Origin of the sequence: Pseudomonas sp. Larv2_ips, from assembly GCF_963879675.1 — a bacterium.
In the GTDB taxonomy this organism is placed as follows: Bacteria; Pseudomonadota; Gammaproteobacteria; order Pseudomonadales; family Pseudomonadaceae; genus Aquipseudomonas.
In genome coordinates this window covers 66,903-124,573 of record NZ_CAWOAW010000043.1, presented here as the reverse complement: position 1 = coordinate 124,573, position 57,671 = coordinate 66,903, and the positions used below count along the sequence as shown (strand labels likewise).

Here is a 57,671-nt window from a genome sequence, read left to right as displayed (position 1 = left end):
CTTTGAAGCGTGGGTCGGCCAGGTCCATCCACGAGGTGGGCGCGGCCCAGCCTTTTTCCTTGAACATCTTGGCGTTATAGCCAAGGCCCGTCACGCCCAGGGTCACGGCCACGGCTTCGTCCTTGATTTTGGCCTTGGCCGGGATCTGGTCCAGGGGCGCGCTCGGTGCGAGTTTGTCGCACAGGCCCATGGAGATGGCGCGGTACATGATGCCGTCGTCGAGGAACATCACGTGCATTTGCGGGTTGTCTTTGTTGGCCTGGACCTTGGCGAGGATGTCCGACGAGGTGCCGGGCACGATCACCACCTTGACGTTATTGGCTTTCTCGAACGCGGGCAGCACCTTGTCGGCGTACACCCGCTCCATGGTGCCGCCGTTCATGCCCAGGTACAGCGTGGGCGCGGCATGCGCGGTGGAGGCGAGCAACGCGAGGGACAAGCAGGACAGCGCGATACGTGTGTGCATGGGTGTTTTTCCTCTCAGGCTTGGAAACGACGGATGGAAAACGCTTCGATGGGTTGCCGGCTGGCCCCGCTGCAGACGATCTCTGCCAGGGCTTCACCGACCGCAGGGCCGAGCTGGAACCCGGCGCCGGCAAAGCCGAAACCGTGAAGCAGGCCAGGCTGGGTGCTGCTGGGGCCGATCACCGGTTCGTGATCGGGTAAGTAACCTTCGGTGCCGCTCCAGGTACGTATCGCCTGGGCACCTTTGAGAAACGGGTACAACTCGCCGGCGTTGCGCAAAATCTCCAGCACCGCCGCCTGCCCCGGACGCGCCGTCAGCGGGCCAAGGGCAAAGCCCCGGCCGCCGCCAAGAATGCAATTGCCACGGGCGACCTGGCGCGCATAAATGCCGCCGCCTTCGACGCCGGTACTGACGTTCATCACCACCGGCAGCGGCTCGGTCACCAGCATCGCCGGGTGCGCCGAGGTGATCGGCACCGGTTCGCCAAATTGCGCGGCGACGGTCCCGGCCCAGGCGCCGGCGCAGTTGAGCAGCCACGGCGCTTGCAGGTGCAGGCCGTTGGCGCAGCGCACCTGAAACCGCTGGCCGTCATGTTCGATGCGCATCACTTCGGCCTGCTCGTATACCTCAGCACCCTGGCGCTGCGCGGCGCGGGCAAAGGCGGGCGACACCAGGCGCGGGTTGGCGTGCCCGTCTTCAGGGCACAATGAAGCGCCGACCGCGATATCGCCGACCCAAGGGAATCGCGCGCGCAGCTGCGCGTGATCCAACAACTGCAAGCCCAGCCCAAAGCCTCGGGTTTGCTCGGCATAGGTGTGCAGCGCGGCAAAATCGGCATGGCTGCGCGCCAACTTCAAATGCCCGGAGCGCACGTACTCGCCGTCGATGCCGATCAGCCCCGGCAAGTCGGCCCACAACTGATGGGCGCGTTGCGACAGCGGCAATTGATGCAACGGCCGACCCTGACGGCGCACGCCGCCGTAGTTGACGCCGCTGGAATGTGAGCCGCAAAAGTCGCGCTCTACCAACGCCACGCGCTGACCTTTTTGCGCCAGCATCAAGGCCGCCGAAGCGCCGACGATGCCGCCGCCCAACACGATCACGTCGATCATGGCTGCACCTCTACGCCAAACGGCAGCGGCTTGATCGGCGCCTGGCCGCGCAGGCGCCCGACGTGTTCAATCCCGCGGCCACTGCGCTCGGCGACAATTTCCGCCGCTGCCAGCCCGCACATGCGGCCCTGGCAGCGGCCCATGCCGACGCGGCAATGGGCTTTGACCCGATTGATTTCCCAGTGGCCTTCATCCACCACCGCGCGCACCTCGCCGACGCTGACTTCTTCGCAGCGGCACAGCATCAGTTCATCCGGCGCCTGCGCGGCCCAGTGTTCGGGGAAGGGGAATGCGGTTTCCAGGCCGTGGCGAAAGCGCTGGATGCTCGCCAGTTGCTGTTCCAGGACGGCGATGCGGCGATGATCAATGGGCATACCAGCGTCTTCCAATACCGCCAACGCGGCGCGCTCACCGGCCATCTGCGCCGCGTCGGCGCCCATGATTCCGGCGCCATCGCCTGCCAGGTACACGCCGAGGATGCTGCTGCGCCCGGCGCTGTCGCGTTGTGGCAGCCAGGCGCGGTTCAAGCTGTTCCAGGCAAATTCGCAGCCGAGCAAATCCGCCAGCTGTGTCTCGCTGCGCAAGGCATGGGCGAAGGCCACGGCATCGCAGTCCAAGGTGTGCTCGCCCCAGCGAATACCTTTAACCCGCTGTTCGCCGTCGATCTGCGTGAGCGTCGCGCCCTGGTGCACGGGAATGCCATGGGCCGTGAGCCAGGCGCGGTAATACACACCCTTGGCCAGCGTCGCCGGTTGCCCGAGCAATGCAGGCAAGGCGCGGCATTGCGCGCTGAAGGGTGCGCTGTCGAGCACCGCGACCACCTTGGCCCCAGCCTTGGCGTATTGATACGCCACCAGGTACAGCAACGGTCCGCTGCCACAAAACGCCACGCGCTCACCGATGGCGCAGCCTTGATACTTCAAGGCGATTTGCGCCGCGCCCAGGCTGTAGACGCCGGGCAAGGTCCAGCCGGGCACCGGCAGGATGCGGTCGGTGGCGCCCGTGGCGACGATGAGTTGCGCGTACTCGACGCTCTGGGCACGGCCGTTGTTGAGCATATCCAGGCGCCCGTCCTCGGCGTTCCACACCAGGGTTTGCGGCCGGTAGTCGATCAAAGGTGCCAGCTCATCCATGGTGCGGTGCACGGCCTCGGCCTTGCTGGCGTCAAACCCGTAAAGCTCCTTGGCCGAGCGCTGGAAGTTGGCCGGTTGGCGCCGGTAAATCTGCCCGCCGCCGCGCAGGCTTTCATCCACCAGGCACGGCGTGACGCCGTGGTCGAGCAGGGTGCGCGCCGCGCTGATGCCGGCCGGGCCTGCGCCCACAATCACAATCGGCTTCATGCTTGGCGCCCCGGATCACGGCTGATCGCCTGGCCTTCTTCCAATAACGTCGCACAGGCGCGCAAGCGGCGCCCGTCCTGCAGCCGCACCCAGCAATCCTGGCAAGCGCCCATCAGGCAGAACCCGGCCCGGCGCTCGGCGCTGAAATCGCTGCCGCGCAGGTGCTCGGCACAGGTCAGCACGGCGGTCAGCAACGTGTCGCCGAGCAAGCCCGTAGCGGGTTGCCCATCCAGGGTGAAGGCCACAGCCGGGCGCTGGGTTTCGGCCAATCGTTTGAACAGCGCCATCAATGTTTCCCCACCAGCACGCGGTCCAGGCCGTAGACCCGGTCGAGCAGAATCATGGTTGCTGCGGTCAGCGCAATCACCAGCGCCGACACCGCCGCCATCATCGGGTCGATGGACTCGGTGGCGTACACGTACATGCGCACCGGCAGGGTTTGCGTGGCCGGCGAGCTGACGAAGATCGACAGCGTCACTTCATCGAAACTGTTGATGAACGCCAACAACCAGCCGCCGGCCACACCGGGCAGAATCATCGGCAGGGTGATTTGGCGAAACAGCGTAAAGCGGCTGGCACCCAGCGACTGCGCCGCCTGTTCGGCGCTGCGGTCAATGCCGATTGCCGCCGCCAGCACCAGGCGCAGCACGTACGGGGTGATGATCACCACGTGGGCGAGCATCAGCCAGGTGAAGCTGCCATTTACGCCCATCAGCGCAAACAAACGCAGCATCGCTACGCCCAGCACCAGGTGCGGGATGATGATTGGCGACAGGAACAACGCACTGAAAAAGTTGCGCCCCGGAAACTGATAACGGCTGATCGCCAAGGCCGCCGGTACTGCAATCAGCGTGGCCAGGGTAGCGGCGGTAAACGCCAGGATCAGGCTGTTATAGAACGCCTGGATAAAGTCGGCGCGCTCGAACACCGCGCGAAACCAGCGCAGCGAGAAGCCCGATGTCGGCAGGCTCAAGGTGTTTTCCGGGGTGAAGGCCACCAGGCACACCACCACCAGCGGCGCCATCATGAACAGCACCACCAAGCCGTGAAAGCCGAGGGCCAAAGGACCGTTTCTGGACATGCGCTTAAACCCCCAGGGACTTTTTGTAGCGGCTTTCGACCATGCGGTTCCAGCTCAGCATGATCAGCAGGTTGACCAACAGCAGCACCACCGCGATGGTCGCGCCCATGGGCCAGTTGAGTTCCGAGAGGTACTGGTCGTACACCACCGTGGCGACCATTTTCAGGCGGCGCCCGCCGAGCAGGCCGGGGATCGCAAACGAGCTGGCCGCCAGGCCGAACACAATCAACGTGCCGGACAGCACGCCGGGCATCACCTGCGGCCACACGATCCTGCGCATCACCGTGGCCTGGCTGGCGCCGAGTGACAGCGCCGCCTGTTCTGCCGACGGGTCGAGTTTTTGCAGCGAGGTCCACACCGGAATGATCATGAACGGCAGCATCACGTGCACCAGCGCGATGATCACCGCAAACGGTGTGTACAGCAGTTTCACCGGGCGTCCGCCGAGGGCCTGGATCACTTGGTTGACCAGCCCGTCGGCGCCGAGCAACAGGCTCCAGCCGAAGGCGCGCACCACCACCGAAATCAGCAACGGCGTGAGGATCAGGATCAGGAAGATCGAGCGCCACGGCGTGCCCATGCGACTCAGAATGTAAGCCTCGGGCACGCCGATCACGACGCACAGCAAGGTCACCAGCGCGCTGATCCAGAAGGTGCGCCAGAAGATTTCATAGAAGTACGCATCACTGAACAGCGACAGGTAATGCGCCAAGGTCCATTCATCCGCCTTCACGCCCACCTGGTAGTCGAACACGTTGAACGACAGCACCAGCGTCATCACCAGCGGCAAAATCAACAGCCCGGTGAACAGCGCCAGGGCCGGCAACGACAGCAGATAACCCCGACTCATGCGCGCACCTCATCCGCCGCCAGCACGCGCAGCAGGCCGGCGTGCCAGTCCAGGCCGACTGCCGCGCCGCAACCGAGCGGCGCGCTGCCGTCGTTGCTGCGCACCACGGTGATTTCTCCAAGCGAGGTGTGGACGCGGTACAGCCATTGGCTGCCGAAGAAGTAGCTGTCGAGGACCTTGCCTTGCACGCGCCCGCTGCCTGCGGCCACCAAGGTGATTTTTTCCGGGCGCAGGCTCAGGGTCAGCTCGCCGTCGCCGCTGGCGTGGCGCACTTGTGGGGTGCCGAGTTCGTCGTAGTCGCCCGGCAGCAGGTTGGCCTTGCCGACGAAGTCCGATATGAAGCGCGTGCGTGGGTGTTCGTAGAGCTTGTAGGGTGCGTCGATCTGCGTGACGCGTCCGGCCTGCATCACCACCACGCGGTCGCTGATCGACAGCGCTTCGGCCTGGTCGTGGGTGACCATCAAGGTGGTGATGCCCACGGCGCACTGGATGCGGCGGATTTCAAACTGCATTTCCTCGCGCAGGTTGGCGTCGAGGTTGGACAACGGTTCATCGAGCAGCAGCACCGGCGGCTCGATCACCAGCGCGCGGGCCAGCGCTACACGCTGGCGCTGGCCGCCGGAGAGCTCACGCGGGTAGCGCTCGGCGTGCGGCGCCAGGCGCACCAGTTCCAGCACGGTCTTGACCTTGCTGGCGATTTCGGCGGCCGGCACTTTGCGCATCTTCAGGCCGAAGGCGACGTTGTCGCGCACGGTCATGTGCGGGAACAGCGCGTAGCTCTGGAACACCACGCCCAGGCCACGGCTGGCGGGTTTGGCGTGGGTGATGTCGCGGCCGTCGAGCAGGATCTGCCCGCCGCTCACGTCGACGAAGCCGGCGATCATTTGCAGGGTGGTGGTTTTGCCGCAGCCCGAGGGACCGAGCAGGGAAACGAACTCGCCTTTTTCGACCGCAAGGTCAGTGGCGACCACCGCGTCGACGGCGCCGTAACGTTTGCTCAAGGCGTTGAGTTGGAGAAAAGCCATGTCTGCGTTCCACCTTTTTGAGTCGCGTCGAAACGCGCTTTTTTGTTTTGGGCAGATGCGAAAAGAGTGTTGCGGGTGCGGTGGCGCTCGATCTCGAGTCGGCTGCCGTTTGTTGTTCATTTCGCCCCTGTGGACGCAGATTAGGACGAAGACTAGGATGGGCGGAAGATGGAATTTCACTCAACGGACTATTATTTTCCAATTTATTCATTCAGCAGAATTTACGCCGAGATTATGTGATATGGATTCCACTGAGCGGAATGACAGCGGCAAAGAAGTGGGTTCGGGCAGTGTGTCGCGGGTGTTCGCGCTGTTGCGTGCATTGGGCGACGTGCCTGAAGGCGGCGAACGCGTGACTCAACTGGCCCAGCAGGTGGGCCTGTCGCAGCCCACCACCCACCGCCTGTTGCGCAGCCTGATGGACGAGGGGATGGTCGAGCAGGACGCGCGCAGCAAGCGATATCGCCTGAGCCTGGAGTTCTTCGCGCTGGCGGCGAACGCGGGCAAGACCGGCAACCTGCGCGACCTGGTGCGGCCGAGCATGTTGCGCTTGAGTGCGTCGTTGGGTGATTCGCTGTTTTTGCTGGCACGCAGTGGTTTTGATGCGGTCTGCCTGGACCGCAGCGAAGGGCCGTACCCGATCCGCACTTTTACCGGGGATATTGGCGGGCGTGTGGCGTTGGGCGTAGGGCAGGGCAGTTTGGCGATTCTGGCGTTCTTGCCGGAGGAGGAGCGTGAGACGGTGATTCGCTACAACTTGCCTCGGCTCAAGGATTTTCACCTGTATGACGAGGTGCTGCTGCGTTCGGAGGTGGAGAATGTGCGCAGCCTGGGGTATGCCGCGCGCAACACCGGCGTGCTGGAAGGCATGGCGGGGTTGGCGGTGCCGATTTTGAATCGGGAGGGGTATGCGGTGGCGGCGTTGAGTGTGGCGACCATCAGTGATCGCCTGGGGCCTAGCCGGTTGCCGATGGTGGTGGAGTTGCTCAAGCGTGAAGCGGCGGCGATCGGGCCGAGGATTAATCCGTTTGATCCGACGTTGCGCCGGCCTTCGCAGACTTTTGGTGGGTAGCTTGGGTGGTTGCCGACGGGAGGCCGTGGGTGGTTTTGGTAGATATGAGTGCGTATCCGTTGCTGCGGTAACGGCCACTTAGGGTTCCGCTCTTACAGCGGGTCACTTTTGGCAAACGCCCGGAATGCCGGCCCAGCCAAAAGTAACCAAAAGGTCTGTGCCCCACCACTCGGCACCTCGCTTGGGCTCGGTGTGCCCTCACTCCGGCTTGAATCCGTGGGCCGCCGCGACGGGCCATCCATGGCCCCAACGCGGCTAACCCGGCGTCCTGCCGGGTTACCCACGGATTCAAGCCTGCGTTCGGCCAGCGTGGTTGACGGGGCCTGTCAGATCAAAATCAAAAGCAAGATCAAGAGCAGAGCACGGCGGCCTGGTAGCCGACCTGAGTGGTTGAAGCAAAAGCAGGGCAACAGCACAGCAACACATCTCTATCTGATGCACTGCGATCCAAATGTGGGAGCGAGTGCAGCCTCCACCACCGCAGTGCTTTTGCTTTTCTGTGGGAGCTGGCTTGCCTGCGATGCAGACAACTCGGTGTATCAGTAACACCCAGTCGATGCCTTCGCAGGCAAGCCTGCTCCCACATTGACCGAGTTCAGCTGCCAGCACCGCAGTGCTTTTGCTTTTCTGTGGGAACTGGCTTGCCTGCGATGCAGACAACTCGGTGTATCAGTAACACCCAGTCGACGCCTTCGCGAGCAAGCCCGCTCCCACAAGTTGACCGAGTTCAGCTGCCAGCACCGCAGTGCTTTTGCTTTTCTGTGGGAGCTGGCTTGCCTGCGATGCAGACACCTCGGTGTATCAGGCATAACCAGTCGATGCCATCGCAGGCAAGCCAGCTCCCACATTGACCGAGTACAGCCTGAGGTTTCAGGGCAATGCAGATCAGCACAGTCTCTACGTGATGTACTGAGATCCACACAAGCCCCACACCCATTCAGATTGCGGCCAACGCTACTGAGGTGGCGGCTGTTCGAGTCTCCACGCCGAGCTTCACATATACATGCTCCAAATGCTTGTTCACCGTCCTGGGGCTCAACCCCAGGATGTCGCCGATATCCCGATTGGTTTTTCCACACGCTACCCAACGCAGCACTTCCACCTCACGCTCGGTCAGTTGAAACCGGGCGGATAACAGTCGTTGCGCCGGGGCGTCCTCCAGGGTCAGCATGCTCGGCTGGGTCGCGGCACGCGCCGAGAGCAAGATTCGTGATGTACGCAAATGTGCTGCCACCCGCGCCAATACTTCATCCGTCTGGATCGGCTTGGTCACGTAATCGCTGCCACCCACCTCAAACCCCTGCACCACGTGCTTGCTGTCGGTCAGCCCGGTCATGAACACCACCGGGATGTCTGCGCTGGCCGGTTGGGCCTTGAGCCGACGGCAGGTTTCGAAACCGTCCAGCCCGGGCATCATCGCGTCCAGCAGGATCAGGTCCGGGCGCCGGCGTTGCACGCGGTTCAACGCGCTGAGGCCGTCCAGTGCCACCAGCACCATGTAGCCGGCGTCATCAAGGGCGTCGGAGAGCATGGCGAGGTTGTCCGGGGTGTCATCGACGATCAGCACCACGCCAGGTTCAGTGCTGCGGGTGAGCGCATTCATCTTCGGCCTCCTTTAAGGTTCGGTTGAGTTCATCCAGGCGGAACCCCTTGAGCAGCCCGCGCACTTTGGCGATGAAAGGCGCGGCGTCCGGGCGATGTTCCAGGATGGTGTCGAGTTTTTCGTGCAAGCCGCGCACGTAGCCGATGGCGCTGAGTTCGGCGAGGGCGGCGAGGTCTTCAGGGCTGGGCAATACGCTGGGCGGTGCAGGCGGCGTGGACGTTCGGGTACGCCGCAACCACTGCAGGTCCAAGTGCTGTTGCAGGCACCCGAGCAGTTCCGGGGTGCGCACCGGTTTGGCCAGGTAATCGTTGCAGGCGGCGGCGGTGCTGCGTTCGCGGTCGTCGGTAAAGGCGTTGGCCGAGATCACGATGATCGGCGCGCTGGACAGCGCATTGCGGCGGATCAAGCGGCTGGTTTCCCAGCCATCCAGGGTCGGCATCGACAGGTCCATCAGGATCAGGTCCGGCGCCAGCAGCGCCACCTGGCGGATCGCGTCCTGGCCATTGCTGGCCTGGATCACTTCAAACCCCAGCGGTGTGAGCATGCCACTGAGCACCTTGCGATGGTCCACATGGTCGTCCACCACCAGGATGCGCCGACGCACACCGTGATAACCGATGATGTCGTGCTCCACGTGCACCACCGCCTGCGGCGCGCGCACTTGCGAGAGGAACAGCCGCACCTGGAAACACGTGCCTTTGTCCAGCTCACTGGTGACGCGCAATTCGCCGCCCATCAGCGAGGTGAGCATGCGCGTGATGGTCAGCCCCAGGCCCACGCCCTTGTCCTGGCGCATCAGATCGCCGCGCTCGAATGGCTGGAAAATCCGCTCGATCTGCCCAGGGTCGATGCCGATCCCGGTGTCGATGATTTCAAAGTTGGCGGTCTCGCGCCGATAGCTGACCCGCAGGCAGACCTCGCCGCTGTCGGTGAAATTCACCGCGTTGCCGAGCAGGTTGATCAGGATCTGGCGCACACGCTTTTCATCGCCACGCACCACGGCCGGGATCTTGCCCACGCAGTCCAGGCGAAAGCGCAGGCCCTTGTCCTGGGCTTGTGGGGTGAACATCTGTTCCAGGTCGTGGATCAACTCGGGGAAGGGGATTTCCGTGAGTTCCAGGCGCAGTTTGCCAGCCTCGATCTTGGCCACGTCGAGCAAGCCATCGATCAGCGACAGCAGGTGCGAGCCGCTGCGCAGGATAGTCGCCAGCGCGTCCTGATGCTGCTCGGGCATGGCGTTGTCGCGCTGCAGGATCTGGGTAAAACCAAGGATGCTGTTCAGCGGCGTGCGCAGCTCGTGAGACAGCCCGGTGACGTAACGACTTTTGGCGGCGTTCGCGGCTTCGGAGGCCTCTTTGGCGTGTTGCAGGGCTTGGTCGGTGAGGCTGTGGGCGTCGATTTCCTGCATCAGCAGCAGGGTCTGGCGGTCGGATTCTTCCTGAGCGACACGCCGGCTTTCGCGGGTCAGCACTACCCACCAGGCGAGCACGGCGGCCAATACCGATAGGGTGAGGAACGCCTTGAAAAACGCCTGATACAAGGTCTCGGAATGCGGCAACCCTTGGGCGGCCTGTACGTAGATCAGCGCCAGCGCGCCGGCGAGCAGCAGCACCAGCACCAGCAACAGCCCAAGGTAGTGCGCCAGTCGCGTATGCAGGCGCGGCATCAGGGTGGTGGGCAGCAGCCAGCGCAATACGCCTTCGAACTGCGTGACCAGGCGCGCATGAGGTTTGCACCGGTCACCGCAACGCGCATCCAGCGAGCAGCACAGCGAACAGATGGGCGTGCTGTAGGCCGGACAAAACGCCATGTCGGCGGTTTCGAACGGGTTGCTGCACAGCCCACACACCGCGTGGGTGGCGGGGGCCACCGGGTGAATCAGGGTCACGTCGCTGGTACGCGCGATGTAGTACTTGCCCTGGGTCAGCCAGGCCAACAGCGGCGCCATGATCAGCGCCGTGCCCAGCGCGACGAAGGGCGGCGCGGCCTGGGCAAGGGCACCGAACAGGCCGAAATGGGCGAGGATCGACAGCAGCGAGGCAATCAGCATCGAGCCGACGCCCACCGGGTTGATGTCGTAAAGGTGCGCGCGCTTGAACTCGATGTGTTTGGGCGACAGGCCCAGCGGCTTGTTGATCACCAGGTCGGCCACCAGCGTGCCGATCCAGGCAATCGCGATGTTGGCGTAGAGCCCCAGCACCTGGTCGATCACATCGAATACGCCCAGCTCCATCAGCATCAGCGCGATGGCCACGTTGAACACCAGCCACACCACGCGGCCGGGGTGGCTGTGGGTCACGCGGGCGAAGAAGTTCGACCAGGCCAGGGAGCCGGCGTAGGCGTTGGTCAGGTTGATTTTCATCTGTGAGATGAACACGAACAGCACCATCGCGCCGAGCGCCCATTCCGGCGAGCTGAACACATAGCGGAACGCGACCAGGTACATCTGCGTGGGCTCGGCGGCGCGCTCCATGGGGATTTCATGTTGCAGGGCGAGAAACGCCAGAAACGCCCCGGCGAACATTTTCAACGCGCCGGGGATGATCCAGCCGGGCCCGGCGCAGAGCAGGGCGGCCCACCAGCGTTTGCGGTTGGCGGCGGTCTTTTCCGGCAGGAAGCGCAGGTAGTCGACCTGTTCGCCGATCTGCGTGACCAGCGACAGCGCCACGGTGCAGGCGGCGCAGAACGACAGCAAATTAAAACCGCCGCCGTCGCCACTGCGCCCCACAAAGCTGGTCCAGTCGCTGAAGGCGTCGGGGTTTTTCCACCAGACGAAGCCGTAGGGCAACACCAGCAACAGCAGCCAGAGCGGTTGCGTCCACAATTGCAGGCGGCTGATCAGGGTTACGCCGTAGGCCACCAGCGGAATCACCAGCAATGAGCAGATCACATAGGCGATGGCCAGCGGAATGTGGAAATACAGCTCCAGGGCCAGGGCCATGATTGCCGCTTCCAGCGCGAAGAACAGGAACGTGAAGCTGGCATAAATCAACGAGGTGATGGTCGAGCCGATGTAGCCAAAGCCGGCGCCGCGGGTCAGCAGGTCCATGTCCACGCCGTAACGGGCGGCGTAATAGCTGATGGGCAGGCCGGTGAGGAAGATCACCAGGCTGATCGCCAGGATCGCCCAGAAGGTGTTGGTGAAGCCATAGCTCAAGGCGAGCACGCCGCCAATGGCTTCCAGCGCCAGAAAGGACACGGCGCCCAGGGCAGTGTTGGCGATGCGCAGTTCCGACCACTTGCGAAAGGATTTGGGCGTGTAGCGCAGGGCGTAGTCTTCCATGGTCTCGTCGGCGACCCAGGTGTTGTAGTCGCGGCGGATCTTGACGATGCGCTGGGTGCCGGAGAAAGGGTGCACGGTGGTTAACTCCAGAGGAGGGCGAGGTTGGCGAGCAAGTTCCATGCCCTCAAGTGCGCTGAGATGCAAATGTGGGAGGGGGCTTGCCCCCGATCGCGGTGGGCCAATGGCAAATGCACTGACTGCCAGGCCGCTATCGGGGGCAAGCCCCCTCTCACAGTTGATCTCCAGTGTCAGGGCGGGCGTGATCCTGCGCCGAAATGGTGCACAACGGCATACGTCAAATGACGTACAGGGTTACGTCAGGCTGCGTATACCCGCGATGGCCGGCTGCCGCCATGCTGACCCCCTCATTGCAGAGGAGTCGCCCCATGGCACCACGATTGATCCGCTCCACACCGCTGTTGGCCTTGTCTTTACTGGCGGCCGCTCTGTTCAGCCAGGGCGTGCTGGCCGATAACGAAGGCCTGGCCGTGACCCCGACCGAAGTCACCGTCGGCCAGTTGCACTCGGCCACCGGTACCATGGCGATTTCCGAAACCGGCTCGATCCAGGCCGAGCGCCTGGCCATCGAACAGATCAACGCTTCGGGCGGGATCCTGGGACGCCAGATCAAAGTGATCCAGGAAGACGGTGCCTCCGACTGGCCGACCTTTGCCGAAAAAGCCAAGAAGCTGCTGGTCAACGACAAGGTCGCCGCCGTGTTCGGCTGCTGGACGTCGGCTTCACGCAAAGCCGTGCTGCCGATCTTCGAGAAAGAAAACGGCTTGCTCTATTACCCGACCTTCTATGAAGGCCTGGAACAGTCGAAAAACGTAATCTACACCGGCCAGGAAGCCACCCAGCAGATCCTCGCCAGCCTCGACTGGATTGCCAAGACCAAGGGCGCCAAGACCTTCTACCTGGTCGGCTCGGACTACATCTGGCCACGCACCTCGATGAAGATCGCGCGCAAGCACATTGAAAACGTGCTGCACGGCACGGTGGTTGGCGAAGACTACTACCCGCTGGGCAACACTCAGTTCGGCTCGTTGATCAACAAGGTCAAGCTGAAGAAGCCGGACGTTGTGTTTGCGGCCGTGGTCGGCGGCTCCAACGTGGCGTTCTACAAACAACTCAACGCGGCGGGCGTGAATTCGTCCAAACAAACCCTGCTGACCCTGTCGGTCACCGAAGACGAGCTGCTCGGCATCGGCGGCGAAAACATGGCCGGTTTCTACGCCTCGATGAAGTACTTCCAGAGCCTGGACAACCCGAACAACAAAGCCTTCGTCGAAGCCTTCAAGGCCAAGTACGGCAAGGACGCGGTGATCGGCGATGTGACCCAGGCGGCGTACCTCGGTCCTTGGTTGTGGAAAGCAGCGGTGGAAAAGGCCGGCAGTTTCGACGTGGATAAAGTCGTGGCGGCAAGCCCTGGCATCGAGCTGAAAAACGCGCCGGAAGGCTACGTGAAGATCCATGAGAACCATCACCTGTGGAGCAAGTCGCGTATCGGCGAAGTGCAGCCTGACGGCCAGTTCAAGGTGATCTACGAGTCGGATCTGATCGAGCCGAATCCATTTCCAAAGGGTTACCAATAACCCTCAGGCACGTCGAGTTTCAAACTGTGGGAGGGGGCTTGCCCCCGATAGCAGTGGGTCAGTCACAGCCTTATAAGCTGACCCACCCTCATCGGGGGCAAGCCCCCTCCCACATAAAGCAAAACGGCAAAAGCCTGCATTTCATCTCTCTGTAGGAGACCATCATCATGGAATGGCTATCGGAATTTGGAGCCATCGCGGCGATGCAGGGGTTCAACGGTTTGTCCGTGTTCTGCGTGCTGTTGCTGATGGCATTGGGGCTGGCGATCATCTTTGGCCAGATGGGCGTGATCAACATGGCGCACGGGGAGTTCCTGACCATTGGCGCCTACACCACCTACGTGTGTTCCAGCCTCACCGTGCACTTTGCGCCAAGTTTTCAACCCTATTACTTCTTCGTTGCCATTGCCCTGTCATTCCTCGTCGCCGGCGCCATCGGCTGGCTGGTGGAGTGGGCGATGATCAGCCGGTTGTACAAGCGCCCGCTGGACACCTTGCTTGCCACCTGGGGGTTGTCCCTGGTGATGCAGCAAACCTTTCGTTCGGTGTTCGGCGCCCGTGAAGTCAGCGCCGAACCGCCGGCCTGGCTGATGGGCTCGGTGAATTTCACCGATGCCATCGAAATCCCGCGCAACGGCCTGTTCATGATGGGCCTGACCCTGCTGCTGACCGCCGCGATCTTCCTGATGCTGTACCGCTCGCGCTGGGGCCTGCAGGTGCGCGCCACCGTGCAGAACCGTCTCATGAGCCGCGCGGTGGGGATCAATACGCGCAAGGTCGACCGCATGACCTTCGCCCTCGGCTGCGGCGTCGCCGGTGTCGCGGGCGCGGCGTTTACCACCATCGGCTCCACCGGGCCGACGGCGGGTTCGCAGTACATCGTCGACACCTTCCTGGTGGTGGTGTTCGGCGGCGCGCAGAGCCTGTTCGGCACCATCGCCTCGGCGTTCGTGATCGCCCAGACCCAATCGCTGTCGGAGTTTTTCCTCAGTGGCTCGATGGCCAAGGTACTCACGTTGTCCTCGGTAATTCTGATCCTGATGCTGCGCCCGCAAGGGTTGTTCTCCATCAAAGTGCGCAAGTAGAGGCGAGCAGATGAAGGCTTTAGACAAGCTGCTGGGCGGCCAGCAAAACCTGATCGGTATCGTGTTGTTGGCGTTGCTGGTGCTGGTGGTGTTTCCCCTGACGTTGGACGCGTTCCGCCTGAACATGGTCGGCAAATACCTGACCTACGCGTTCGTCGCCGTGGGCCTGGTGCTGTGCTGGGGCTATGGCGGCATTCTCAGCCTGGGGCAGGGTGTGTTCTTCGGCGTCGGCGGTTACTGCATGGCGATGTTCCTCAAGCTGGAAGCCTCCGACCCCGAGAGCACCAAAATCCAATCCACACCGGGCATCCCGGACTTCATGGACTGGAACCAGATCACCGAACTGCCCTGGCTGTGGCAGCCGTTTCACAGTTTCAGCTTCACGCTGGTAGCGGTGATCGCGGTGCCGGTGCTGCTGGCATTTATCATCGGCATGGCGCTGTTCAAACGGCGCGTGGGCGATGTGTATTTCTCCATCGTCACGCAGGCGATTGCGCTGATCCTTACCGTGCTGATCGTCGGCCAGCAAGGGCTGACCGGTGGCGTCAACGGCATCACCGACCTCAAGACCCTGCTGGGCTGGGACCTGCGCACCGACAGCGCGAAAATGATCCTGTATTTCATCAACGCCGGCCTGCTGTTCGGCTGCATCTTTATCGGCCGTTTTATCCTCGCGTCCAAGCTGGGCCGGCTGCTGATGGCGATGCGCGACAAAGAAGAGCGCGTGCGGTTTTCCGGCTATGACGTGGCCAGTTTCAAGATCTTCGTGTTCTGCGTGGCCGCCGCGTTTTCGGCGATTGGCGGGGCGATGTTCGCCTTACAGGTGGGGTTTATGTCGCCATCGTTCGTCGGCATCGTGCCATCGATCGAGATGGTGATTTTTGCCGCAGTGGGCGGGCGTATGTCGCTGCTCGGCGCGGTGTATGGCGCGTTGCTGGTGAACTACGGCAAGACGTATTTTTCCGAGTCCTTTCCTGAGTTATGGCTGTACCTGATGGGCGGGCTGTTCATCGCCGTGGTCATGTATTTCCCCAATGGCCTGGCCGGGTTGTGGGACAGCCACGGTCGCCAGGCATTGGCCAAGCTGCTGCGGCGCAAACCCGTGGTTGCGCCCCCGGTGAGTCCGGCAATTAAACCCAACGCCAAAAGCAACATCCTGGAGACCCAGCCATGACCGCCGTCGGCTTTGAAATGAAAAAACCGGTGCTGGCCATCGAAGGCCTCACCGTGTCGTTCGACGGCTTCAAGGCGGTCGACAACCTCAACCTGTACATCGACCGCAATGAAGTGCGCGTGGTGATCGGCCCCAATGGCGCCGGCAAAACCACGGTGCTCGACCTGATCTGCGGCAAAACCCGCGCTACCAGCGGCAGCATCCAGTTCGACGGCCAGGAGCTGACCAAGATGCGCGAGTACAACATCGTGCGCGCCGGCGTGGGGCGCAAATTCCAGAACCCGTCGATCTACGAAAACCTCACGGTGTTTGAAAACCTTGAGATGTCTTACCCCGCCGGGCGCAAGGTGTGGGGCGCGCTGTTTTTCAAGCGCAGCGCTCAGGTGATTGCGCGGGTGGAAGAAGTGGCGCGGGAAATCTTCCTCGGTGATTTGCTGCAGCAACAGGCTGACCTGCTGTCCCACGGGCAAAAGCAGTGGCTGGAAATCGGCATGTTGCTGATGCAAGACCCGGAGTTGCTGATGCTGGATGAACCGGTGGCGGGCATGAGCGTCAACGAGCGCGCGCAAACCGCCGAGTTGCTCAACCGCATCAGCCAGGGCCGCTCGGTGCTGGTGATCGAGCACGACATGGAGTTCGTCAAAAGCATCGCTCACAAGGTCACGGTGCTGCACCAGGGCAAGGTGCTGGCCGAGGGCAGCATGGAGTCGGTGCAGAGCAACCCTAAAGTTATCGAAGTGTATTTGGGCCACTGAGGAATCCGGCATGTTCAAGATCGACCAGTTGTCCTGTGGTTACGGGCAGAGCCAGATCCTCCACGATCTGCACCTGAATGTGGCCAAGCGCGAGATCGTCGCGGTGATGGGTCGCAATGGCATGGGCAAGACCACGCTGTTCAAGAGCCTGATGGGCATTTTGCCGCAGTGGCAAGGCTTGGTCAGTGTGGACGGGCACGATGTGTCGGCGCTGGAGACCCATGAGCGGGTGGCGCGCGGGATTGCGTATGTGCCCCAGGGGCGCATGATTTTCCCGAGCATGACGGTGCTGGAGAATATCCAGACCGGCTTGCCGGCGTCGGCGCGGGGCAAGGTGCCGGAAGATTTATATGCGTTGTTTCCGGTGTTGCATGACATGCAGTCGCGCAAGGGCGGCAACCTTTCCGGTGGGCAGCAACAGCAGTTGGCGATTGCGCGGGCGTTGGCCACCAACCCCAAGGTGTTGTTGCTGGATGAGCCGACCGAGGGCATTCAGCCGTCGATCATCAAGGACATTGCGCGCACGCTGAAGGAGATTCGCAACCTGCGCGATTTGACCATTGTGGTGTCCGAGCAAGTGCTGTCGTTCACCCTGGAAATCGCCGACCGTTTTCTAGTGATCGAGAAGGGCCGGTTTGTGATTGAAGAGACTCGGGATCGGGTGGATGAGGCGACCATAAGCCGCTACCTGTCCGTCTAAAACAACACAGTTCTAATGTGGGAGCGGGCTTGCTCGCGAATGCGGTGTACCAGTCGACTTATCTGTTAACTGACACACCGCTTTCGCGAGCAAGCCCGCTCCCACCGTTGTTTTGTGTCTGCTCTGAAAATCTCATACGTCATCCAACGTATTTCCCGTTTCCCCTGGCTCCCCGAGACTGGATTCCACGCACCAGACCATCCGCCCAGGAGCCAGTCCATGACCGAAACGCTGATCAAAGTCGACCTCAACCAGCCCGTCACTGAAAACGAAAATATCCATAACCGCTGGCACCCGGATATCCCGATGGCGTGCTGGGTGAAGCCCGGTGATGACTTCATCCTGGAAACCTACGACTGGACCGCCGGCGCAATCAAGAACAATGACGATGCCAGTGATGTGCGCGACGTGGACCTGTCCACCGTGCATTACCTGTCAGGCCCGGTGGGTGTGCACGGCGCCGAACCGGGTGATTTGCTGGTGGTGGACTTGCTCGATATCGGCGCCAAGGCTGACTCGCAGTGGGGCTTCAACGGCTTCTTTTCGCGGCAGAACGGCGGCGGTTTTCTCACCGATCATTTCCCCAGCGCGCAAAAAGCCATCTGGGATTTCAAAGGCATGTTCACCCGTTCGCGGCACATCCCGGGGGTTAACTTTGCCGGCCTGATCCACCCCGGCCTGATCGGCTGCCTGCCCGACCCGGTGATGCTCGCCGACTGGAACCGCCGCGAGCAGGAACTGATCGACACCAACCCGACCCGCGTGCCGCCGCTGGCCAATGCGCCACTGGCCGCCACTGCACACATGGGCAAGCTCAAGGGCCAGGCCCGTGACGACGCGGCTGCGACCGGCGCACGCACGGTGCCGCCGCGTGAGCATGGCGGCAACTGCGATATCAAGGACCTGTCGCGCGGTTCGAAGATTTTCTTCCCGGTCTATGTCAACGGCGCCGGGTTGTCGGTGGGTGACCTGCACTTCAGCCAGGGCGACGGCGAAATCACCTTTTGCGGCGCCATCGAAATGGCCGGCTGGGTCCACATGAAAGTCGAGCTGATCAAGGGCGGCATGGCCAAGTACGGGATCAAGAACCCGGTGTTCAAGCCCAGCCCGATCACGCCCAACTACAAGAACTACCTGATCTTCGAAGGCATTTCGGTGGACGAACAGGGCCAGCAGCACTACCTGGACGTCAACGTCGCCTACCGCCAGGCCTGTCTGAATGCGATCAACTACCTGACCAAATTCGGCTACTCGCCGGCCCAGGGTTATGCCTTGCTCGGCTCGGCGCCGGTGCAGGGGCATATCAGCGGCGTGGTGGACATTCCGAATGCCTGCGCGACCTTGTGGCTGCCGACCGAAATCTTCGAGTTCGACATCAACCCCAACGCCAACGGCCCCACCAAGTTCCTCGACGGCAGCATCGACCTGCCCATTGCCCCGGACCTGTAGCCATGCCGACCTACGAATATGCCTGTGCCACCTGCGGCACGTTCACGATGTTGCGGCCCATCGCCCAACGCAATGAGCCCAGCCAATGCCCGTACTGCGAAGGGCCGGGCGGGCAGCTCAGGGTCTCGGCCCCGGCCTTGCAAACGCTGTCGGCCAACCAGCGCAAGGCGATCGCCGGTAACGAGCGCAGCGCCCATGCGCCGCAAACCGTCGGCGAATACCAGGAAGGCCGCAAACATCCGGCCGGTTGCAGTTGCTGCGGCACCCGCAAGAAAGTCGAGCCGAGCAAGGCCAACCCCTTGGGCCTCAAGACCAGGACCGGGCCTCGGCCGTGGATGATCAGTCACTAGACCAGGAGCGTTGTTATGCGTCATGGCGACATTTCCAGCAGCCCGGACACCGTCGGTGTCGCGATGGTGAACTACAAGATGCCGCGCCTGCATTCCAAGGCCGAAGTCATCGACAACGCGAAGAAGATTGCCGAGATTATTCTCGGCATGAAGCAGGGCCTGCCCGGCATGGACCTGGTGGTGTTCCCCGAATACAGCACCATGGGCATCATGTACGACCACGACGAGATGATGGCCACGGCCGCGAGCATTCCCGGCGAAGAGACGGCGATCTTCTCGGCCGCGTGCCGTCAAGCCAACACCTGGGGCGTATTTTCCTTGACCGGCGAGCGCCACGAGGAGCACCCGCACAAGGCGCCCTACAACACGCTGGTGTTGATCAATAACCTTGGCGAAATCGTGCAGCGCTACCGCAAGTGCATTCCCTGGTGCCCTATCGAAGGCTGGTATCCGGGCGATCGCACCTATGTGTGCGACGGGCCCAAGGGCATGCAGATCAGCCTGATCATCTGCGATGACGGTAACTATCCGGAAATCTGGCGCGACTGCGCCATGAAGGGCGCCGAGTTGATCGTGCGCTGCCAGGGTTATATGTACCCGGCCAAGGAGCAGCAGGTGCAGATGTCCAAGAGCATGGCCTGGGCGAATAACTGCTATGTGGCGGTGGCGAATGCGGCGGGGTTCGACGGGGTGTATTCGTACTTCGGCCACTCGGCGATCATCGGCTTTGACGGGCGCACCTTGGGCGAGTGCGGCGAGGAAGAGATGGGTATTCAGTACGCGCAACTGTCGGTGTCGCAGATTCGCGATGCGCGGGCCAACGACCAGTCGCAGAACCACCTGTTCAAGTTGCTGCACCGTGGCTATACCGGCATGCATGCCTCGGGCGATGGCGACAAGGGCGTGGCGGACTGCCCGTTCGAGTTCTACCGCACCTGGGTGCTGGACGCGCAAAAGGCTCAGGAAAATGTCGAGAAAATCACCCGCAGCACCGTGGGTGTCGCCGAGTGCCCGGTGGGGCAACTGCCCCATGGCGGTAAAGAAAGAACAGCGGAGTAGGGCATGCGGTTTACCTTTGACCCGGCGCAGGTGATGGCGCTGTTGCGCAGCCGCATCGTTGGCCAGGACGCGGCGTTGGCGCAGGTGGAGCGGCTGCTCAAGGTGGTCAAGGCCGATATCGGCGAGCGCGATCGGCCATTGAGCGTCAACCTGTTCATGGGCCCGACGGGCGTGGGCAAAACCGAAATCGTGCGCCTGCTGGCCCAGGCGCTGCATGGCCGGGCCGACGGGTTTTGTCGCATCGACATGCACACGCTCGCCCAGGAGCATTACGCCGCCGCACTGACCGGCGCGCCGCCGGGGTACGTTGGCAGCAAGGAAGGCATCAGCCTGTTCAACAGCGAATTGATCCAGGGCAGCTACAGCCGCCCTGGCATCGTGTTGTTCGATGAGCTGGAAAAAGCCAGCCAGGAGGTGGTGCGCAGCCTGCTGGGCATTCTTGAAAACGGCCAACTGACCCTGGCGGGTGGCACGCGCACCTTGGATTTTCGTAACAGCCTGATTTTCATGACCAGCAACATCGGCGCGCACCAGGCGCGTCGTCATCGCCAACGTTTCGCTCAGGGCTGGCGGCGGCTGTTGCGGGTGTTTGTGCGGGGCGAGGCGGCGGTGTTGGAGGAGGCGTTGCATGGGCATTTCGAGCCGGAGTTTCTCAACCGCATCGATCGTATCCTGATGTTCGAACCTCTCGACAGGCGCTGGCTTGATGCGCTGCTTGACGTGGAGCTGGAGAAGCTCAATCAGCGTCTGGCGGCGCACCAGCGCTCATTAAGCGTGGATGCGTCGGCGCGGGCATGGTTGTGTCGTCAGCACGACGCTCGGTTTGGCGCGCGTGCGCTGGGCCGCCGCGTGCGGGTGGAGCTGGAACCGGCGATTGCGGAGTGCTTGCTGCGCGATCCTGCTGTGCAAGGGATGCGGGCAACGGTGCGGGGTGAACAATTGGATGTTTCGAAACATTAGCCTTGCATGTCGACCCATTACGGCTAATATGATCCGGGTAAAACAAATAACATCCGGGTAATAAGCCATGCCAACGCAACACACGCCTCTGTGCACTGCCTTCTTGCGTCACCAACGGGTGGCGGCCGGCGCCTATTCGGCGGTGGCCGAAACCCTGGCAGGGCTGGACCTGACAGCCGGCACCTTTCTGGTCTTTGATGACGCCACCGGCGCCCAAGTCGATTACCCATGGCCAGGCAGTTATGCGCCCGAGCAACCCGCAGACACGTCACTCGACGAAGAGCTTCGGGCAGCCCCTACGGTGGGCCGCCCGAAGCTGGGTGTGGTCGCGCGGGAAGTCACGCTGCTGCCGCGCCACTGGGAATGGCTGGGCCAACAACCCGGCGGCGCCTCGGCGGCCTTGCGCCGGTTGGTGGATGAAGCGCGAAATGCCAGCGCTGGCCGTGATCAGGCGCGCCAGGCCAAGGAAGCCAGCTATCGTTTCATGAGCGCCATCGGCGGCGACCTGCCTGGGTTTGAAGACGCCTCGCGGGCATTGTTCGCTGAAGATCCGGCGGCCTTCGCCAGCAAGATCGGGCACTGGCCAAAGGATGTGCAGACGTACCTGGCCTGGCTGTCGCGCAATGCTTTCCCCGTCTAACAATAATTCCGGGACTCGAACGACCATGGAAGTCACTCAGCAACGGCCGTTGTGGCAGATCTACCTGATTTTTTTGGCACCGATGGTGCTGTCCAATTTTCTGCAAAGCTTTTCCGGCACCCTCAATGGCATCTACGTCGGGCAAATGCTCGGCACCCAGGCACTGGCGGCGGTGTCGGGGATGTTTCCCATCGTGTTTTTCTTTATTGCCCTGGTGATCGGTCTGGGGGCGGGCGCTTCGGTGCTGATCGGCCAGGCCTGGGGCGCGCAGGAAACCGGGATGGTGAAGGTGATCACCGGTGCGACGCTGACCCTTGGCGCGCTGGTGGGCCTGATCGCGGCGGTGCTCGGCAGCCTGTTCGCGCGCCCGGCCTTGCAGGGGTTGGGCACCCCGGTGGATGTGCTCGACGATGCCGTGGGATATGCCCAGGCGATGATGCTGATCATGCCGTTACTGTTGGTCTTCATCCTCTACACCCAGTTGCTGCGCGGCGTGAGTGATACGGTCTCGCCGCTGCTGGCGCTGATGGTCTCGACCCTGGTCGGCCTGTTGCTGACGCCGGCGTTGATTCGCGGCTGGATCGGCCTGCCGCCCATGGGCATCCAGAGCGCGGTGTACGCGGGCCTGGTCGGTAACGCCTTGGCGATGCTGTTCTTGATCTTGCGCCTGCGCCACAAAAACCATGTGATGGCGCCGGACCGTGAGTTGCTGGCTGCGTTGCGCCTGGACCGGGCGATCCTCGGCAAAGTGCTGCGCATCGGCTTGCCGACCGGCTTGCAGATGGTGGTGTTGTCGCTGTCCGAATTGGTCATCCTGGCGCTGGTCAACAGCCACGGTTCCCAGGCCACGGCGGCGTATGGCGCGGTGACGCAGATCGTCAATTATGTGCAGTTCCCGGCGCTGTCGATTGCAATTACGGCCTCGATTCTCGGTGCCCAGGCGATTGGTGCCGGGCGCCTGGAGCGAATCGGGCCGATCCTGCGCACCGGCCTGCTGATCAACACCTGCCTGACGGGTGGATTGATTGTGCTCGGTTACCTGTTATCGCACTGGCTCTTGGGGCTGTTCATCACCGACGACGCGGCGCGGCTCAATGCCGAGCACTTGCTGCACATTATGCTCTGGAGCGTTTTGGTCTTCGGCTTCCAGGCGGTAGTGGGCGGGATCATGCGCGCCAGCGGCGTGGTGCTGATGCCGGTCGCCATCTCGATTTTCTGCGTACTGTGTGTTGAGCTGCCGATGGCGTATTTGCTCAATGCGCACTTCGGCCTGGAAGGGGTGTGGATGGCGTTTCCGGTGACCTACCTGGCGATGCTGGCGCTGCAGACTGCGTATTACCGGCTGGTGTGGCGGCACAAGCAGATCAAGCGGCTGGTGTAGCGCGGGCTTGTTGCTTCAACCCGCGCAGCAGTAATTCCAGACCTTGCAAACCTTGCTCCAAGCGATCGCCCGGGTGTTCATCGCGGGCGATCCACAGCGCGGTGTTGACCAGGCTGCCATTGATTAACTGCGCCAGTGCGACGCTGGGGCCTTGTTCGATGGCTCCGGCCTGCATCAAGTCCTCAAGCAACTGGCCCAGCGACGCGACGCAGTGATGCTGCGACCCGGTATCGCCAAGCACGGCCGGCGCATCCTGCAATACGATGCGTTGGATTTCGTCGTCCTGGGCCATGCGCAAATACGTTCGGCAGCGTTCGCGAAACCCTTCCCACGGGTCCTGGGCCTGATCGGTGATGTGCAGCAGTCGCGCGTCCATTTCGCTGTCGAGTTGGGCGACCACGGCGGCCAACAGGCCTTTCTTGTCACCAAAGTGATGGTACAACGCACCACGGGTCAGGCCGGCGCGTGCAGTGAAGTCGTCCATCGACGTGTTGGCATAGCCCTGTGTGGCGAAGGCTTGGCGGGCGCTGGCGATCAGGCGGGCGCGGGTTTCTTCGATCATTTCGGCACGGGCTCGGCTCATGGGTAGGGCTCGCGAAAGTGTTTGAGTGATTGACATACGCTGCGTATGTTACGCATGATTTGCCACATACGCACCGTATGTATTTTGCCTTGATGACTGCCGATAGCAAGCTTCAAGGTCTTGAGGATGAGGACAAGCAGGATGGCAAATCCCTACGCCGAGTTGTTCCACGCTCCTGGCAGCAAGGCATTTGTGCTGGCCGGCATGCTTGCGCGTATGCCGATATCGATGACCGGTATCGGCCTGATCACCATGCTGTCGCAAGTGCACGGCGGCTTTGGACTGGCGGGCGCGGTGGCGGCGGTGTTCGCCCTGGCCACGGCGTTTTGTGCGCCGCAGGTTTCGCGGTTAGTGGACCGCTACAGCCAGGGCAGGGTGCTGCCGATCGCGGCGCTGATTGGCGGTGGGGCGTTGTTGCTGTTGCTGCTGTGCACTGGGTTGCAGGCGCCAAGCTGGACGTTGTTTGTGTTCGCCGCCCTGGCCGGTTGCATGCCCAATATGTCGGCCATGGTGCGGGCGCGCTGGACCGAGTTGTACCGCGGCCAGCCCAAGTTGCAGACCGCATTTGCCCTTGAGTCGGTGCTCGACGAGGTGTGTTTCATCATCGGCCCGCCGATCTCGGTTGGCCTGAGTGTGGTGCTGTTTCCGCAAGCCGGGCCCTTGGTGGCAGCGCTGCTGCTGGCGGTGGGGGTGACCACCTTCGTGCTGCAACGCGCAACTGAGCCGCCGGTGCATGAACACGAGGACCATCACGGCGGTTGGCTGATCGCCTCACCGTCGGTACTGATCCTGATGATCCTGTTGCTGGCCATGGGCGTGATCGTCGGCGTGGTGGATGTAGTCAGCGTCGCATTCGCCCAGCATCAGGGCCAACCGGCGGCGGCGAGCATCGTGCTCTCGGTGTATGCCATCGGCTCCTGCCTGGCGGGGTTGGCGTTTGGCACGCTCAAGCTCAAGGCGCCGTTGCCCCGGCAGTTTCTGTTCTGCGGCGTGGCGACGGCGTTGACCACCTTGCCGTTGTTGCTGGTGACAAATATCCCCGGGCTGGCGGTGGCCATCTTCATCTCAGGCTTGTTCTTTGCCCCGACGCTGATCGTGTCCATGGCCCTGGTGGAGCAGATCGTCCCGCCGAGCCGCCTGACCGAAGGCATGACCTGGCTGATCACCGGCCTGAGCATCGGCGTGGCCATCGGCGCCGCCAGCTCCGGTTGGATGATCGACCACTTTGGCGCCCCCAGCGGGTTCTGGGTGGCGCTGGTGGCGGGGGCGGTGGTGCTGGGGGCAGCGCTGCTGGGCTATCGACGATTGGGCTGATCAGCCGACTGCCGGAAAAGGTTCTGCGCAATGATGTTGCAAAAACTCATTCAGCGCCTGGCGCGTCAGGTCATTGAGCGTCACTTTCTTACGGGCCGCTGCCAGGGCTGCAGCCAGATGCAGGTCATGGCCGACCCGCACGTTGAATGAACCCTTGCACGGTTTCTCCGGTGTTTGCCCGAGGGTGTGGCACGTAGCGAGGTAGTCATCCACGGCTTCCCGAAAAGCGCTGTCCAGCTCCGCGACGGTTTTGCCCTCATAGCTGACCAGCGCCTTGATAAACAGCACTTTGCCAAACAGGCAATTGTCTTCGAGGCTGGCTTCGATAGAGCCGATGTAGCCGTTGTGTTTCAGTTGGTTGTTCACTGAATCAGGTCTCCTGATTTCAATTGTTCGATGATCTGGCGCCGAATGTAGTGTTTCAGTTCGTTGCCGGGGTGAGGCCTGTGCAAGGTGATCATTGCACTGGGGTCGCCGATGTCGAATTTGACGAGGCTTCCAGCCCCTTCAATCTGTGTGTAGCCAAGACGCTTGAGCAGCGTTTCGAGCTCTGGCCAGGTAAAGGCCATGCGCTCGTTGAGCAGTTTGGCGAGCAGCTTTTCATTTTTGGACACGGCGTTCCCTACGTGTAACTAAATGTAGTTGCAAAAAGTGGTGTTCGTCAATGCTAGCCCGGCTTCGTGTGTCTTGGCTGAGATTGATGTAACCCTTGATGACACCTCGCTCCAAGCCTCTCATCCCCCCGCTAATTTTTCCCCGCCCGGTTCGTTTTATAGGGACGACGTGCCTTTGTGCTTCCTGCCTATTGCTCCGGACTCCAAGAAATGAATGCTGAAGACTCCTTGAAACTTGCTCGCCGGTTTATCGGGTTGCCCCTGGAAAAACGCCAAGTATTCCTGCAGGCCTTGCAGAAAGAGGGCGTGGATTTTTCCCGGTTTCCGATTCCGGCGAGCGTGGAGGCAGAGGATCGCCAGGCGCTCTCGTACGCGCAGCAGCGTATGTGGTTTCTGTGGCAATTGGACCCGGCCAGTGGCGCCTACAATCTGCCCGGCGCCGTGCGACTCAAGGGTGCGCTGAGCCTGCGTGCGCTGGAGCAAGCCTTCGCCAGCCTGTTAGCGCGGCATGAAACCTTGCGCACAGTCTTCCAACGCCAGGCCGATGAACGTCTGACCCAGGTTTCGATAGAGCCCTCGCTTGTCGTCGAGCATCTGGACTTCAGCGCCATGGCCGCCGTTGAGCAGGAGCAGGCCGTCAACGACGCGGCGACGCGTCAATCGCTGCTGCCGTTCGATCTGGAACACGGCCCGTTGCTGCGCGTGCAATTGCTCAAGCTCGATACGCAGGAGCATGTGTTGCTGCTGACCCTGCACCACATCGTCTCCGACGGCTGGTCGATGAACGTGCTGATCGATGAGTTCATCCGCTGCTACGACGCCCACGAGCGCAATGAGGCGCCGCAATTGCCGGCATTGCCGATCCAGTACAGCGACTACGCCCTGTGGCAGCGCCGCTGGTTGGAAGCGGGGGAGCAGGCACGTCAGCTCGAGTACTGGCAGGCGCGTCTGGGCGACGAGCATCCAGTGCTGGAACTGCCAACCGACCACCCGCGCCCGGCGATGCCGAGTTACCAGGGCACTCGCCATAATTTCGCGATCGACCCAGGCCTGGCTGCGCAACTGCGCGCCTGCGCGCAAAAACACAACGTCACGCTGTTCATGCTGTTGCTGGGTGCTTTCAATGTGCTGCTGCACCGTTACACCGGGCAGGCAGACATTCACGTCGGCGTGCCGATCGCCAATCGCAACCGTACCGAAGTCGAAGGGCTGATCGGCTTTTTCGTCAACACTCAAGTCCTGCGCACCGAACTGACCGGGCAAACCCGCGTTGGCGAACTGCTGCAAGGCATCAAGGAGCACGCGCTGGGCGCCCAGGCTCATCAGGAATTGCCCTTTGAGCGCCTGGTGGAGGCCCTCAAGGTCGAGCGCAGCCTGAGCCATACGCCGCTGTTTCAGGTGATGTACAACCACCAGCCGGTGGTGGCCGACATTGCCAGCGTCAACACCGCTTCAGGCCTTGAGCTTTCGCTGGTGGAATGGCAAGGGCGCACCACCCAATTCGACCTGACCCTCGATACCTATGAGAAGTCCGGCACCCTGCATGCTGCGCTGACCTACGCCAATGACCTGTTCGAGGCGCCTTCCATTGCGCGCATGGCCCAACACTGGATCAGCCTGCTACAGGCGATGGTGGCCGACAGCGAACAGCGCGTGGGTGAATTGCCGATGCTGGCTGACGATGAGCAGCACGTACTGGTCCATGCGTGGAATCAGACCGGCGAGGCGTATCCGACCGCCCGCGGCATCCACCAACTGATCGAAGACCAGGTGCAGCGCACACCGGACGCGCCAGCCTTAGTGTTTGGCGCAACCACCTTGACCTACGCCCAACTCAATGCCCGCGCCAACCAACTGGCCCATGCTTTGCGCGAGCAGGGCGTGGGCCCGGACGTGCTGGTGGGGCTGTGCGTCGAGCGCTCCGTCGAAATGGTGGTGGGCCTGCTGGCCATCCTCAAGGCCGGTGGCGCTTACGTGCCGCTGGACCCGGAATACCCGCAGGAACGTCTGACCTACATGATCGAAGACAGTGGCATCACGCTGCTGCTCAGCCAGCAAAGCCTGCTCGCCGCCTTGCCGGTCGAGCGTATTCAGGTGATTGCCCTCGACCAGTCGGCCAGTTGGCTGGAAGGCTACAGCAATGCATCGCCCGACAGCGGCGTCCACGCACTCAACCTGGCCTACGTGATTTACACCTCCGGTTCGACCGGCAAGCCCAAGGGCGCAGGCAACAGCCATCGCGCCTTGGTCAACCGCTTGTGCTGGATGCAGCAAGCCTACGAATTGACGGCCAGTGATGCGGTGCTGCAGAAAACCCCGTTCAGTTTTGATGTGTCGGTGTGGGAATTTTTCTGGCCGCTGATGACTGGCGCGCGCCTGGTGGTCGCAGCCCCTGGCGAACACCGCGAGCCGGCCCGGCTGATCGAAACCATTGACCGCCACGCCATCACCACTTTGCACTTCGTGCCGTCGATGTTGCAGGCGTTTATCCATGAGCCCGGCGTGCAAGGCTGTGCCAGCCTCAAGCGCATCGTCTGCAGCGGTGAAGCCTTGCCGCTAGATGCGCAACGGCAGGTCTTTGCCAAGCTGCCAGCAGCCGGGTTGTTCAACCTCTACGGCCCGACTGAAGCAGCCATCGACGTGACCCACTGGACCTGCATCGATGAAGGCGCCGACAGCGTGCCCATCGGCCGGCCCATCGCTAACCTCGCCACCTACGTGCTCGACGCTCAGCTCAACCCGGTGCCGGCCGGTGTGTCCGGCGAGCTGTACCTGGGCGGTATCGGCCTGGCGCGCAGTTATCACCGGCGCCCGGCGCTGACTGCCGAGCGTTTTGTGCCGAGCCCGTTCGTCAACGGCGAGCGCCTTTATCGCACCGGCGACCGCGTGCGCCAGCGCACTGACGGCGTGATCGAATACCTCGGCCGTCTTGACCATCAGGTAAAGTTGCGCGGCTTGCGCATTGAGCTGGGCGAAATCGAAACGCGCCTGCTCCAACACCCTTCGGTACGTGAGGCAGTGGTGCTGGTGCAGGGTGGCAAGCAGTTGGTCGCCTACCTGGTGCTCGACAGCGAGGAGCCAGCGGACCTCAAGGCCTGGCTGCTCAGCAGTTTGCCGGAATACATGGTGCCGACCCATTTCGTCGTGCTGACCCAGTTGCCGGTCACCGCCAACGGCAAGCTCGATCGCAAAGCCTTGCCACTGCCGGAGGCTGCGTCGCAACAGGCATTCATCGCGCCTTCGAGCGACCTGCAAAAAGCCCTCGCGGCGATCTGGAGTGATGTACTCGGCGTTCCACACGTGGGTGTGGACGACAACTTTTTCGAGCTGGGCGGCGATTCGATCATCTCCATCCAGGTGGTCAGCCGTGCCCGTCAGGCAGGCATTCGCCTGAGCCCGCGCGACGTGTTCCAGTACCAGAGCGTGCGCAGCCTGGCGCTGGTGGCGAGCTTCGAGCACGCAGTGGTTATCGATCAGGGGCCGGTCGCCGGTGAGGTGATTCTGACCCCGGTGCAGCAGGCCTTTTTCAGCCAGGCAATTGCTGCGCGCCACCACTGGAACCAGTCACTGTTGCTGACCCCGCGCGAAACGCTGGAACCGGCGCCGCTGGACGCCGCCCTCACACAGTTGATCAACCACCATGACGCCCTGCGCCTGAGATTCACCCGGCAGGCCGAAGGCTGGCAGCAAGCCCACGCCGCACCGGCCGCTGAATCTGTACTGTGGCAATCGAGCGTCGACACCGAGGCTGAATTGGCCGCGTTGTGCGATGAGGCTCAGCGCAGCCTGAACCTGGAACAGGGCCCGATGCTGCGCGCGGCGTTGGTCACCCTGGCTGATGGCGCCCAGCGACTGCTGTTGGTGGTCCATCACCTGGTGGTCGATGGTGTGTCGTGGCGCGTGCTGCTGGAGGATCTGCAACAGGCTTACCGCCAAGCCGGATTGCCCGCCAAAACCAGCAGCTATCAACAGTGGGCGCAGCAGCTGCAGGCGCACGCGCATACGCTGGATGAGCAACTGCCTTTCTGGCTGGCGCAGTCCGGCGATGCCGAGCTGCCCTGCGATAACCCGCAGGGCGGCCTGCACAATCGGCTGGGCGCCACGCTTGAAACCCGTCTTGACGCCGAACACACCCGGCAACTGCTGCAAGACGCGCCAGCGGCTTATCGCACCCAGGTCAACGACCTGCTGCTGACGGCGCTGGCGCGCGTGATCAGCCGCTGGAGCGGCCAGGCCGCCGCGCTGATCCAGCTGGAGGGCCATGGTCGCGAAGACCTGTTCGACAGCCTCGATCTGAGCCGTACGGTCGGCTGGTTCACCAGCTTGTTTCCGGTGCGTTTGCAGGCCGCAGGCACGCTGTCGGATGCAATCAAGTCGATCAAGGAGCAACTGCGCGCGGTTCCGCAAAAGGGCGTGGGCTACGGCCTGCTGCGCTATCTGGGCAAACCGCAATCGCGTGAAGCCCTGGCCGATTTGGCTGCGCCGCGTATCACCTTCAACTACCTGGGGCAGTTCGACCGCCAGTTCAATGAGTCAGCGCTTTTTGTCCCGGCCAGCGAAGGCAGCGGCCAGGCGCAGGACCCCGAAGCACCGTTGGCCAACTGGCTGACGGTGGAAGGGCAGGTGTATGGCGGTGAGCTGTCGCTGCAATGGGGTTTCAGTCGCGAGATGTTCAACGCTGCGACCATTCAGCGCCTGGCGGATGACTACGCCACGGAACTCAAGGCGTTGATCGAGCATTGCTGTGCGACGCCTGCCGGGCAGGTCACGCCGTCGGACTTCCCGCTGGCGCGTATTACGCAGCAGCAGCTGGATGCGCTGCCCGTGGCCGGGCCGGACATCGCCGAACTTTACCCGCTGTCGCCGATGCAGCAGGGCATGCTGTTCCACACCCTGTACGCGCCCGAGGGCCAGGCTTATATCAACCAATTGCGCCTGGACATTGAAGGCCTTGACCTGCTGACTTTCGGCCGCGCCTGGCAAGCGGCACTGGACCGGCACGACATCTTGCGCAGCAGCTTCCATTGGCTGGGCCTGGACAGCGCCCATCAGGTAATCAGGCGTCAGGTCGACGTGCAGTTGCAGGTGGTCGAAGACGTGAATGCCGACCTCGATGCGCTGGCCGATGCCGAGCGCTCAAGCGGCTTTGAACTCAATGCCGCACCGCTGTTTCGCCTGATGCTGGTGCGCAGTACAGGGTCGGCCTGGCACTTGATCTTCACCAGTCACCACATCCTGATGGACGGCTGGAGTAACGCGCAGTTGCTCGGCGAAGTGCTAGCCCATTACGCAGGCCAGGCGGTGTCGGCGCCGCTGGGGCAGTTCCGCGATTACCTGGGCTGGCTGCAACAGCAGCCGTCGGGCGAGGCGTTCTGGAAAAATGCCCTGGCGCCTTTGCACGCGCCAACCTTGCTGGCTCAGGCACTGCGTGCGCCGGTTGGTGGCGTGGGCATGGCTGACCATCAAGTGCTGCTGGACGACGACTTTACCCAGGCCCTCAGCGAATTTGCCCGCCAACAAAAAGTCACGCTCAATACTGTGCTGCAAGGCGCCTGGAGCCTGTTGCTGCAACGCTACAGCGGCCAGGCTTGCGTGGTATTCGGCGCGACCGTCGCCGGGCGTTCAGCGCCGCTGCCTGGGATTGAGCAGCAGTTGGGCTTGTTCATCAACACCTTGCCGTTGATCAGTGCCGCGTCGCCCGCCCAATCGGCCGGCGCCTGGCTCAACGAGCTGCAAGCCTTGAACCTCAGCTTGCGTGACCATGAACACGTGCCGCTTTACGACATCCAGGCGTGGGCCGGCCAGCAAGGTGCGGCGTTGTTCGACACCTTGCTGGTGTTCGAAAACTTTCCGGTCGCCGAAGCATTGAAGCAAGGCGCGCCGGCAGGCCTGACCTTCGGCCGGATGCATAACCACGAGCGCACCAACTACCCGCTGACCCTGGGCGTCGAGCTCGGTGCCGGCCTGCGCCTGGACTTCAGCTACGACCGCGCGCATTTCAGCGAGCAACAGGTCAAGCAGCTGGGCGCTAACTTGCGTCACCTGCTGGCGCAACTGGTGGCGGACGCCGGTGTGCCGCTGGGTAACCTGCAGTTGCTGGACGCCACAGCACAGCGCGACGTACTCACCCTCAGCCAATCTGCCGGTGCCGCCCAGCGTCCTCAGCGCGTGCATGAGCGCATCGCTGCCCAGGCCCACGCCACTCCTGATGCGCTGGCAGTTCAGGCGGGCGATGAGCGCCTGAGCTACGCCCAGCTCAACGCGCGGGCCAACCGCTTGGCGCATCGCCTGTTGGCGCTCGGCGTGGGGCCGGGCCAGCGTGTAGGCCTGGCCAGTCGGCGTGGCCCGCAGCTGATCGTCAGCCTGCTGGCGGTGCTCAAAAGTGGCGCTGCCTACGTGCCCCTGGACCCGAAATACCCGGCCGAACGCTTGGCCTATATGCTGGCCGACAGCCGTTTGGACCTGCTGCTCAGCGAAACCGGGTTGCTTGCCGATTTGCCGTTGCCACAAGGCTTGACTCGTGTGGACTTCAGCGCATCCGGTGAAGAACTGCACACCTTCGCGGCGACCAATCCACCCAACCAAGCGGCGGCGGCCGACCTGGCCTATGTGATCTACACCTCCGGTTCCACCGGCTTGCCCAAAGGCGTGGCGATCGATCATGCCGCCCTCGGCCAGTTCTGCGACAGCGCGCAGGCCTACAGCCGGCTGAGTGCGCGAGACCGTGTACTGCAATTTGCGACCTTCAGCTTCGACGGTTTTGTCGAGCAGTGCTACCCACCGCTGTGCGTGGGCGCCGCCTTGATCATGCGCGGCGATGAGCTGTGGGACGCCGGCCAACTGGCCCGCGAGATCGTCGAGCAGGGCGTGACCCTGGCCGACTTGCCGGCCGCTTACTGGTATTTGCTGGCCAAGGAGTGTGCCGTCGACCAACGCACCTTGGGCAACCTGCGCCAAGTGCACGTGGGTGGCGAGGCCATGTCGGTAGAAGGCGTACGCGCCTGGCACGCCGCAGGGCTGGGCAGCGTACGCCTGGTCAACACCTACGGGCCGACTGAGGCGACGGTGGTGTCCAGTGTGCACGATTGCCAACTGGCGGATGCCAGTGATGCGTTTGGCGTGCCGATCGGGCGGGCCATTGCCGGCCGGTCGCTGTACGTGCTCGACAGTGGTTTCGAACTGCTGGCCACTGACGGCGTCGGCGAGCTGTGCATTGGCGCCGAAGCAGGCCTGGCCCAGCGTTATTTCGACCGCCCGGCCTTGACCGCCGAACGCTTCCTGCCTGACCCGTTTTCCGCGGTGCCCGGTGCACGCCTCTACCGCAGTGGCGACCTGGCGCGTTACAACGAAGCCGGTGCGTTGGAGTACGTCGGGCGTATCGACCATCAGGTGAAAATTCGCGGCTACCGCATTGAAATGGGCGAAATCGAGGCTTGCCTGCAAGCCTTGCCGCAGGTGCGTGAAGCCGCGGTGATCGCCCAGACGAGTGCGGTCGGCATGCAACTGGTCGCCTATGTGGTGCCTGCCCATGGTCAAACCCTGAACGGGCAAGCCCTGGCGGCCACCTTGCGCGAGTCTCTGCCGGATTACATGGTGCCGGGGCATTGGCTGGTACTTGACGCTTTGCCACTGAACAACAACGGCAAGCTTGACCGCCGTGCGCTGCCGGCGCCTGACCTGAACCTGCGTCAACAAGCGTATGTGGCGCCACAAAGCACGCTGCAAGTGCAATTGGCGGCGATCTGGCAAGCGGTGTTGCAGGTCGAGCAGGTCGGCCTCACGGATCACTTCTTCGAGCTGGGCGGGCATTCATTGTTGGCCACCCAAGTGATTTCCCGCGTGCGCCATGACTTGAAACTGGAAGTGCCGCTGCGCGCACTGTTTGAGCAGCCGACGTTGCAAGCATTTGCCATGGCCTGCCTGGGGTTGCGTGAGCACAGCGCGCCACCGTTGCTGGCCCTGGGCCGTGGGCAGCCGATGGCGCTGTCTTTCGCCCAGGAACGCCAGTGGTTTTTGTGGCAACTGGACCCCGCCAGCGCCGCGTACCACGTTCCCACGGCGCTGCACCTGCGTGGTGAACTCGACATCGGCGCACTGGAGCGTGCTTTCCAGGCACTGGTGCTGCGCCATGAACCGTTGCGCACTACGTTTGTTGAAGACGCTGAGCAGACCTGGCAGGTGATCCATCCCACCCTGGCGATGCCGGTACAGCAGGCGAGGGCGCAGGCTGCGCAAATCCAGCAGTGTGTGGAGCAGGAAATCCAACGCCCGTTCGACCTGCGCAACGGCCCGTTGATGCGCGTCAAGCTGCTGGTGATTGCGCCCGAGCACCATGTGCTGGTGATCACCCAACACCACATCATCTCTGACGGCTGGTCGATGCACGTGATGGTGGAAGAGTTGGTGGCGCTGTATCAGGGCCAAGCTCAGCTGTCGGCGTTGCCGATCCAATATGCCGACTACGCCGCGTGGCAGCGCAGCTGGATGGCGGCCGGTGAAAAACAGCGCCAGCTCGATTACTGGCAAAGGTGCCTGGGCGATGAACATCCAGTACTGGAGCTGCCTCTGGACCACCCGCGCCCTGCGGTGCAGAGCTTGCGTGGCGCGCGTCAACGGGTCCAGCTCGAGCCTGCGCTGTTGGCCGACCTGAAAACCTTGGCCCAGCGCCAAGACGTGACCCTGTTCATGCTCTTGCTGGCCTCGTTCCAGACCTTGCTGCATCGCTACTGCGGGCAAAACAGGCTGCGTGTCGGGGTGCCGATCGCCAACCGCAACCGCCTCGAAACCGAGCGGCTGATCGGTTTCTTCGTTAACACCCAAGTCATCCAGGTCGACCTTGACGGGCAGATGGCCTTCGAGCAATTGCTCGGTCAGGTCAAGCAGCGCGCCCTGGAGGCCCAGGCGCATCAGGACCTGCCGTTCGAACAGTTGGTAGAAGCGCTGCAGCCAGCGCGCAGCCTGAGCCACAACCCACTGTTCCAGGTGCTGTTCAATCACCAGGACAACCTGCGCTCCGCCCCGGTGCAACTGCCGGGCCTGGCGTTAGAGCCGCTGGATTGGGACGGCCACACCACGCAATTCGATTTGAGCCTGGAAACCGAAGAGTCTGCCGACGGCCTGTGGGCCTCGCTGACCTACGCCACCGACCTGTTCGAACCCGAGACGCTTGCGCGCCTGGCGCAACATTGGCAAAACCTGCTGCGCGCTGTGGTGAATGACGCGTCGCAGGCGCTGGATGAACTGCCGATGCTCAGCGAGCAGCAATGGCAACAGACCATGCACAGCTGGAACGACAGCCACGCCGAGTACCCGCACACGCGGTGCGTGCATCAGTTGTTCGAAGCGCAAGCACTGGCAACACCGGACGCAAGCGCACTGCAATTCAATGGCGACACCCTGAGTTACTGCGAACTCAACCGCCGCGCCAACCGCTTGGCCCATCGCCTGATTGCGGCGGGCGTCGGCCCTGACGTGTTGGTGGCGGTGCATGTCGAGCGCTCGCTGGACATGGTCGTCGGCCTATTGGCGACCCTCAAGGCCGGCGGCGCCTATGTGCCGCTCGACCCGCAGTTCCCGGCGGATCGGCTGGCGTTCATGCTCCAGGACAGCCAAGCGCAGGTGTTGCTGACCCAGCCACACCTCAATGGTCGCCTGGCGCAGCCGCAGGGCCTGCACGTGTTGCTGGTCGATGAGGCGGGCGTGGACGAACACAACCCGCAGGTCCGTGTCACGCCGGAGCACCTGGCCTACGTGATTTACACCTCTGGTTCCACCGGCAAGCCCAAGGGCGTGATGGTGCGGCATCAGGCACTGTGCAGCTTTACCTGCGGCATGGCCGACACCCTGCAGATCGGCAGTGATGCGCGGGTTTTGTCGCTGACCACTTTCTCATTCGACATCTTCGCCCTCGAGCTATACGTGCCACTGACCGTGGGCGCCACGGTGCTGCTGAGCGGCCAGGAACTGGCGCTCGACCCGGAGGCGATTCTCGATCTGGTGCACAACCAGAGCGCCAATGTGCTGCAAGCCACGCCTTCGACCTGGCGCATGCTCCTGGAAAGCCCGCGCGCGTCGCTGCTGCAGGGCATCAAATGCCTGTGTGGCGGCGAAGCGCTGCCGGTCGACCTGGCCCAACGGCTGCTCGACCTGCAGGGCCCGGTGTGGAACCTTTATGGCCCGACGGAAACCACCATCTGGTCGGCTGCTCACCGCCTGGAGCAGGCGCAGCCTTTTGTCGGTCGCCCGATTGCCAACACGTCGCTGTTCATTCTCAACGCCGGGCTGGCGCCATGCCCACAAGGGGCGGCCGGTGAATTGCTGATCGGCGGCGCTGGTCTGGCGCGCGGTTATCACGCGCGCCCGGCGCTGACCGCCGAACGTTTCGTGCCCAACCCATATGGCGCACCCGGTGAACGCCTGTACCGCACCGGCGATTTGGCGCGCTATCGCCCGGAGGGCGTAGTGGAGTACATCGGTCGCGTGGACCATCAAGTCAAGGTGCGCGGTTTCCGTATCGAGCTGGGTGAGATCGAAGCCTGCCTGCGTGAGAACGCGGCGGTGCGTGAAGCCGTGGTACTGGCCGACAACGACCGTTTGATCGCCTACCTGGTGACCTGTGCTCCCGAGCAACAGGCAAGCCTGCGTGAGCAGTACAAGGCTGATCTGCGCGCGCGTTTGCCGGATTACATGGTGCCTGCGCACCTGATATTCCTTGAAACCCTGCCGCTGACTCCCAACGGCAAGCTCGACCGCAAGGCACTGCCCAAGGCGGATGCCGAGTTGTTGCTCAAAGCTCATGTGGCGCCCGTCAGCCCGCGCGAACAGCAGGTTGCGGCGATCTGGGCCGACGTGCTGGAGGTGCCGCAGGTGGGCCTCGATGACCACTTTTTCGAACTGGGCGGGCATTCGCTGCTGGCCACGCGCGTGGTGTCGCGAGTACGTCAGGTATTGGCGTTGGAAGTCGCGCTCAAGACCCTGTTCGAACAGCCTGTGCTCGGTGACTTTGTGCGTGCATTGGGTGAGGAGGGCGTCACCGCGCCTGCACTGCATAAGGCCGACCGCGCGCAGCCGTTGCCACTGTCTTACGCCCAGGAGCGCCAGTGGTTCCTTTGGCAGCTCGACCCCAACAGCTCGGCGTACCACATCCCCAGCGCCTTGCGCTTGAAAGGCGCGTTGGACGTGGCCGCGCTGCAACGCAGTTTCGACACCTTGCTGGCGCGCCATGAAAGCCTGCGCACGCATCTGCGCCAAGATGCGAGCGGCGCGGTGCAAGTGATTGAAGACCTGGGCCTGATTGAAATCGAACGTTGCGATACCGATGAAGCCGGGCTCAAGACGCAGGTGGCCGAGGCGGTCGCGCAGCCGTTTGACCTGCTGCGGGGGCCGTTGCTGCGCGTGAAATTGTTGCGCCTGGCCGCGGACGATCATGTGGTGGTGCTGGTGCAGCACCATATCGTCTCCGATGGCTGGTCGATGCAGCTGATGGTCGAGGAGTTGGTGAAACTCTACGCCGCCTTCAGCGACGGCCACACGCCGAATCTGCCGGCGTTGCCGATTCAATACGCCGACTACGCCCTGTGGCAACGCAACTGGATGGAGGCCGGCGAGAAAGCGCGCCAGTTGACGTATTGGCGTGAACAGTTGGGCGGTGAGCAGCCGGTACTGGAGTTGCCGTTTGACTACCAGCGCCCGGCGTTGCCGACCCATCGCGGTGCGCGCCTGGGCATTGAATTGACACCGCAGCTGTTGGCTGGCTTGCGGCGTGTGGCGAAACAGGCCGGGGTCACGTTGCCGATGGTGTTGCTGGCGGCCTATCAGGCCTTGCTGCACCGCTACAGCGGTCAGGAAGATGTGCGCGTTGGCGTGCCGATCGCCAACCGCAACCGCCTTGAAACGGAGGGCCTCATCGGCTTCTTCGTCAACACCCAAGTGCTCAAGGCTGACGTCAACGGCCAGATGAGCGTGGCGCAACTGTTGCATCAGGTGCGCCAACGCTCCCTCGAAGCCCAGGCCCATCAGGACCTGCCTTTCGAGCAACTGGTGGAGGCGCTACAGCCCGAGCGCAGCATGAGCCTGAGCCCGTTGTTCCAAGTGCTGTTCAACCACCGCGTGACCTCGGCGGGCAGCCATTTGCAGCGTTTGCCGAGCCTGCAGGTCGAGGTGTTGAGTTGGGATGAGGGCGTGGCACAGTTCGACCTGGCGTTGGATGTGGAGGAGTCGCGCGAAGCACTGCATGCATCCCTGAGTTACGCCACTGATCTGTTTGCCCCCGCGACCATCGAACGCATGGCCGGGCATTGGCAGAACCTGTTGCAGGCCATGGTCGATGATCAGCAGCAGGCCATCGGGCAGTTGAACCTGCTGAACGCGGATGAGCAGCAGCACATTCTGCACCTGTGGGATTGCACCGGCTCGGGCTTCTCAATCGCACGCTTGGTGCACGAACTGATCGCCGACCGCGCGCGGGAAACCCCGGATGCCGTGGCGGTGAAATTCGACTCGCACACCCTGACTTACGGCGAGCTTGATGCACAGGCCAACCGCCTGGCGCATGCGCTGATCGCTCGTGGTGTGGGGCCGGAAGTGCGTGTGGCGATCGCCATGCCGCGCAGCGCCGAAATCATGGTGGCGTTCCTCGCCGTGCTCAAAGCCGGTGGTGTGTATGTGCCGCTGGACATTGAGTACCCGCGTGATCGTCTGCTCTACATGATGGACGACAGCCGCGCACGGTTGCTGTTGACGCACACCAGCGCCTTGCAGCAATTGCCGGTCCCGCAGGGGGTGAACACGCTGGCAATCGATCGCACCGAAGACTGGGCCCACTATAGCGATGCCGCACCGCAGGTCGCACTGGATGGCGACAACCTCGCCTATGTGATCTACACCTCCGGCTCCACCGGCATGCCCAAGGGCGTGGCGGTGTCCCACGGCCCGTTGGTGGCGCATATCATCGCCACCGGCGAGCGCTATGAAACCGGCCCGGCCGACTGCGAGCTGCACTTCATGTCGTTCGCTTTCGACGGCTCCCACGAAGGCTGGATGCACCCGCTGATCAACGGCGCCAGCGTGCTGATCCGCGACGACAGCCTGTGGCTGCCGGAGTACACCTATGCCCAAATGCACCGCCACAATGTGACGATGGCGGTGTTCCCACCGGTTTACCTCCAACAACTGGCCGAGCACGCCGAACGCGATGGCAACCCACCGGCAGTGCGCGTCTACTGCTTTGGCGGTGACGCGGTAGCCCAGGCGAGTTACGACCTGGCATGGCGCGCACTGAAACCCACCTACTTGTTCAATGGTTACGGCCCGACCGAAACCGTGGTGACGCCGCTGCTGTGGAAAGCCCGTAAGGGCGAACCGTGCGGCGCGGTGTATGCGCCCATCGGCACGTTGCTGGGCAACCGCAGCGGTTACGTATTGGACGCGCAGTTGAACCTGCAACCCATCGGCGTCGCGGGTGAGTTGTACCTGGGCGGCGAGGGTGTGGCGCGTGGTTACCTGGAGCGCCCGGCCCTGACCGCCGAGCGTTTCGTGCCCGACCCGTTCGGCAAACCCGGCAGCCGTGTGTACCGCAGCGGCGACTTGACCCGTGGTCGCCCGGACGGAGTGGTGGATTACCTGGGCCGTGTCGACCATCAGGTGAAAATCCGGGGTTTCCGTATCGAATTGGGTGAAATCGAAGCCCGTCTGCGCGAGCAGGACAGCGTCGGTGAAACCGTGGTGGTGGCACAGCAAGGCCCGACCGGCAAGCAACTGGTGGCGTATGTCGTACCCGCCGATCCGGCCCTGATCGACCAGGCCGAGTTCCGCGATGCCTTGCGCCGTGCGCTCAAGACCCGCCTGCCGGATTACATGGTGCCCACGCATTTCATGTGCCTGGCGCAGATGCCGCTGACCCCCAACGGCAAGCTCGATCGCAAAGGCTTGCCCGCGCCGGATGTGAGCCTGATGCAGCAACGCTACGTGGCCCCGCAAACCGAACTGGAACAGCAGATTGCGGCGATCTGGGCCGAGGTGTTGCGCCTGCCGCAAGTGGGCATGGACGACAACTTCTTCGAAGTCGGCGGCCATTCTTTGCTGGCGATCCAGATCACATCGCGGGTCCAGTCCGAGCTGGGCCTGGAAGTGCCCCTGGTTGAAGTGTTCCAGACCGAAACGCTGCGCGCCTATGTACAGGCCGCCGCCACCTTCCGCGCCGGCAGCGCGGAAGATTTTGATGATCTTCGTGACTTTTTGAGCGAACTAGAGGCGATTTGAACCATGCTTTCCAACCCTAATATCGATCTGGTCTCGCGCTTTCTTCGCCTGCCGCTTGAACAACGTCAGCAGTTTTATCAGCGCCTGCAAGCGCGTGGCATGAGCTTCGCGCAACTGCCGATTGCCCCGACCCGCCACGAGGTCCAGGCACTGCCCTTGTCTTACGCTCAGGAACGCCAGTGGTTCCTCTGGCAGTTGGACCCTGACGGCGCCACCTATCACATCCCTGGCGCGCTGCGCCTGCAAGGCCAGTTGGACCTGGTGGCGCTGCAACACAGTTTCGACCGTTTGGTGGCGCGCCACGAAAGCCTGCGTACCCGCTTGGTGCAGGACGGTGAGCAGTTGTTGCAGGCCGTGATGCCTGAGGCTCGCATCGAAATCGTGCAGGTGCGTACAGACGAACAGCACGTGATGGCGCAGGTGGAAGCTAAGGTCGCGCGTCCTTTCGATCTGCTCCAGGCACCGTTGTTGCGCGTGACGCTGCTGCAACTGGCCGACGATGAGCATGTGCTGGTGATGGTGCAGCACCACATCATTTCCGATGGCTGGTCGATGCAGGTCATGGTCGATGAGCTCGTGCAACTCTATGCCGCCTGCAGCCAGGGCCTAACCCTGAAATTGCCGGACCTGCCGATCCAGTATGCTGACTACGCCCTGTGGCAGCGTGGCTGGATGGAAGCGGGGGAGAAAGCCCGTCAGTTGGCTTACTGGCAGGCACTGCTGGGCGGCGAGCAACCCGTGCTGGAATTGCCCCTCGACCACCCGCGACCGGCGCAACAAAGCCATCGCGGCGCCAGCTTGCAGGTAGATTTGCCACCGGCGTTGGTCAGCGGTATCAAGCGCCTTGCGCAGCAAGAGGGCGCGACCCCGTTCATGTTGTTGCTGGCTGCGTTCCAGACCTTGCTCTACCGCTACAGCGGGCAGTCGGATATCCGCGTCGGCGTGCCGATTGCCAACCGCAATCGTGTCGAGACGGAGCGGTTGATCGGCTTTTTCGTCAACACCCAGGTGCTCAAAGCTGACCTTGACGGGCAGATGAGTTTCGTCGAACTGCTGCAGCAGACCAAGCGTCGCTCGCTGGAAGCCCAGGCGCATCAGGACCTGCCCTTTGAACAACTCGTGGTGGCGTTGCAGCCCGAGCGCAGCCTGAGCCACAACCCATTGTTCCAGGTGATGTTCAACCACCAGACCGACGCCCAGGGCGGGCGCGAGGGGCAGCAATTGCCGGGCCTGCGCGTCTCGGAATTGGACTGGGACAGCCAGACCACGCACTTCGACCTGAGCCTGGACACCCATGAATCCGCTGAAGGCATTTGGGCGGCACTGACCTACGCCACCGACCTGTTCAACGCTGCAACGATAGAGCGTCTGGCTCAGCACTGGCAGAACCTGCTGAGCGCGGTGGTGAGTGCACCTCACAGCCGCCTCAGTGATGTCGTGATGCTCGGCGCGGCCGAACACGCGGTGGTCCTTGAGGATTGGAACGCGCCGGCTACCGGTATCGAACTGCACGCGGTGCATCAGTTGTTTGAGGCGCAGGCCCAGCAGAACCCTGAGCGTCAGGCGTTGGCGCTGGATGAGCAGGCCATCACCTATGGCCAATTGAACCGTCAGGCCAACCGCCTGGCCCACTACTTGATCGCCCAGGGCGTCGGGCCGGACGTGCTGGTGGGCATTGCTGTGGAGCGCTCGTTTGCCATGGTGGTGAGCCTGCTGGCGGTGCTCAAGGCAGGCGGCGCCTACGTGCCTCTCGACCCTCAATACCCGCGTGAGCGCCTGGCACACATGCTCGAAGACAGCGGCGTACGCCTGGTGTTGACCCAGTCGTCACTGCGTGAACGCCTGCCGTTGCCTGAGCAGTTGTTCGCCCTGGACATCGATTTGGCTGATGCGCAACTGGCGCAGTGCGCCGAGTACAACCCGGGGCTCGACTTCGAGTCGCGCAGCCTGGCGTACGTTATTTACACCTCGGGCTCTACCGGTAAACCCAAGGGCGTGGCCATCGACCATGGCGCCTTGAGTGAGTTCGCGCGCATGGCCGCCGACTACTCGTGCCTGACCCCGGATGACCGGGTGTTGCAGTTCGCGACCCTGAACTTCGACGGTTTCGTCGAGCAGTTGTACCCGGCGCTGACCCTCGGAGCCACCGTGGTTTTGCGTGGCCCGCAGCTGTGGGACGGCGCCGAGCTGTACCGGCAGATTATCGCTCAGGGCATCACCCTGGCCGACTTGCCCACGGCCTACTGGAAACTGTTCTTGCAGGATTGCCTGGTGGCCGGCTCGCGCGCTTACGGCGCGTTGCGCCAGGTGCATATCGGCGGCGAAGCCATGCCGTTGGACGGCCCGGCGCTGTGGCGTCACGCGGGGCTTGGGCATGTACGCCTGCTCAATACCTACGGGCCTACCGAGGCGACCGTGGTGTCCAGCGTGTTGGACTGCAGCGACGTCACCACCGTGATCGGTGCCAGCGCCAGCCCTATCGGCCACGCGCTGGCGGGGCGTGGTCTGTATGTGCTCGATCGCGATTTGAACCTGCTGCCGGCCGGTGCCGTGGGTGAGCTGTATATCGCCAGTGAAAGCGGCCTGGCGCGTGCTTATCTGCAGCAACCTGCGCTGACCGCAGAACGTTTTGTGGCCGACCCATTCGCCCGCTCGGGCCAGCGTCTGTACCGCACCGGTGACCTGGCACGCTGTCGCGCCGATGGGGTGATTGAGTACGTGGGGCGGGTTGACCATCAAGTAAAAATCCGTGGTTTCCGTATCGAGCTGGGTGAGATCGAGGCGTTGCTGCTGGCCCAGGCAGGCGTGCGCGAAACGCTGTTGCTGGCGGCTGACAATCAGCTGCTGGCCTATGTGGTGCCGACGCAACCGCTGGCCGAGCAAGAACAGTTGGCTGCCGGTGAGCAACTCAAGGCCAGCCTGCGCGAGCAATTGCCGGATTACATGGTGCCGGCGCACCTGATCTTCCTCGCGCGCATGCCGTTGAACCCCAATGGCAAGCTGGACCGCCAGGCCTTGCCCAAACCGGATGCCACGTCGGCGCAAGCCGATTGGCAAGCGCCGGTTACCGCCCTGCAACAGCAGGTTGCGGCGATCTGGGCCGACATCCTGGGCACCGAGCGGGTCGGGCTGACTCAGCACTTCTTCGAGCTGGGCGGGCATTCGTTGCTGGCGATGCAGGTGGTCTCGCGCCTTCGGCAGGCGCTGAACCTGGAAGTGCCGCTCAAGGCTCTGTTCGAGCAGCCGCGCCTGGACGGTTTTGTCGCCGCTATTGAAGCCCATTCCCCGAACGCGCCAAAGGCGCCGGCGCTGGTGCCGGTGGGGCGTGATCAGCCGCTGCCTTTATCGTATGCCCAGGAGCGTCAGTGGTTCCTCTGGCAGCTGGAGCCGCAAAGCGCTGCGTATCACGTGCCCAGCGCTTTGCGCTTGAAAGGGCAGTTGGACACGGCGGCGCTGCAGCGCAGTTTCGACACGTTGCTGGCACGGCATGAAAGCCTGCGCACGCATGTGCGCCAGACCCACGACGGCGCGGTGCAGGTGATTGACCCGCTGGCGTCGGTGCAGATCGTGTGCGGCGACGTCGAGGAAGCTCAACTCAAGGCGCGCGTAGAAGCTGAAATCGCCCAGCCGTTCGACCTGCAACAGGGGCCGTTGCTGCGCGTGACGCTGCTGCGTCTGGCTGCTGACGAACATGTGCTGGTGCTGGTTCAGCATCACATCGTGTCCGATGGTTGGTCGATGCAGCGGGTGGTGGAGGAACTGGTACAACTTTACGCCGCATACAGCCAAGGGCAGGGCGTGCAATTGCCGGCGTTGCCGATTCAGTACGCTGACTACGCCGTGTGGCAACGCAACTGGATGGACGCGGGCGAGAAAGCGCGCCAACTGGCGTACTGGCGCGAGGTACTGGGCGGTGAGCAGAGTGTGCTGGAGTTGCCCTTCGACCACCCACGCCCGGCCGTGCAGAGCCATCGTGGCGCACGCCTGCCTATCGAGCTGGCGCCGACACTGGCCCATGACCTCAAGGCATTGGCCCAGCAGCAAGGTGTGACGCTGTTCATGCTGTTGCTGGCGTCGTTCCAGACCTTGCTGCACCGCTACAGTGGCCAGGAAGAAATCCGCGTCGGCGTGCCGATTGCCAACCGCAATCGCAGCGAGACCGAGCGCCTGATTGGCTTCTTCGTTAACACGCAAGTGCTCAAGGCCGACCTGCATGGCCAGATGAGCGTCGAGCAGTTATTGCAGCACACGCGCCAGCGCGCGCTGGATGCCCAGGCGCATCAGGACCTGCCGTTCGAGCAACTGGTCGAAGCCTTGCAACCGGAGCGCAGCCTGAGCCACAACCCGTTGTTCCAGGTGATGTTCAACCACCAGACCGATGTCGGCCAGGCCCAGGTCCAGCACCAACTGCCGCAGTTGCGGGTAGAAGGACTCGACTGGGAGAGCAAGACTGCGCACTTCGATCTGGACCTGGATATTCAGGAATCCAACGAGGGTATCTGGGCCACGCTGGGGTATGCCCAGGATTTGTTTGAGGCCGGCACCGTGCAACGTATGGCTCGCCATTGGCAGAACCTGTTGCAGGGCATGGTCGCCAACCCGCAGCAAAGCCTCAGCCAATTGCCGCTGTTGGACAGTGCCGAGCAGCAACAGATTCTGCACCTGTGGAACTGCGCCGATTCGGGCTTCTCGGCCAAACGCCTGGTACACGAATTGGTCGCCGACCGTGCGCGGGAAAACCCGAATGCCGTGGCCGTGAAATTCGATTTGCAGACCCTGACGTATGGTGAACTCGATGGCCAGGCCAACCGCCTGGCGCATGCGTTGATCGCCCGAGGTGTGGGGCCGGAAGTGCGCGTGGCCATCGCCATGCCGCGCAGTGCCGAGATCATGGTGGCGTTTCTGGCGGTGATGAAATCAGGTGGCGTCTACGTACCGTTGGACGTGGAATACCCGCGCGATCGCCTGTTGTACATGATGCAAGACAGCCGCGCCAAACTGTTGCTGACGCATTCGGCGGTGCAGCTGCGATTGCCGATTCCCGAAGGCCTGGAAGCACTTGCCGTTGATCAGACCGAAGCCTGGGCCGACGCTGACGACAGCGCTCCACAGGTTGTACTGGACGGCGACAACCTGGCCTACGTGATTTATACCTCCGGTTCCACCGGCATGCCGAAGGGCGTGGCGGTGTCCCACGGCCCGTTGGTGGCGCATATCATTGCGACCGGCGAGCGCTACGAAACCAGCCCGGCGGATTGCGAACTGCACTTCATGTCGTTTGCCTTCGATGGTTCCCACGAAGGCTGGATGCACCCGCTGATCAACGGCGCCAGCGTACTGATTCGCGACGACAGCCTGTGGCTGCCGGAATACACCTACGCCCAAATGCATCGCCACAACGTGACGATGGCCGTGTTCCCGCCCGTTTATCTGCAGCAACTGGCCGAGCACGCCGAGCGCGACGGCAACCCACCCGCAGTGCGCGTCTATTGCTTTGGCGGTGACGCGGTGGCGCAGGCCAGCTATGACCTGGCCTGGCGTGCGCTGAAACCAACCTACTTGTTCAATGGCTACGGCCCGACCGAAACGGTGGTGACGCCGCTGCTGTGGAAGGCCCGCAGGGGTGACCCTTGCGGCGCCGTCTACGCACCGATTGGTACGTTGTTGGGCAACCGCAGCGGTTATGTATTGGACGCGCAGCTCAACCTGCAACCCATCGGCGTCGCGGGCGAGCTGTACCTCGGCGGCGAAGGCGTCGCCCGAGGTTACCTGGAGCGCCCGGCACTGACCGCCGAGCGTTTTGTACCGGACCCGTTCGGCAAACCCGGCAGCCGTGTGTACCGCAGCGGCGACTTGACCCGTGGTCGCCCGGATGGCGTGGTGGACTACCTGGGCCGTGTCGACCATCAGGTGAAGATCCGTGGTTTCCGTATCGAATTGGGTGAAATCGAAGCCCGTCTGCGCGAGCAGGACAGTGTCGGTGAAACCGTGGTGGTGGCTCAGGAGGGCCCATCCGGCAAGCAATTGGTCGCCTATGTGGTGCCGTTGGACCCGGCGCTGATCGACGACGCCGTGGCGCAATCGAACGGCCGCGAAGCGCTGCGCCGCGCCTTGAAAACCCGCCTGCCGGATTACATGGTGCCCACGCACCTGATGTTCCTGCCACGCATGCCGCTGACCCCCAACGGCAAGCTGGACCGCAAAGGCTTGCCGTTGCCGGACGTGAGCCAGATGCAGCAAGTGTATGTCGCGCCACAGAGTGACCTGGAGCAGAAAATCGCTGCGATCTGGTCCGACGTGCTGCGCCTGCCGCGCGTTGGCTTGCATGACAACTTCTTCGAACTGGGCGGCGACTCGATCATTTCGATCCAGGTGGTCAGCCGCGCCCGCCAAGCGGGTGTGCGCTTCACGCCCAAGGACCTGTTCCAGCACCAGACGGTGCAGAGCCTGGCGGCCGTCGCCCGGGAGGGTGAGGGCGCAGTGGTGCTGGATCAGTCGGCGCTGACCGGCGAGTTATTGTTGCTGCCGATCCAGCACGCGTTTTTTGCCGATGACATCCCGCAGCGCGAGCACTGGAACCAGTCGGTGGTGCTGCAGCCGCACCAACGGTTGGAGGTGCCTGTGCTGTTGGCAGCACTTGAGGCGTTGATCGTGCATCACGACGCCCTGCGCACCAGGTTTGTCCAAGGTGCAGACGGCTGGCATGCGGTGTATCGAACTGCACAGCAGCATCAGGCCGAACAGGTGCTGTGGCAGACCACGCTGAACACCGTCGAAGAGCTTGAGGCCCTGGGCGAAGAAGCCCAGCGCAGTCTCGACCTGAGCCAAGGCCCGTTGCTGCGCGCAGTGCTGGTGGGCATGGCCGACGGCTCGCAACGCTTATTGTTGGTGATCCATCACTTGGTGGTGGACGGTGTGTCCTGGCGCATCCTGTTGGAAGACCTGCAAACCGCTTACCGCCAACTGATCGAAGGCGTCAGCGTGGTGCTGCCGGCCAAGACCAGTTCCACCCGCGCCTGGGCCGAGCGTTTGCAAGCGTACGCCGGCACTGCGGCACTGGCCGAGGAGTTGGCGTGGTGGCAGACGCAGTTGCGGGGCAGCCGCACTGGTTTGCCGGGCGCTGACCCACAGGCCAGTGTCAGTAACCGGCATGCCCTGAGCGTGACGACGCACTTGGATCAAGGGTTTACCCGGCGCTTGTTGCAAGACGCTCCAAGTGCCTACCGGACCCAGATCAATGACGTGCTGCTGACCGCTTTGGCGCGCGTTATTGTGCGCTGGACCGGTGATGCGTCGATGCTGATCCGCCTGGAAGGCCACGGCCGTGAGGACCTGTTCGACGAGATCGACCTGACTCGCACCGTTGGGTGGTTTACCAGCCTTTATCCATTGCAATTGGCACCGACCGACTCCCTGGCGGGTTCGCTCAAACAGATCAAGGAACAGCTGCGCGCGGTACCGGACAAAGGCCTGGGCTTTGGCGCCTTGCGTTACCTGGGCAGTGCCGAGGCGCAACAGGCATTGGCGGGCTTGCCGCGCCCGCGTATCACGTTCAATTACCTGGGACAGTTCGACGCCAGCTTCGAGAGCGGCGAACAGGAGGGCTTGTTCGCGCCTTCCGGTGACGCCAGTGGCGCCGAACAAAGCCTTGATGCGCCGCTGGGCAACTGGTTGGAAATCAATGGCCAGGTGTACGGCGGCGAGCTGAAGTTGAACTGGAGTTTCAGCCAGGCCATGTTCGCCCAAGCAACCGTGCAACAGCTGGCTGATGAGTACGCGTTGGAACTCAAAGCCTTGATCGAACACTGCTGTGCTGCGGCCAATCAGGGCGTGACGCCGTCGGACTTCCCGCTGGCGCGCCTGTCGCAAGTTCAACTGGATGCGTTGCCGCTTGCCGTTTCTGAGGTTGAAGACCTGTACCCGTTGTCGCCGATGCAGCAAGGTATGTTGTTCCAGTCGTTGTATGGCGAAGGGTCGGGCGATTACATCAACCAGATGCGCATCGATGTGGACGGTTTGGATGTACCGCGCTTCCGCCAGGCCTGGCAGGCGGCGGTTGACCGGCATGAAATCCTGCGCAGCGGCTTCCTCTGGCAGACGGATGTGGAGCAACCGTTGCAGGTGGTCTACAAGCAGCGACGAATGCCGCTTGAGGTGCTTGATTGGCAGGACCGCGCCGATTGCCCTACGGCACTCGACAGCCTGGCCGAATCGGCACGCGCCCAGGGATTTGTAGTGGAGCAGGCGCCGCTGTTGAGCCTGTCGGTGATACGCACGGGTGCGTCGAGTTACCACTTGATCTACACCAATCACCACATCCTGATGGATGGCTGGAGTGGGTCGCAGCTGTTTGGTGAGGTGTTGCAACACTATGCCGGCGAGCCGCTGTCTGCACCGACCGGGCGTTACCGCGACTACATTGCCTGGTTGCAGGCGCAGGACAAGGCCGTCAGCGAAGCCTTCTGGAAAGCTCAACTGGTTAATCTGCAGGCGCCTACGCGTCTGGCACCTGGCCTGTCGAGCGATGAGCCTGCTGCGGTGGCGGCCAATGGTGAACATCGCCTGAGCTTTGACGCCGCTCACACCGAACGCCTCAAAGCGTTCGCGCAAAGCAACAAGGTTACCCTCAATACCTTGGTGCAAGCTGCCTGGTTATTGCTGCTGCAACATCACACCGGGCAGGCGACCGTGGCCTTCGGCGCTACCGTGGCGGGTCGTCCGGCCGAGCTGCGCGGTATCGAGCAGCAAGTCGGTTTGTTCATCAACACGCTGCCTGTGGTGGCCACGCCTGAAGCGCAGCTGTCGGTCGGCCAGTGGCTGCAACAGATCCAGGCGCAGAACGTGCGCTTGCGCGAGCAGGAACACACGCCGCTGTTCGAGATCCAGCGCTGGGCCGGGTTGGGTGGCGAGGCGCTGTTCGACAGCATCCTGGTGTTCGAGAACTACCCGGTTTCCGAGGCGTTGGAGCAAGGCGCGCTGTCGGGCCTGCGCTTTGGTGCGGTGCACAGCCTGGAGCAGACGCACTATCCGTTGACCGTGCTGCTGGGCATGGGCGACAGCCTCGGGCTTGAGTTCAACTATGATCGGCAAGCTTTCAGCGCCGCACATATCCAGCGCTTGGCCGAGCACTTCCAGCAGTTATTGAATGCCTTGATCGTCGATGCCGACCAACGCCTGGCCGCACTGCCGTCCGTGACCCAGGCCGAGCGTGAGACGTTGCTGGCCTGGAACGCCACGGCTCAGACTTACCCGCTGCATCAGGGCGTGCATCAGTTGATTGAGGCCCAGGTGCTACGTACGCCGCACGCCCCGGCCCTGGCCTTTGCCGGGCAGCAGTTGAGCTACGCCGAACTTAACCGTCGTGCCAACCGCCTGGCGCATCGTTTAGTGGCGGCAGGTGTCGGGCCGGACGTGCTGGTGGGGCTGGCGGTGGAGCGGTCAATCGAGATGGTCGTCGGCCTGTTGGCCGTGCTCAAGGCCGGCGGCGCCTATGTGCCGCTGGACCCGGAATACCCGCGTGACCGACTCAGCTACATGCTGCAAGACAGCGGCGTGAATCTGCTGCTGACCCAGGCACATTTGTTGGCGCAACTGCCGCTCCCGACAGGCGTGCAGAGCCTGGTGCTGGAGACCGGCGAAGCATGGCTTGAAGGTTACAGCGAGCACAATCCTGATGTCGCAGTGGATGGCGAGAACCTGGCGTATGTGATCTACACCTCGGGCTCGACCGGGCAGCCCAAGGGCGCTGGCAATCGGCATTCGGCACTGACCAATCGACTCTGCTGGATGCAGCAGGCATACAGCCTGGATGGCGGCGATACGGTGCTGCAGAAAACCCCGTTCAGTTTTGACGTGTCGGTGTGGGAGTTCTTCTGGCCACTGATGACCGGCGCGCGCCTGGTGGTGGCGGCGCCGGGGGATCATCGCGATCCGGCCCGGTTGGTCAGGTTGATCAACGCCGAGCAGGTCACCACGCTGCACTTTGTGCCATCCATGCTGCAAGCCTTCTTGCAGGACACGGCGGTCGGCTCTTGCCAGAGCCTGCAACGCATTGTGTGCAGCGGCGAAGCATTGCCGGTGGACGCGCAACAACAGGTTTTTGCCAAGCTGCCCGCTGCCCGGTTGTACAACCTGTACGGGCCGACGGAAGCCGCGATTGATGTGACCCACTGGACCTGTGTCGAGGAAGGCAGTGATGCCGTGCCGATTGGCCGGCCCATCGCCAACCTGGGCTGCTACGTGCTGGACGGCAACCTGGAGCCGGCGCCGGTGGGCGTGTTGGGCGAGTTGTACCTGGGCGGTATTGGCCTGGCGCGGGGTTATCACCGTCGGCCGGCGTTGACCGCTGAACGTTTTGTGACTGACCCCTTCGGCAGTGGAGAGCGGCTGTACCGCACTGGCGACCTGGCGCGCTATCGCGACGACGGTGTGATCGAGTACGCGGGCCGCATCGACCATCAGGTCAAACTGCGTGGGCTGCGCATCGAGTTGGGTGAAATCGAGGCGCGTCTGCTGGAGCATGAGTGCGTGCGTGAAGCGGCCGTGCTGGCCGTGGACGGCACGCATTTGGTGGGTTACGTGGTATTGCAGGCGCCGAGTGAGGGTTGGAAAACCGTGGTCGGCACGCACTTGTCTGCGCACTTGCCGGACTACATGGTACCCGCGCAGTGGGTCGTGCTTGAGCAGATGCCGCTGAGCCCGAATGGCAAACTGGATCGCAAGGCGCTGCCCAAGCCTGAAGCCAACGGCGCAGAGCAATACCAGGCGCCGCACAGCGAGATTGAGCAACAGGTAGCAGCGATCTGGAGCGAGGTGCTGGGTGTTGAGCGGGTGGGGTTGAATGACAACTTCTTCGAGTTGGGCGGCCACTCCTTGCGCGTGCTGTTGCTCAAGGAACGCATCCGGCAGGTCAGCGGGGTCAACCTGTCTGTCAGCCAATTGATGCTCAACCCAACCGTGCGCGGGCAGGTTAATTGCCTGCAGGGCGATGCGCGCAGCGAGTTGATCGTCAAGCTCAACAGCCAGACCCAGGGTACGCCGCTGTTCATGTTCCACCCAAGCTTTGGTTCGGTGCATTGCTACACCGCGATCGCCCTGGCGCTGCGCGAGCAACGCCCGGTGTACGGGGTGATCTGCCGTGCGCTGGTGGAAGAGGGCGCTTCGGTGCCTGAGTGGCAGGCGATGGTTGACGATTACGCCGCGCAATTATTGGCAGCACAGCCACAGGGTGCCTATCGCCTGGCCGGTTGGTCGCTGGGTGGCAACCTGGCGATGGAAGTCGCCTACGCGCTGGAGCAAGCAGGGCGTGAGGTAGAGTTTGTCGGCTGGATCGATTCGGCGCCGCCGCAGTGGCTCAAGCCGTATTGGGACGCGGTGTTCATCGAGGAGGGGCGCGAGGCATCCGCCAATGAACGCCGTGCGGCGTTGCTTGGGGCCATGTTCCCGGCGTTTGCCGAGCAGATTGAGGGTGCGTGGCAGGAGTGCCTGCGTCAGGCAGCGGATGAAGACGGGCAATGGCATGCGTTCGTGACTTGGGCAGAGCAACATTTGGGTGAAGGTTTTACCAGCATCAAGGAAGAGTTGCTGCGTGGCAACGAGGCGCAGATTTCCTGGGAGGTTGACCGTGCGTTGAGCGAACGCCTGGAAGCGGCGGACTTCAAGCCGATCCAGGCGCCGGTCAGTTGCTGGTGGGCCTCGTTGAGCCGCGCGGGGCAGTTCAAAAACCTGATCGAACAGAACATGGCGAAGGTGATTGGGCAGGGGCGCATCGAGCGTTCGGTGATGATCGACACCGATCATGACGGCATTATCGACAGCGCCGCGTTCATCGCCAGCCTGGTGGCCGCCATGGACTAAGGGGCGACGCACGAATCAGCCCGGATCATTGATCCGGGTTTTTTTGTGCTGGATTTCAGGTCGGGCAGGCATGCTTTTCTGTGGGAGCTGGCTTGCCTGCGATGCATGCACCTCGAAGTATCAGGCACCCAGTCGATGCCATCGCAGGCAAGCCAGTCCCACAGTTGACCGGGCATGGCCTTAATACACAGGCATAAAAAAGCCCGATGAGAGCGGCGCTTTCATCGGGCGTTGGTTGATCGCCTGGGGCGATCAGTGCATTTAATCAGAAGTCCCAGCGAGTGCTGAACATCACGTTACGCGGCTCGCCATAGGCTGCCGAGTTATAAAAGCCCACGTTAGTGTAGTAGGTGGTGTCGAAGATATTGTTGAGGTTGACGGTCGCCGAGAGGTTCTTGGTGACCTGATAGCGGGTCATCAGGTCGACCACTGTATAGGACGACTGGGTGATGTCCTGGTTTTTATTGAGCGGCTGGTTCCAGATCTCATTCCAGGCCTTGGTTTGCCAGCGTACACCGCCACCGACGGTGAACTTGTCCAGAGCGCCCTTGAGTTTGTAGGTGGTGTTCAGGTTGACCTGATGCTCTGGCTCGAAGGTGGAGATTTTCTTGCCGTCTTCGTCGCGTACGATTTTGTGGGTGTAACCGCCCTGCAGTTGCCAGCCTGGGCTCAACTCACCGGAGATCTCTGCTTCGTAGCCTTTGGTGACGGCCTTGGAGCCCTTGAACGCATAGTTTTCCGGGGAAGGCGATTGGTTGTTGTAGGCATCGTCCGGAATAGCGCGATTGATCTCATGCACCTCGAAATACGCAAGGCTGGTGTTCAAGCGGCCTTCAAAGAACTCGCCCTTCAAGCCCACCTCGTAGTTTTGCCCTTCGTCCGGCTCCAGCAGCGTTTTGTTGCGATCTTTATAGGTGCTTTCCTGAGGTTGGAAAATATCGGTATAGCTGGTGTACACCGAGAAATTGTCGTTCAGGTCATAGATCACACCCGCGTACGGGATGAACCGTCCGGTTTCCTTGTAGGACGGGTTGTTGCCGGTGACGTGGTAGTTGGCAACGCGGCCACCGAGGATCACGTTCAGGTCATCCATCACGTTCAAGCGGGTGGTCACGTAGTAGCCGGTTTGACGAATGGTGTCGTCCGTGTACTGTTGGACCGGGCCGTAGATTGGCTTGGCGATCTTGCCATTCCAGTTGTAGAAATCCACTTTGTTGCCGCCTGGCCAGTCCGGCGACCAATAGCCTTTGCCCTGCCAGCGCGAGGTGCCGATCGAGCCACCTACGACCAGTTCATGGTCACGACCGAACAGACTGAATGGCCCGGTGGCATACAGATCGGCCGAGGTGCTTTTGGTTTCTCCGGTGTATTTCTGCCCGTTGATCGACGCTGTGCCATCGGCTTGTGGTTCAACGAACTGGATCGAACCGAGGTCGGCGTGGTAGCTGTTGATCTTATGGTCGAGTTGGAACTTGGTGACCCAGCCGTCGCCCAGGTCATGCTCGAGCATGGCAAAGGCGGTGCGGGTGTTTTGCTCCCATGAGCTCCAGGTGGTGCCGTTGTTGTAGGAGCGCGGCATCTTGTTGATGCTGCCGTCGTATTTCACCAACGGGAAGGAACCCGACCAACTGGTGCCTTGTGGAATGCTGTCCTGATAGTCGAAGCCCACGGTCAGCATGGTGTCGGGGGACAGGTCGAATTCGGTGATGCCGTAGTAGGTTTCGGTCTTGCGTGAGTAGTGGTCCATGAAGGAATTCTTGTCCTGGTACGCCGCCACTGCGCGACCACGGACATTCCCGCTGTCGGTCAACGGACCGCTGACGTCCACTTCGCTGCGGTAGTTGTCCCAGGAACCTGCGCCCAGTTGCACATGGCCTTTGAATTCCGAGGTGGGCTTCTTGCGAATCAGGTTGATGGTCGCGCCCAGGGAACCGGCACCGTTGAGCAGGCCGGTGGCGCCCTTGAGAATTTCGACGCGGTCGTAGATCGCCATGTCGCTCAGGGTGTTACCTGCCGAATAGCCAACGTTGCGCACGGTGGACGGAATGCCGTCGTACTGGAAGCTGTTGACCGAAAAACCACGGGAATAGTAGTTGGTGCGGTCGCTGTCGTAGGCTGACACGGTGATGCCCGGCGTGTGACGCATCACGTCGTCGACGTTATTGAGGCCGAAGTCTTCGATGTGCTGGCGGGTGATCACCGTGATTGACTGCGGGGTTTGCCGTGGCGTCAGGGTCAAGCGGGTTGCCGTGGCAATGGTGCCCGGCGTATAGGAACCGGAATCCTCGGTGATGTTGCCCAAGGTATTGCCGGTTACTTCGGTCGGGCTCAGTTCCAGCGTTGCGGATGTACCGGCAGCGGTCACGGTCAGCGAGTTGCCGTTGAAGCTGTGAGTGGTCTGAGTCCCACCCAACAACGTGTCAATGGCCCGCTGCGGCTCCATCTTGCCCTTGACCGCACGGCTGCTTTTGCCCTGCACATCGCTTGGGCTGTACAGCACTTGCACATTGGTCTGGCGGCCAAATTCCTGCAAGGCGCTCCCCAGCGACTGTGCGGGAATATCCAGCTCGATCTCCTGTGCCTGCGCATAACCTGCAACCGGCAGCGATATCGCCAGGGCCAAGGCGCTCGGAAGAAGATTGATGTTCAGGGCCCGGCGCATGGATAGCGCTTTGCTCAGGGGGCTGAGACCGAGTCTTGCTGGCATGGATGCTTTCTCTTCTATGTTTAAGTGGGCAAGTTATAGGTATCTATTGAGTATTATTCTCATTACCACTAGTGAGACGTTCCTACTTGGAAAAACCGGAAAATAAATTTCAGGCCGGTTCCATTTCGTGCAGCACCTGGCCGGCGCGCAGGCGCACCAATTGGTCGGCGATGTCGAAATAGCGGTCGTCGTGGCTGATCACAATGATGGTTTTGCCCAGGCGCTTGAGGTCCGGCAGCAGCTCGGTGTAGAAAATCCGGCGGAAAGCCGGGTCCTGGTCGGCGGCCCATTCGTCGAACACCAGCACCGGGCGTTCTTCGAGCCAGGCGTTGACCAGTGCCAGGCGCTTGCGCTGGCCGGTGGACAGATCGGTGGTGCTGAATACGCCGTCTTTCACGCTGACCTTGTGCGCGATTTCCAGGCGTTCCAGGTATTTGGCGGCGCTGTCCAGTGACTGGGTGGCGCTGCCCTGCACCAGGTCGTCGAACAGGTAGTAGTCGGAGAAGATCGTCGTGAAGAGTTGGCGATAGTCATCGCGCTCGGGGTCGGTGACGGCCTCGCCGTTCAGGCGAATCTCGCCTGCCTGGGGCGGATACAAGCCCAGCAGCAATTTGATCAGGGTGGTCTTGCCGCTGCCGTTCTCGCCGACGATAAACACGATATCGCCTTGCTTGATGCTCAGGTTGATCGGCCCCAGGTGGAACGGTTCGCTGCCTTCAATCGCCGGTGGGCTGTAGCTCACGCCGCGCAGTTCCAGGCTGTTGACTACCGGTTTTGGCGCTTCGCTGTCATCCATCAGCAGGTGCGGTTCGGGGGAGGAGAAGCGCTCCGACAGCTCGCTGATCCGGCCAAAGGCGATCTTGGCCTTGCCCACCACCGGCAAATAGCCCAGCAGGTGTTCCAGCGGGCCCTTCATGTAGAGCAGCACCAGCACGAAGCCGGTGATCACGGTCGGGTCAGGGTTCGGATTGTAGGCCTGCATCGCCAGGGCCAGGCCGATTACCACGAAGAACAGCATCGAGCCGAACGTCTTGGCGAGGATATAAATGTTGACCGAACGCACTTGGATATCGCTGATGCGGTCGGCGGTTTCCTGGATGCGATGGGTATTCATGCGATAGCGCCGTGGGCGGTGCATGCGCAGTTCCTTGGCGCCGGAAGCGATCGCGTTGTAGTAGCGCTGCAATTCATCTTCATGGCTGCGCGCCAGGTCAAAGCCCTGGATGCCTTTGCCACCGGCAATGAATTGCACGGCGCTGCCGATGATGATCGCCACCACCATCATCAGGAACATCGACACCGACAGGTAGGCTAGGTAGCCCAGGCAACCGAGGGTCACCGTGGCGGCGATGGCCAGTGGCGTGAAGGCGAAAGAAAAATCGCTGATGGTGTCGACGTCATGGGTCAGCACCGGGATCAGCCGGTGCGAGCGGTAGCGCTCGATCTGGCCGATGGGTGCCGACAGCACTTTCTCGCCCAGATCCTTGCGCAAGGCAGCAATGATGCGTTGCCCGACATAGTTGGTGCCGATGTCGGAAATGATCGAGCTGATCAGCGCCAGTACGCACAGCGCCGCAAAGGTCAGGACCACGCCTTGGGTCATGCCGTTGACCGAATGCAGCGCGTTATTGATGGTGGCCAGCAGCAAGGTAATGGCCAGGCCGCCCACCATGCCGAGAGCGACGGAGATCGTCACGATGGTACGAAAGGGCCTGAGCAAGGCGAGCAGACCCTTGAAGGCGCTGCGTTTGGGGTCGGTCATAAGTACTTCCCGGAGAGTGAAAAGAGGGGCTGGGCACACAGACCCTTACCCATGACAAACGAAGCGCCGGCGCGAGTATTTAGCTCGGCGTGCCCTTTGCGGGTGGCGCGGCATAAATTGCCGCGCAGCTGGTTCGTTCTTGTGCTGTAGGCGCACGTGCATCGACGCCGCGCGCAGTCCATTCAGCGAGAGCGAAACAATGACGAAAAAGAACCTGGTGTATGTGTGGTCCTTGCGAAATGCCGCCGCCGACAAGGCCGGGCAGCCGGTGGCCTACAAGGATCACGAGCGCTATATGAAGTCGGTGCTGGAGTTTCTGGTGGGTTCGCTGAACGACACGCCGTTGGGCGAGGCCTATAACCTGGTTGGCGTGGTGTATGACGATGACGAGCAGAACCCGCGCGACCAGCAACTGGTCAGCAATTACGGCTTTGCCTATAAACCAGGCCGCCAGTGGCTGTACCCGGCGGATCTGCAGGTGCAGGGGCGGCTGGTCAACGACTTGTTATTGAGCGTGCCGTCCACCTACCGCCGTCTGCCACGCGGCAGTGCCGAGCACATTGCCGGCAAGCAGGATTTCGAGCGTCGCCTGCACGACACGCTGGTGGAATTGAAGGCCGATATCGTCGTGCTGGACGGTCTGCTGGTGATTCTGGATGAGCTGGTGCGTCCAGGTGCACCGTTTGCACGGCGCATCATGAACATTCACCCAGGCATTACCCGAATCGAATCGCCTTACGAACGCCGCGGCGCATACGCCACCTGGAATGCCTTGTACGGTGCGCGTGGGCAAACCGTGGTGGATTGGGCGACCAAGGCCACCACGCCGTCCGAGCCGCTGTACCTCACCGGCGCTTCGTTCCACTACGTGGATAACGGCATCGATTCGGGTGAAGTGTTTCACGACGTGCTGAAAACCGAGATATCGCCCGAGGACACCATCCTCGAACTGCGCTGGAACAACTTTAACAACAGCCTGTTCCCGGCGTTGCACGAAGGCTTGGAGTTGTTGGCCAAGGAGGCCTGAACACAGCCCTATTGGTACATACAGCACCAAAATGTGAGCGGGCTTGCCCGCGAAGGCGGTGGCCCTGTTGATACAGGGGTGACTGACAGACCGCTATCGCAGGCAAGCCAGCTCCCACATTTGAATGGTGGCGGTCTTGGTGTTTACGGACCACCCTAAGCCCAGCCGCCGCAACCATTGCCGCGAATTTTTACCTGGTGTACGCGAGGCAAAATGTGGGAGCGGGCTTGCCCGCGAAGGCGGCGGCCCTGTTGATACAGGGGTGACTGACACACCGCTATCGCAGGCAAGCCAGCTCCCACATTTGAATGGTGGCGGTCTTGGTGTTTACTCACCATCCTAAGCCCAGCCGCCCCAACCATTGCCGCGAATTTTTACCTGATGTACGCAAGGCAAAATGTGGGAGCGGGCTTGCCCGCGAAGGCGGTGGCCCTGTCGATACAGGGGGGACTGACACACCGCTATCGCAGGCAAGCCAGCTCCCACATTTGAATGGTGGCGGTCTTGGTGTTTACGCACCACCCTAAGCCCAGCCGCGCCAATCATTGCCGCGAACTTTTACCTGATGG

30 protein-coding genes (1 of these 30 only partly in view) are annotated in these 57,671 nt (G+C 62.4%); 16 read left to right on the top strand and 14 right to left on the bottom strand.

What is annotated here, in order from left to right:
* The 7 genes in view from AACV02_RS30500 to AACV02_RS30470 are tightly spaced (at most 14 nt apart) and all read right to left on the bottom strand, a layout consistent with a single transcriptional unit that may run on beyond the window.
* Positions 1-466, bottom strand: partial view of an ABC transporter substrate-binding protein gene (locus tag AACV02_RS30500; RefSeq protein ID WP_119736011.1) — the start only. It extends 566 nt beyond the left edge of the window; only the first 466 of its 1,032 coding nucleotides appear in the window; it begins with the start codon at positions 464-466; its stop codon lies beyond the left edge, outside the window.
* Positions 467-480: 14 nt separating this feature from the next.
* Positions 481-1,578 carry an NAD(P)/FAD-dependent oxidoreductase gene (locus AACV02_RS30495; RefSeq protein WP_119736009.1) on the bottom strand — a complete coding sequence of 366 codons (1,098 nt, stop codon included), beginning with the start codon at positions 1,576-1,578 and terminating at the stop codon, positions 481-483.
* Positions 1,575-2,918, bottom strand: coding sequence for an FAD/NAD(P)-dependent oxidoreductase (locus AACV02_RS30490; RefSeq protein ID WP_119736006.1), 1,344 nt, complete (start codon positions 2,916-2,918; stop codon positions 1,575-1,577). The genes AACV02_RS30495 and AACV02_RS30490 overlap by 4 nt, the downstream gene beginning before the upstream one ends.
* A complete protein-coding gene (locus AACV02_RS30485) occupies positions 2,915-3,205 on the bottom strand; it encodes a (2Fe-2S)-binding protein (RefSeq protein WP_119736004.1) in 291 nt (96 codons plus the stop codon). Before AACV02_RS30485 ends, AACV02_RS30490 begins: the two co-directional genes overlap by 4 nt.
* Entirely contained in the window at positions 3,205-3,999 is a 795-nt protein-coding gene (locus AACV02_RS30480; RefSeq protein ID WP_119736002.1) for an ABC transporter permease, read from the bottom strand. The genes AACV02_RS30485 and AACV02_RS30480 overlap by 1 nt, the downstream gene beginning before the upstream one ends.
* 4 nt (positions 4,000-4,003) lie before the next feature.
* Positions 4,004-4,849, bottom strand: a complete 846-nt coding sequence (locus AACV02_RS30475; RefSeq protein WP_119735999.1) for an ABC transporter permease — start codon at positions 4,847-4,849, stop codon at positions 4,004-4,006.
* On the bottom strand, positions 4,846-5,874 hold the full coding sequence (locus AACV02_RS30470) for an ABC transporter ATP-binding protein (protein ID WP_106579702.1): 1,029 nt from the start codon (positions 5,872-5,874) through the stop codon (positions 4,846-4,848). Before AACV02_RS30470 ends, AACV02_RS30475 begins: the two co-directional genes overlap by 4 nt.
* A 241-nt stretch (positions 5,875-6,115) precedes the next feature.
* Here AACV02_RS30470 and AACV02_RS30465 point away from each other — a divergent pair, with 241 nt between their 5' ends.
* Positions 6,116-6,946 (top strand): IclR family transcriptional regulator, encoded by an 831-nt coding sequence (locus tag AACV02_RS30465; RefSeq protein WP_119735997.1) that lies wholly within the window; start codon positions 6,116-6,118, stop codon positions 6,944-6,946.
* 937 nt (positions 6,947-7,883) lie between these two features.
* Here the strand turns inward: AACV02_RS30465 and AACV02_RS30460 are convergent.
* On the bottom strand, positions 7,884-8,549 hold the full coding sequence (locus AACV02_RS30460; RefSeq protein ID WP_119735995.1) for a response regulator: 666 nt from the start codon (positions 8,547-8,549) through the stop codon (positions 7,884-7,886).
* Positions 8,524-11,907, bottom strand: coding sequence for an ATP-binding protein (locus AACV02_RS30455; RefSeq protein ID WP_119735993.1), 3,384 nt, complete (start codon positions 11,905-11,907; stop codon positions 8,524-8,526). Before AACV02_RS30455 ends, AACV02_RS30460 begins: the two co-directional genes overlap by 26 nt.
* A 311-nt stretch (positions 11,908-12,218) precedes the next feature.
* Between AACV02_RS30455 and urtA the strand changes: the two genes are divergently transcribed.
* The 11 genes from urtA (at position 12,219) to AACV02_RS30400 (ending at position 22,980) form a co-directional block, all read left to right on the top strand.
* Positions 12,219-13,427, top strand: a complete 1,209-nt coding sequence (gene urtA / locus AACV02_RS30450) for an urea ABC transporter substrate-binding protein (protein ID WP_106579708.1) — start codon at positions 12,219-12,221, stop codon at positions 13,425-13,427.
* Between the two features lie 167 nt (positions 13,428-13,594).
* The gene (gene urtB, locus AACV02_RS30445) at positions 13,595-14,512 is read left to right on the top strand and encodes an urea ABC transporter permease subunit UrtB (protein WP_177413663.1); all 918 of its coding nucleotides are present in this window, start codon (positions 13,595-13,597) and stop codon (positions 14,510-14,512) included.
* Positions 14,513-14,522: 10 nt separating this feature from the next.
* Entirely contained in the window at positions 14,523-15,686 is a 1,164-nt protein-coding gene (gene urtC / locus AACV02_RS30440; RefSeq protein ID WP_119735991.1) for an urea ABC transporter permease subunit UrtC, read from the top strand.
* Positions 15,683-16,441 carry an urea ABC transporter ATP-binding protein UrtD gene (gene urtD, locus AACV02_RS30435; protein ID WP_048731454.1) on the top strand — a complete coding sequence of 253 codons (759 nt, stop codon included), beginning with the start codon at positions 15,683-15,685 and terminating at the stop codon, positions 16,439-16,441. Before urtC ends, urtD begins: the two co-directional genes overlap by 4 nt.
* Positions 16,442-16,451: 10 nt before the next feature.
* A complete protein-coding gene (gene urtE, locus AACV02_RS30430) occupies positions 16,452-17,141 on the top strand; it encodes an urea ABC transporter ATP-binding subunit UrtE (protein WP_119735988.1) in 690 nt (229 codons plus the stop codon).
* A 219-nt stretch (positions 17,142-17,360) separates the two neighbouring features.
* Positions 17,361-18,590 carry a formamidase gene (gene fmdA, locus AACV02_RS30425; protein WP_106579713.1) on the top strand — a complete coding sequence of 410 codons (1,230 nt, stop codon included), beginning with the start codon at positions 17,361-17,363 and terminating at the stop codon, positions 18,588-18,590.
* Positions 18,591-18,592: 2 nt separating this feature from the next.
* Complete coding sequence (locus AACV02_RS30420; RefSeq protein ID WP_106579714.1) at positions 18,593-18,940, top strand: FmdB family zinc ribbon protein; 348 nt, start codon at positions 18,593-18,595, stop codon at positions 18,938-18,940.
* A 15-nt stretch (positions 18,941-18,955) separates the two neighbouring features.
* Positions 18,956-19,999, top strand: a complete 1,044-nt coding sequence (locus AACV02_RS30415; RefSeq protein ID WP_119735985.1) for an aliphatic amidase — start codon at positions 18,956-18,958, stop codon at positions 19,997-19,999.
* Positions 20,000-20,002: 3 nt separating this feature from the next.
* Positions 20,003-20,959 carry an AAA family ATPase gene (locus AACV02_RS30410; protein ID WP_119735983.1) on the top strand — a complete coding sequence of 319 codons (957 nt, stop codon included), beginning with the start codon at positions 20,003-20,005 and terminating at the stop codon, positions 20,957-20,959.
* A gap of 67 nt (positions 20,960-21,026) precedes the next feature.
* On the top strand, positions 21,027-21,599 hold the full coding sequence (locus AACV02_RS30405) for a DUF2239 family protein (protein WP_119735981.1): 573 nt from the start codon (positions 21,027-21,029) through the stop codon (positions 21,597-21,599).
* Positions 21,600-21,624: 25 nt separating this feature from the next.
* Entirely contained in the window at positions 21,625-22,980 is a 1,356-nt protein-coding gene (locus tag AACV02_RS30400) for an MATE family efflux transporter (protein WP_106579718.1), read from the top strand.
* Here the strand turns inward: AACV02_RS30400 and AACV02_RS30395 are convergent.
* The gene (locus AACV02_RS30395) at positions 22,964-23,563 is read right to left on the bottom strand and encodes a TetR/AcrR family transcriptional regulator (RefSeq protein ID WP_119735979.1); all 600 of its coding nucleotides are present in this window, start codon (positions 23,561-23,563) and stop codon (positions 22,964-22,966) included. The two genes, AACV02_RS30400 and AACV02_RS30395, sit on opposite strands and share 17 nt — an antisense overlap.
* A 141-nt stretch (positions 23,564-23,704) precedes the next feature.
* Here AACV02_RS30395 and AACV02_RS30390 point away from each other — a divergent pair, with 141 nt between their 5' ends.
* On the top strand, positions 23,705-24,877 hold the full coding sequence (locus AACV02_RS30390) for an MFS transporter (RefSeq protein ID WP_119735977.1): 1,173 nt from the start codon (positions 23,705-23,707) through the stop codon (positions 24,875-24,877).
* Here the strand turns inward: AACV02_RS30390 and AACV02_RS30385 are convergent, their stop codons facing one another.
* Both AACV02_RS30385 and AACV02_RS30380 read right to left on the bottom strand, forming a co-directional pair.
* Complete coding sequence (locus AACV02_RS30385) at positions 24,878-25,243, bottom strand: type II toxin-antitoxin system HicB family antitoxin (RefSeq protein WP_119735975.1); 366 nt, start codon at positions 25,241-25,243, stop codon at positions 24,878-24,880. It lies immediately after the preceding gene.
* Positions 25,240-25,491 (bottom strand): type II toxin-antitoxin system HicA family toxin, encoded by a 252-nt coding sequence (locus AACV02_RS30380; protein WP_119735973.1) that lies wholly within the window; start codon positions 25,489-25,491, stop codon positions 25,240-25,242. Before AACV02_RS30380 ends, AACV02_RS30385 begins: the two co-directional genes overlap by 4 nt.
* Before the next feature lie 210 nt (positions 25,492-25,701).
* Between AACV02_RS30380 and AACV02_RS30375 the strand changes: the two genes are divergently transcribed.
* Both AACV02_RS30375 and AACV02_RS30370 read left to right on the top strand, forming a co-directional pair.
* A complete protein-coding gene (locus AACV02_RS30375) occupies positions 25,702-39,750 on the top strand; it encodes a non-ribosomal peptide synthase/polyketide synthase (protein WP_119735971.1) in 14,049 nt (4,682 codons plus the stop codon).
* A gap of 3 nt (positions 39,751-39,753) precedes the next feature.
* Positions 39,754-51,606 (top strand): non-ribosomal peptide synthase/polyketide synthase, encoded by an 11,853-nt coding sequence (locus AACV02_RS30370; protein WP_119735968.1) that lies wholly within the window; start codon positions 39,754-39,756, stop codon positions 51,604-51,606.
* Between the two features lie 265 nt (positions 51,607-51,871).
* Here the strand turns inward: AACV02_RS30370 and AACV02_RS30365 are convergent, their stop codons facing one another.
* A complete protein-coding gene (locus AACV02_RS30365) occupies positions 51,872-54,313 on the bottom strand; it encodes a TonB-dependent siderophore receptor (RefSeq protein WP_119735966.1) in 2,442 nt (813 codons plus the stop codon).
* A 109-nt stretch (positions 54,314-54,422) separates the two neighbouring features.
* The gene (locus AACV02_RS30360) at positions 54,423-56,075 is read right to left on the bottom strand and encodes a cyclic peptide export ABC transporter (protein ID WP_119735964.1); all 1,653 of its coding nucleotides are present in this window, start codon (positions 56,073-56,075) and stop codon (positions 54,423-54,425) included.
* 199 nt (positions 56,076-56,274) lie between these two features.
* Here AACV02_RS30360 and AACV02_RS30355 point away from each other — a divergent pair, with 199 nt between their 5' ends.
* Positions 56,275-57,102, top strand: coding sequence for a N(5)-hydroxyornithine transformylase PvdF (locus AACV02_RS30355; RefSeq protein WP_119735962.1), 828 nt, complete (start codon positions 56,275-56,277; stop codon positions 57,100-57,102).
* Positions 57,103-57,671: the final 569 nt, after the last annotated feature.

Bases quoted from the DNA above. Each gene is read 5' to 3' on its own strand.
- AACV02_RS30495 (WP_119736009.1), bottom strand. From the start codon at position 1,578: ATGATCGACGTGATCGTGTTGGGCGGCGGCATCGTCGGCGCTTCGGCG.
- AACV02_RS30490 (WP_119736006.1), bottom strand. From the start codon at position 2,918: ATGAAGCCGATTGTGATTGTGGGCGCAGGCCCGGCCGGCATCAGCGCG.
- AACV02_RS30485 (WP_119736004.1), bottom strand. From the start codon at position 3,205: ATGGCGCTGTTCAAACGATTGGCCGAAACCCAGCGCCCGGCTGTGGCC.
- AACV02_RS30480 (WP_119736002.1), bottom strand. From the start codon at position 3,999: ATGTCCAGAAACGGTCCTTTGGCCCTCGGCTTTCACGGCTTGGTGGTG.
- AACV02_RS30475 (WP_119735999.1), bottom strand. From the start codon at position 4,849: ATGAGTCGGGGTTATCTGCTGTCGTTGCCGGCCCTGGCGCTGTTCACC.
- AACV02_RS30470 (WP_106579702.1), bottom strand. From the start codon at position 5,874: ATGGCTTTTCTCCAACTCAACGCCTTGAGCAAACGTTACGGCGCCGTC.
- AACV02_RS30465 (WP_119735997.1), top strand. From the start codon at position 6,116: ATGGATTCCACTGAGCGGAATGACAGCGGCAAAGAAGTGGGTTCGGGC.
- AACV02_RS30460 (WP_119735995.1), bottom strand. From the start codon at position 8,549: ATGAATGCGCTCACCCGCAGCACTGAACCTGGCGTGGTGCTGATCGTC.
- urtA (WP_106579708.1), top strand. From the start codon at position 12,219: ATGGCACCACGATTGATCCGCTCCACACCGCTGTTGGCCTTGTCTTTA.
- urtB (WP_177413663.1), top strand. From the start codon at position 13,595: ATGGAATGGCTATCGGAATTTGGAGCCATCGCGGCGATGCAGGGGTTC.
- urtC (WP_119735991.1), top strand. From the start codon at position 14,523: ATGAAGGCTTTAGACAAGCTGCTGGGCGGCCAGCAAAACCTGATCGGT.
- urtD (WP_048731454.1), top strand. From the start codon at position 15,683: ATGACCGCCGTCGGCTTTGAAATGAAAAAACCGGTGCTGGCCATCGAA.
- urtE (WP_119735988.1), top strand. From the start codon at position 16,452: ATGTTCAAGATCGACCAGTTGTCCTGTGGTTACGGGCAGAGCCAGATC.
- fmdA (WP_106579713.1), top strand. From the start codon at position 17,361: ATGACCGAAACGCTGATCAAAGTCGACCTCAACCAGCCCGTCACTGAA.
- AACV02_RS30420 (WP_106579714.1), top strand. From the start codon at position 18,593: ATGCCGACCTACGAATATGCCTGTGCCACCTGCGGCACGTTCACGATG.
- AACV02_RS30415 (WP_119735985.1), top strand. From the start codon at position 18,956: ATGCGTCATGGCGACATTTCCAGCAGCCCGGACACCGTCGGTGTCGCG.
- AACV02_RS30410 (WP_119735983.1), top strand. From the start codon at position 20,003: ATGCGGTTTACCTTTGACCCGGCGCAGGTGATGGCGCTGTTGCGCAGC.
- AACV02_RS30405 (WP_119735981.1), top strand. From the start codon at position 21,027: ATGCCAACGCAACACACGCCTCTGTGCACTGCCTTCTTGCGTCACCAA.
- AACV02_RS30400 (WP_106579718.1), top strand. From the start codon at position 21,625: ATGGAAGTCACTCAGCAACGGCCGTTGTGGCAGATCTACCTGATTTTT.
- AACV02_RS30395 (WP_119735979.1), bottom strand. From the start codon at position 23,563: ATGAGCCGAGCCCGTGCCGAAATGATCGAAGAAACCCGCGCCCGCCTG.
- AACV02_RS30390 (WP_119735977.1), top strand. From the start codon at position 23,705: ATGGCAAATCCCTACGCCGAGTTGTTCCACGCTCCTGGCAGCAAGGCA.
- AACV02_RS30375 (WP_119735971.1), top strand. From the start codon at position 25,702: ATGAATGCTGAAGACTCCTTGAAACTTGCTCGCCGGTTTATCGGGTTG.
- AACV02_RS30370 (WP_119735968.1), top strand. From the start codon at position 39,754: ATGCTTTCCAACCCTAATATCGATCTGGTCTCGCGCTTTCTTCGCCTG.
- AACV02_RS30365 (WP_119735966.1), bottom strand. From the start codon at position 54,313: ATGCCAGCAAGACTCGGTCTCAGCCCCCTGAGCAAAGCGCTATCCATG.
- AACV02_RS30360 (WP_119735964.1), bottom strand. From the start codon at position 56,075: ATGACCGACCCCAAACGCAGCGCCTTCAAGGGTCTGCTCGCCTTGCTC.
- AACV02_RS30355 (WP_119735962.1), top strand. From the start codon at position 56,275: ATGACGAAAAAGAACCTGGTGTATGTGTGGTCCTTGCGAAATGCCGCC.